We start from the raw sequence: 57,671 nt of genomic DNA on the forward strand, positions 1-57,671 counted from the left end.
CGATCATGCACGCCGAAGCCCACACGAGCGCTGCGCTCGTCGATCGGGCGGATACAGCGTCGACCCCGTTCGGCGCGACCCAGTTGAACGCGCTCCGTCGACGGCCGAAGCCGAGTCCGCGGCAGGCGGCGATCGGACGCGCCGTCGAAGTCGTGGAACAGCACACGAGCCTGCTCCTGGTCGCACCGAACGGGTTCGGCAAGACCTATGCCGCCGGCATCGTCGCAGACCGAATCCGGCGAACGGGACGAACCGTCCTCCGCATCGACGCGACCGACCCTGACGCGATCGAATCGCTCCTCGCCTGGCGGACGGCCCCGGCAGGGACAGCGTTCGTCGTCGACGACGGCGCTGCACTCGGCGCCGAGCACGTCCCCGCGATCGTGGAGATCTCTCGATCATCCACGTACACCGTGCTCGTCACCCTCGAACCGGCCAGGGCCGAACTCGAGCCGGAGACCGCACGACTCGATGCCGGCGCCACACGGCTCCTCACCGCCTGGCGGAACGGATCGCTCGCCCGCATCGACCTGCCCGGCCTCGACGACTCCGAAGCGATCGCCGTCACCGCCCTCGCAGCGGGCGACACGGTGCTCGACGACATGACGACGTCGACGATCGTACGGCTGAGCGCCGGTTCGCCCCGGCTCGTCCACGAGCTCACGAAGGACGCCCTCGAAACCGGCGGGTCGTTCTACGTGCCGCGCAGCATCCTGTCGCTCGGCGACTCGGCGATGTCCCCACGACTCCACGATCTGACGCTCCCCCTGCTCGACCGCATCGACGACGAGGGCCGCTACTCCCTCGTGATGCTCGCGAAGCTCGGACCCATCCCGTATGCGCGCGCGTCGCGGCTCATCGGTGAGGCGCCCCTGCACACCCTCCTGCTGCTCGGCCTCGCCCGGAACGACGGGACGGCGCTCGATCGCATCGTCGCGGACGAACTCCACGCGTGGTCGGCGCTGTCCGACTGGCGACGATCCTGGCGCTCACGGCAGATGGGCAACGTGCAACGAGCCCTCATCCGCGACCTCAACCGCGGCTTCCGACTCACGCCCAACGAGCACTTCATCGTCGGGCGGTTCTGGCTCGACGCGGGCGATGCGGACATCCTCGAAGCAGTCACCGCCGAGACCGCCGCGCACCTCTTCCGGACGGCGGCCCACGTCGCCAACGTCGCCGGGCTGCCGAGCGACGGGCACCTGCTGGCCAGCCGGTCGTTCGCGTTCCGCCCATCGTTGGCCGCAGCGCTCCAACAGTCGCGCGCGCTCGCCATGCTCGGCGATCTGGACGGTGCGATCGCCGCCGTCGATGTCCCGTTGAACGTGGAGGCGAGCGACGAGGATCGCAATGAGCTCCTCACCTGGAGCGGCTCGCTCACCAAGTGGGACGCCCGCGGCGCCATCGCGAGCGTCGGCCCGGCCGTCCGCCATGTCGAGGATCCGCAGCACGAACGGCTCCTCACCGAGCACGTCCGACTCGTCGACAGTTGGCGAGACGCCTCCCCGGACAAGGCCGAGGTGATGCAGACGCTCAACGAGCTCCTCGACGATCCGAAGGCGACGGCCTCGACCCGGCTCTACGCCGCCGCATCGCTGCTGTCGAAAGGCAATCCGCTCTGCAACATGACGGAGACGAAACGGGTGCTCGATCGCGGCTACGCGGTCTACCGCCAGCTGAGCTACCACGCGCTGCAACCGCTCTCCCACTCGACTCGCGACGCGAGCGCCATGTTCTTCCTCCTCGCGGGACTCGTCCGGATGGAGGCGGGGTTCCCGTGGGCGGAGCTCGACCACGACATCACGGTGTTCATCGAGCGGGCCGGCATGGCTCGAGGGCAGCTCGCAACCGTCGACCAGTGCGTCGTCGGCATCCTCCGCGGCACGATGGCGCTCATCGATCAGGACACGGAACGCGCCATCGCGGACCTCACCGTCGTCGAACGCCTCCTCGACAACACCCTGCCGCCGGAGGTGCACACGCACGTTTCGCTCTCGCTCGCGCTCGGGTACACGCGCGTCGGACAGGTGGACGAGGCCGCGCGTCGGCGACAGGCCGTCGACGGAACGATCGTCGAAGGATCCAGTTTCCTGCGCATGATCGCCTCGATCGTCGACTTCGCCGTCATCGCGAACACGGAGGGGCCCGCGGCGGCATCGCGTTTCATCAGCGGCATCGCGACGGATCCCGACGAGGCCCCGTCCGCACGGATCTACGCCGCCTACCTCAGTCGGCGGGTCGGCGGGGCCGCCGCTGAAGCAGCCTCGTGGATCCGCAACGTCCCTGCGACCGACCTCACGCCGCTCCCACGAGCATTGCGCACCTACCTGCAGGCCGAGGCTGCGCAGGATGCGACGATCGCCGAACACGCCGCCAGAACGCTCGAGACCATCGGTGCGCGGTTGCGTGCGGCGGAGGCGTACCGGCTCGCCGAACGACTACACCTGGCGGAGGGACGACCGAACCAGTCGCGACGGTGCGGCGAGCACGCGGAACGGGTCTTGGCGATCCGGGGAGTCGATGCGGGTGCGAGTCGCGATGCGGAGGGCGCCGCGGAGCGCGGACCAGGCTCTGACGCGGATCCGGAGGCGGATGGCCGAGCATCGGCCGGGCGCGCGTCGTCGGTCGAATCGGAAGCCGCCGACGCGAAGCCCGCGGCCGCTCAGGCCACCCCGACGACGGAGGTGCGGGAGGCCCGGTCCACCGCAGCCGCTCGGCCCTCGGAATCGGCGAGGATCACCCCGAGCCCGGACGGCGATGCCGAGATCGGTCCCGACCTGAGCGGTCTGACGCGCAGGGAGCTCGAGATCGCTCGGCTCGTCGCAGACGGTCTCAGCAACCAGGAGATCGCCAGCAAGCTGTTCCTCAGTGTCCGGACGGTCGAGTCCCATGTGCTGCAGGCGAGGGCGAAACTCGGTGCTGCGCGCCGTCGTGACCTCGGTCGCCTGGTCATGCCGCCTGCGCCACCCGGCCCCTGAGACCCCGGTCCCAGCGACCCCGGTCCCTGAGACCCCGGTCCCTGCGACCCCGGTCCCTGAGCCTGTCGAAGGGCAACTTCCAACGACCCCCGACCCCGACACTTCGACAAGCTCAGTGCGCGGTCACCGATGACCTGGCGCGCCGACGAGCGTCCACACCTTGCATGTGAAACTCCATACGATAGTCGAATGAAGGGTCAGTCCCCCAACCTCCCGCGGCGACTCCGCGAGCACCACTGGCTCGCCGATCCCCGGCAGCGTCGGATCACCGGCGCCATCGTCACGGTGTGCGCCCTCGTCGCCGTCTTCGGCGTCCGGCTCGTGGAGATCCAGGTGGTTCGCGCCGATGAGTACAACGCAGCGGCCGGCGAGCGGGTCGAGGTGCAGGGCTCCCGTGTGCCCGGTGCGCGTGGGAGCATCCTCGATCGTGATGGCGATGTGCTTGCAGCATCGGTCCCGCGCTTCGATCTGACGGTGTCGCCGAAGGACGCGAAACCGTTCGAACGGGAGGTCGACGGCACCACGATCCAGGTGAGCCGCGAGCAGGCCGCTGCTGAGATCGCGACGGTCACCGGCCAGACGGCGGAGGAGGTCGTTGCCGTCATCGCAGCCGCGCTCGAGACCGACGCGGAGTCCAATTGGGCGATGGTGCGGAAGGCGATGACCCGCGAGCAGTTCGAGCGGATCGATGCGATGGACATCCCCTGGACGTACTTCGAGGAGCGGCAGTCCCGCAGCTACCCACGCGGTTCCGTGGCCGGCAACCTCGTCGGGTTCGTGGGATCGGAGGGCGAAGCGCAGGCGGGCGTCGAACTCCAACACGACGCGTGCCTGACCGGTGAGGACGGGAGCACGAGCTACGTCAGGAGCCGCGACGGCGTCCCGCTCCCCGGCACCCGGCACGACACCGCGCCGCGAAACGGATCCGATGTCGTCCTCACGATCGACGCCGAGTTGCAGTGGCTCGCCCAGCAATCGCTCGCCCGTCGGGCTGTTGAGGTCGGCGCACGGTGGGGCATCGCGACGGTCATGGAAGTGGCGACGGGCAAGTTGCTGGCGGTCGCGGAGTATCCGAGCGCCGATCCGGGCGACATCTCGGCGAGCGCGCCGGAGGACCGTGGGTCGCGCGCCTTCTCGGCACCGTTCGAGCCGGGCTCCACGTACAAGACGCTCACGGCCGCCGCACTCATCGAGGAGGGCGCGGCGGGCCCAGGTTCGGAGATCCTCTCGCCGTACCGGTACATCGCCCCGAACGATGCGGACATCAACGACACCGATCTCCACGGCGATCTCCGCCTCACTCTCACCGGTGTGATGGTGCAGTCCTCCAACACCGGCATCTCGCAGCTCGGCGAGCGCCTCTCCCCGGAGACGCGCGCCGGCTACTTCACCAAGTTCGGGCAGGATCGCGCGACCGAGGTGGGGTTCCCCGGCGAATCGGGCGGAATCCTCGCCGACGTGGACGCGTGGGACAACCAGACGACGTACACGACGATGTTCGGGCAGGGGTTCTCAACGACGGCCATCCAGGGTGCGAGCCTGTACCAGGCGATCGCGAACAACGGCGTGCGGATGCCCGTGCGACTGGTGGAGGGATGTCGGGCGCCGGACGGCGGCATCGACTCACCCGAGCTCGCGCCTGGTGAACGGGTGCTCTCCGAGTCGGCCGCCCAGCAGGTCGGGCTCGTCCTCGAAGCGGTGGATCGGGAGAGCTGGGTGGCGGACCAGGTGGCGATCCCCGGCTACCGTGTCGCGATGAAGACGAGTACAGCCCAGCAGCCAGACGGTTCCGGCGGCTACAGCAAGAGCTACCTGGTGTCGATGGCGGGCTTCGCGCCGGTGGAGGCGCCGCGGTACGTGGTGACGGTGAACCTCGCGGATCCGGTCGACATGAACAACTCTGCTGCGGCCGCTCCCGTGTTTCGCGAGTTGATGTCGTACGCCCTGCGGACGGGTGAGGTGCTCCCGTCGACCACGGACGCCCCCGACCTCCCCCTCGACTACTGACGCGCCGCCCTGCCTCGGCCCCGGTCCCTGAGCCTGTCGAAGGGCACTCCTCCCGACCCCCACCCCCACACTTCGACAAGCTCAGTGACCGGACGGCGGCCCCGGCCCCTGAGCCTGTCGAAGGGCGCTCCTCCCGACCCCCACCCCCACACTTCGACAACCTCAGTGACCGGACACGGCCGCCCGGTCCCTGAGCCTGTCGAAGGGCACTCCACACTGCAGACGAACCGACAGCCCGCGATCAGTCCGCGGCGGGGCCCTTGAACCGCACCGCGACCACGAGCCCACCGGTCTCCGGCGCGTGCAACTCGAGCCGTGCGGCATGGGCCTCGACGATCCGCGCCACGAGCGCCAGCCCCAGCCCGCTGCCCTCTGCTCCCGCTCGGCCACCCGCGACGCGCCCCACGCCACGCACGAACGGCTCCGTCAGCGTCCCGAGCAGTTCGGACGGCACGACGGGGCCGGTGTTCACGACGACGAGCTCGACTGCACCGTCCTGCAGGGTCCGGACCCGAGCCTCGACGCGACCGCCCGCCCCTGTGTTGTGGCGGATCCCGTTGAGCACCAGGTTCGACACGAGCTGTCGCAGCAGCGCATCGTTCCCGTCGAGGTAGCTCTCGCCGAGCGACGTCCACACGGAGATCCCGCCCGTCTCGGCGACCGACCGGAGCCCTTCGACGACGTCGGAGACGAGCTCGTCGAGGTCGACGGGACCGCGAGTCAGGGCACGTCCTTCCTCGAGCGAGGCGAGGGCGAGCAGCGCCTCGACGATCTCGATGCCCCGACGGTTCGTCGCATCGAGCCGTTCGACCAGCCGGCGCACGTCGACACCGTCTGGGTTCGCGACCGCGACGTCGAGCATCATCCGTTCGATCGCATACGGCGTGCGCAGCTCGTGCGATGCGTTCGCCGCGAACCGCCGCTGCTCGTCGAACGAACGTTGCAGGCGGTCGAGCATGGAGTCGAACGTCTCGGCGAGTTGACGGAACTCGTCGTGGGGGCCGCGCAATTGCACCCGCTGGTCGAAGGCCCCCGTCGACACCCGTCGTGCCACGGCGTTGATCCGCTGCAGGGGCCGGAGCATCCGCCCGGCCAGGAACCATCCGCCCACGAGTCCGATGACGGCGAGGACGAGCCCCACCTGCCACAGCCTCGGCCACAGCGCGCGGAGCAGGTCGCTGCGGTTGGGCGCGTAGCCGGATTCTCCCGTGAGGTATTCGTCCGGCACGAATCGGATCAGGTAGAAGAGGAGCGCGAACAACGCGACGCCCGCCACGAGCAGGAATCCCGCGTAGCTGAGGGTCAGGCGAAACCGCGCGCTGGAGAGGAATCCGACCGAGTCCTCGGGAGGCGCATCGGCCGCCCGCAACGAATCACCCATCCTCACACCGTAGACGTCTCCACCTGTTGTGGACGTATGGCAGTGCCCGCTCCACCATCTGCTGTTCACAACTCAGGACGGCCCCGGCGTGTCGGACGCGCGTGGCGGCGTGTCGATGCCGACACGCCGGATCGCTCCTGAGTTGTGAACAGAGACGGGATGGGTGGGCGCGACGCTTCGACAGGCCCAGCGAGCGGACACCAGGAGCCCTGCGACCGGATCGGAGCAACCGGCCGCGGGACTCCGGTCCGGATCGGAGCGACCGGCCGCGGGACTCCGGTCCCTGAGCCTGTCGAAGGGCGGCTCGAGACACCAGCCCCCCGCCGCTCTCCACGAGCACGGCGACAGGTCAGTCGAGGTCGGGGGCAGGCGCGGCGTCGCGGTCGCGGTCCTCCAGACGACGCACACGACGATTCCCGATGATCGCAGCGATGCCGGCTCCCGCGAGGATCGCACCGGCCACGAGCACGGGGACGAATTCAACACCCGTGCTGCTCAACCCACCCGAACCGCCGGATCCGCCGGCCCCGACCGGAGGGGAGGTCGGCACACCTGGCCCGCCCGGGTCCTCAGGGATCACGACGTCGGTCCCGGAGACGGTCAGGACGAACACGAAGCGCACGGCATCGCGTTGCATCGCGTTCGTGGCGGTCGCATCGAGGCCCACGGCGATGTCGAGCCGCACCTCGCCCCGAGGCATCGCCGCCACCACCTCGACCGCGTCCTCGTCACGGAGCAGATCCGCGAGCCGGGCCGTCTTCACCGGGCCGCCGGGCGTCGACAGCGTGACGGAGAGTTCCTGCTCGAACGCGTTCGGCTCGCTCAGCGGCCGGGCCCGCACCACGAGCGAGCCGTTCACGCCCGCACCGTGCCGGATCAGGTAGGCGTCCGTCACCTGACTCCCGGGAACCACGCGCTGCCCGGAGAACAGCTGGCCGGTCGAGGCCGGAGTCGTTCCGTCGGCCATCGTCACGGTCCAGCTGCGATCGGGCGGCGCCGATGCGAGCGAAGGCGCGGATGCGGATGCCGCAGCGGCCGTCGCAACAGACGCAGACACAGGAGCAGGCACAGGCGCCGATGCCGCAGCAGCCGGCCCGCCCGAGAGCAGCACACACCCGAGCGCGACCGCCGCCCCGGCCCCGGGCATCCTCATCGACCGCAGCATCACTGCAGCACGATCTCGACGACGAGGTCCACGGGAGGCGCCGTCGTTCCCGTCCACATCACCACGACCCAGCTCATGGTGTTGCCGCTCGAGCTCGCGTACAGCGTGGTCGTCGCGGCGGTCGTCGCCGTCATGGTCGTGTTGAGCGGCACCGACCCGCACAGCAGGAGCCCGAGCACACCGCATTCGCCGTTGAGGTAGGCGCCGCCACCGCCCCAGTTGACGGTGGCGAGGGTCCGGGCCGGGTAGGTGACCGGAGCGGTCGTCGATCCTGCCCACGGATTCGCCGAGAACGCGGAGGAGAACGGGACCGCGGTCGTCGACACGACGCAGCTCGCCAGCAGGAGGCTCGTCGCCCACGTGCACTGCGGCGGATCAGCGGTTGGAGCGGCGTTCGTCCGGTTCCCTCCGACCATCCAGCTGTATCGACGCAGGTCACCGGTCGGAACGAGGAGCGGGGCGGTCGCATCGACGGACGCTGCGGTCGACAACGTCGCGAGCTGGGCTCCGAGGGAACCGGCCGTGTTCGGATTGAGGCGGGATGTCGGAGCGAGGACGGCATCGCTGCCCACGGACCAGGTGCGCGGCGGAATCGTGATGGCATTCGCCCATCCCATGACCTTGAGCGAATCGTTGACCATCGCAGCGGAGGTCGGGTCCTGGCAGCTCCAGACGCGAGCCGCCAGGTTCTTGTTGCCGCCGGCGGGGTTCCACACGGTCGTGTTGGCGACGGGGATGATCGCCATCCGGGTCGTGGGCGTCGCCGTGAGTGCGGGGACGTCGCTCAAGCGGATGTAGGCCGGGTTCGTCGCTGGGTCCGGCGAGATGCACCAGGCGCCGGTGCCTGCAGATCCAGCCGCCGCGGGAAGCGATGCCTGGAACTGGGCCGACGTCGATGCCGTGGGCATGAGGAGCAGCACGGACAGCATCGCGAGGGCGGCGACGAGGATCGAACCGCGGCCGGATCGGGCACGCGATCGTGGGCGGGCGGTCGCGGCGCTCACGACTGCGTCCTCGGGAGCTGGGTGAGGTTGACGGTCGGCGCGAAGTCGAACATCCCGGCCACGCTCGTCGTCGTGCTGCGATACTGGTACAGGGGCGAGAGACCGGTTGCGGCGAGCGCGAACGTCACGAGGACCGTCGCTGATTCACCGGGCAGGAGTGAGACACGGGCCGAGAGCGGCGGCGAACAGGCGATGCCGGCGGCCGTCACGCATCCGGTCGTCGTCGCCCCGAGGGCCGTGGCACCCTTCGTCACGGTCGAGGTGACGGAGAGGTACGGCAGAGCCGCCGCGTAGGCGACCGAGGACGTCACGGTGCTCGCGAACACGAGGGTGATCTCGGCGCGGAGCGATGACGGAGCGGTCGCCCCCGTCACGACGGACGTGTTCGTGACCGTGTAGGTGAACGTCTGTGCGGACTGGCCCGGGATCATCCCCTGCGAGCCAGTCCGCACAACGGTGTTCGTCGGCACCGACCCCGTCACCGGGTACCCGATCGTCGGCGCCGTCACCGTCCCCGTGATCCCACCCGACGTGATCACGGTGGCCTGTCCAAGTTGTGTGCCTCCCCATTTCGCCTGGGTGACCGCTCCCCCGAGCAGCAGCACCCCGGCGAGCGCGGCGGCCGCTGCCACCAGCAGTGGTCGTCTCATCGGAACCCCCGTTCCACCCGGCCCGCGGCACCGGTCGAGTCGTCGACCGGGCCACGGATCGTGCTGCACGTGTTGCGCGGCACCGTGAGGGGACCGCTTGAAACCGCCGTTACGGAGCCGCTGGCGTTTCCGGGATCTGTGTGAGGTTGTACTGGAGTTGGTAGTTCGTCGTGAGGGTCTTCGTCGTGTTGTCGACTGCGGTGCCCCACGGGAAGGTGACCGTGACGGTCACGGGGATCGTCGTGGTGCTGGCCGCCAGGGTGAGCGGGTTGCCTGGCGTGTAGGCGGTGCCGTTGACCGTCACCGCGGGCTGGAGCGCCGTGCTGAGTGCGTTGGCCGGCGGGGTCACGCGGGTGAGCGTGAACTGCGCCTTGTTGTTCTCACCCGTGATGGTGACGGGCACGTTGATGGTCTTCGACAGGACGTCACCTGGGACGATGAGCTGGTTCGTGTATGCGACACCCGCGGGCTCGGCGGTTCCCGCGGGCAGATCCGCCGCCTTCTGCTGCAGCGACCAACCGGTGCCGTCGGTGAACGTCCCGAACTTCAGATCGCCAGCCGCGATCGTGACCGCGTCGCCCGTCTTCGTGTCGTTCCAGTACGCGAGCGTGCCGGCGCCACCGAGCAGCAGAGCCGCCCCTGCCACGCCCGCGATTGCTGCTTTGGTGATCTTCTTCACGCTGTGTCCCCCGTTCAAGGTCCAATATCAGGCCTCACGGTACGTCCGATGCGTGGACTGCTCCACAGTAGAAACCACGGGGTTCCTCAGTAGTAACCACTGAATTCGGAGCCGCTTCCGAGTTTCCGTCGCGTCCCCGGTCACTGAGCAACCGGCCCGGTCACTGAGCAACCGGCCCCGGTCACTGAGCCTGTCGAAGTGCCCCACCACCCGAACTCTCCCCTTCGACAAGCTCTGGGACCGGATCGGCGACCGGCTCAGGGACCGGATCGGCGACTGGCTCTGGGACCTGCTCCTTCCGACGCCCGCGCCACGCGGACACGACGAGGAACGCCGCGTAACCGAGCAGCCCGACCCCGATCGCCTGGGCGAGCCAGTAGCGCTGGAATCCCGTGCCGATGGCGGTCGCGTAGCCGACGAGCGGCACCCCGAACCAGACGACGCCGCGCACTTGCTCCTCGCGGACCCCGCCTGCATCCTCGGTGCGGTTCGCATCGCCCTTCGTCCGGAGGAGCGTCCCTCCCTCGCCGACATCGATCGCGACCACCCGGTGCGTGACGACCTCCGGTTGCCCCGATTTCAGCTGGAAGGTGATGACATCGCCGACTCTGATCTGGTCGAACGGCTCCGGCCTCACGACGACGACGGCGCCGGGCGGGTAGGTGGGCGTCATCGAACCCGTCTCCACCGTGTACGGGGTCGAACCCGTCACGCGCGGCACGATGACGAGGAGCACGACGAGCCCGATCGTGACGATGGCAACGCCCCAGGCGATGACTGTGCCGAGCAGGCGGATCCATCGCGGCACGCGCTCTCCGGCACGAGGGCGCGCCGCGTGGCGTGCCGGGACGGCGTCGGCGACTGTCACGATCGTTCGGTCCGCCGTCGCGTCCGCGGCCGGCGGCCCGGAGACTCTCGTTTCGGCGGACATGGCCAGAGCCTAGCCGCGCCGCCGCGACAGCCGGCCGTCTCCGACTACTGGTTTTTCCGGCCGAGGGTGGAGACACTTCGACAGGCTCAGTGACCGGGTGGCGTCGGTCCCTGAGCACTTCGACAGGCTCAGCGACCGGGTGCGGTCAGGCCCGGTCCCTGAGCTTGTCGAAGGGGAGAGCTCGAGGAGCGGGCACTTCGACAGGCTCAGCGACCGGGTGCGGTCAGGCCCGGTCCCTGAGCTTGTCGAAGGGGAGAGCTCGAGGAGCGGGCACTTCGACAGGCTCAGCGACCGGGTACGGGTCAGCGACCGGGTGCGGGTCGGTGACCGGTCGTGGTCTGCATTCCTGGAGGGCTAAACGTTCTCGTTACACCGCACAGCGCAGACTCGTCTCCAAGCTCGCATTCGGCGGGCAGGAAGGACCGGACCGATGAGCATCCTCACCATCCGCCGTACCGGCAAGACCCCGACCGCCCCCGTGCGGAACCCGCGCGAGAAGCGCACCCCGAACCTCACCCACGCCGCGCTCGACGACCCCTACCTCGCGTTCGTCCGCTGGCGTGCGGCCGGTCGTCCCACGCCCGACCGCGCACCGCTCGCGGGCAAGGACGTCCGCGAAGGACATCCGCTGGGAACGTCAGGCATGTCCGCCGGCGAACCCCGCTAGCTCGAAACGGCTGCGACCGTCTGGCGCGCGATCTCGAGCTCCTCGTTGGTGGGCACCACGAGGATCGTGACCGCGGAGTCGTCCCGGGAGATCACCCGCACACCACGATCGTCGGCCTCATTGCGCTCGGGATCCAAACGGATGCCGAGCGCTTCGAGCCCCGACACCGCCCCGGCGCGCACAGCAGGCGCGTTCTCGCCGACACCCGCCGTGAACACGATCACATCGAGCCCGCCGAGGATCGCGAAGTACGCGCCCAGGTAGTGCCGCAACCGGTGCAGGTACACGTCGAGCGCGAGCTGCGCCGCATCGTCCCCCTGTTCCGAGGCGTCCCGCACGTCGCGCATGTCGCCACGGCCGGAGAGCCCGAGGAGTCCGCTCTGCCGGTTGAGGAGGGTGTCGAGATCGTCGAACCCGAGACCGGCTTTGCTATGCAGGTGGAAGAGGACCGCAGGATCGAGATCGCCCGAGCGCGTGCCCATCACGAGTCCTTCGAGTGGCGTCATGCCCATCGACGTGTCGACCGACTTCCCGCCGTCGATGGCGCACGCGGACGCGCCGTTGCCGAGGTGGAAGACGATCTGCTTGAGCTCGTCGAGCGGACGCTCGAGATATGCGGCGGCCGCCTCTGACACGAACTTGTGCGAGGTGCCGTGGAAGCCGTATCGGCGGACGCGATGCTTCTCCGCGAGCTCCGCATCGATCGCGTAGGTGTACGCGGCGGGCGGAAGCGTCTGGTGGAAGGCGGTGTCGAACACGGCCACGTGCGGCACGTCGGGGAACGCCTTCTGCGCCGCCTCGATGCCCTGCAGGTTGGCGGGGTTGTGGAGCGGAGCGAGCTCGGCGAGGTCCTCGATGTTGATCTTCACGAGATCCGTGATGATCGTCGGTTCGAAGAAGCGCTTGCCGCCGTGCACGACCCGGTGGCCGACCGCGATCGGCGGGTGCTCGGCGAGCGACGGACCGTGGTCCTCGAACGCCTGCAGCATGACCGCGAACCCCGAGGTGTGGTCGGCGATGTCCGCCTGGATGTCCCAGCGAACGTCCGGGCCGGGATTGCCCGCGCTCTCGTAGCGGTGCGTCGCGAAGGATCCGGCATCGCCGATCCGTTCGACGAGGCCGCTCGCGAGCGTCTCCTCCGACTCCACGTCGATGAGCTGGTACTTGAACGACGACGAACCGGAGTTCACCACGAGGACCGTCGACATGCGGCTATTCCTTCTCTTCGGCCGGGACGGCCTGTTCCTGGGCCTGGATGGCCGTGATCGCGACCGTGTTGACGATGTCCTGCACGAGTGCGCCGCGCGAGAGGTCGTTGATGGGCTTGTTGAGTCCCTGCAGCACGGGACCGATCGCCACCGCGCCCGCCGAGCGCTGCACTGCTTTATAGGTGTTGTTGCCCGTGTTGAGGTCGGGGAAGATGAACACCGTCGCGCGGCCGGCGACCTGCGACTCCGGCATCTTCGTCGCAGCCACTGCGGCATCGGCTGCCGCGTCGTACTGGATCGGGCCCTCGACGAGGAGGTCAGGTCGGCGCTCGCGCACCTGTTCCGTCGCGGATCGCACCTTCTCCACATCGGCTCCGGAACCGGACGTGCCGGTGGAGTAGGAGAGCATCGCGATGCGCGGGTCGATGCCGAACTGCACGGCCGTCTCCGCGGAGGAGATCGCGATGTCCGCGAGCTGCGCGTCGCTCGGATCCGGGTTCACGGCGCAGTCGCCGTAGACGAGGACGCGGTCGGCGAGCGCCATGAGGAACACGCTCGACACGACGGAGACGCCGGGCTTCGTCTTGATGATCTCGAACGACGGCCGGATCGTGTGCGCCGTCGTGTGCGCGGCCCCGGAGACCATGCCGTCGACGAGACCGAGGTGGACCATCATCGTGCCGAAGTAGGAGACGTCGGTGACGACGTCGGCGCCCATCTCGAGCGTCACTCCCTTGTGTGCGCGGAGCCGGGTGTACTCCTCGGCGAAGCGCTGGCGGAGGACCGCGTCGAACGGGCTGATGACCTTCGCCTTGCCGAGGTCGATGCCGAGCTCGATCGCGCGGGACCGCACCTCGATCTCCTCACCGAGGATCGTGAGATCGACGACGTCGCGGGCGAGCAGGGTTCCGGCGGCGCGGAGGATGCGATCGTCGTCGCCCTCGGGGAGGACGATGTGCTTGCGGTTCGACCTGGCGCGCTCCAGGAGGCCGTACTCGAACATGAGCGGGGTGACGACATCGGCGCGGGCCACGTCGAGCAGTTCGAGGAGGAGTTCTGAGTCGACGCTCTGCTCGAAGAGGGCGAGGGCCGTGTCGTATTTGCGCTGCGAGTCCGCGGCGAGGCGACCGCGCGTGTGCATCACGCGGACGGCCGTGTCGTAGGTGCCGAGTTCCGTGCTGACGATGGGGAGCGTCACACCGAGGCCGGAGACGAGCCGGACGACGGGCTCCGGCAGCTCGAAGCCGCCGTTCAGGACGACGCCGGCGATCGACGGGAAGGTGCCGGACGCGTTCGCCATGAGCGCCGCGAGGAGGACTTCGGAGCGGTCGGCGGGGATCACGAGGACGGCGCCCTCGGTGAGGCGCGGGAGCACGTTCACCATCGACATGCCTGCGACGACGACGCCGAGCGCCTCACGGCTGAGGAGCTCCTCGCTGCCCATGAGGAGCGTTCCGTCGACGGCTTCGAGGATGCTGCCCATCGTCGGCGCGATGAGGAAGGTGTCCTCGGGAACGGCCCACACGGGGATGTCGGTGCGGCGGACGCGCTCGTTGAGGTCCGCGGCGGCTGGATCGTTGGCATCAGGGCTGGGCGTCGGTGCATCGCTGCCGGGGACTGATGCGGGGGTGTCTGCTGCCGGAGCGTCTGCTGCCGCGGTCCCCGCGTTCCGCTCGTCGATCGCGTCCTGCACGTGTCGGCCGACGTTGCGGAGGCGACGGCGGACACGAGCGCGGACCCGCTGACGCAGGCTGCCGGCAGGTGCCGCCGGGAGCGCGTCCTCGATCGCTTCCTCGATCTCGTCGAGTCGTTCCGGATCTGCGCGGTTGGCGACGATAGCGAGGAGCTGCGCGTGCGCATCGCTCAACTCGATGAGGGCGAGTTCCGCGATGTGCCGCATGTCCTCGGGCGTTCGCGAGTCGGACTGGCCGAGCTGCTCGCCCGCACCCTGACCGGCGCGACCGCCGAGGACGAGGAGCACTGGTGCGCCGAGGTTCGTGGCGATGCGCGCGTTGTACCCGAGTTCCGTGGGGCTGCCGACGTCCGTGTAGTCGGAGCCGAGGATCACCACGGCGTCGCACTGCGCTTCGATGCGCTTGTAGCGCTCGACGATGCGGGACAACGCCGCTTCCGGGTCTGCGTGGACGTCGTCGTATCCGACGCCGATGCAGTCCTCGTAGCTGAGGTCGACGCCGTCATGCTCGAGGAGCATCTGCAGGACGTAATCGGGATCCGTGGTGGACCGGGCGATGGGGCGGAAGACGCCCACTCGTTCGATCTGGTGGCTCAGGGTGTCGAGGACCCCGAGCGCGATCGTCGACTTACCGGAGTGCCCCTCGGCGGAGATGATGTATATGCTTCGCGCCACCCTGCAAGCCTATGGCCGACAGGTGTGCGCTCGCTGGGCGTCGACGCCCCGATCCCCGATCTGCACATCTGCACAATTCCGGAAATCATGGGGCTCATGTGACCGAAACGACCGATATCGCCGGATTTCGTCACTCCTGTCACACCAATTCCGGAATTGTGCTCGAACGGAAGCGGGAGGAAGAGACGGGAGGGCGGGGCAGGGAACGAAAAGACTCCCCGCGCACCCGCCAGAGCCCGGTTACCCTTGCTACGTTTCCGTCCTGGGGGAGTTGGCCTGGATGGCGCCACGCGGGGAGCCGTTAACCAGTGTACCCGACCAGCCGGGCATGCGATGTGCATGCCCGCGACAGGATGTGCATCCGCGCAACACCTCCTGGACGGGGTTGCGCCCGGCGACCGCACGGGGTTTGACTGAACGTTCGGGAACATCCCGCAGACGAACGGACGAGGAGACGACATGTCGAGAGTGGTCATCGCAGGCGGACACGGAACGATCGCACAGCACCTCCAGCGGTTGCTGGTCGAAGCGGGACACGAAGCGGTCGGGATCATCCGCAACCCGGATCACGTCGCCGACCTCGTCGAGATCGGATCGAGTCCCGTCGTCCTCGACCTGGAGTCGATCAGCGCAGACCAGTTGGCGATCGAACTCCGCGGGGCCGACGCGGTGGTCTTCGCCGCCGGAGCCGGACCGAACAGCACGGCCGAGCGCAAGTTGACGGTCGACCGCGACGGAGCGATCCTGCTGGCCGATGCCGCGGAACTCGCGGGCGTCCCCCGGTACGTGCTCGTCTCGGCGATGAGCGCCGACGATTTCGACCCGGACTCCGACGACATCTTCCAGGTGTACCTGCGGGCGAAGGCGGAAGCCGATGCGAACGTGCGCGCACGAGGAATCGACTGGACGATCGTGCGCCCAGGCGGTCTGACGAACGACCCCGGGACGGGCCTCGTCGAAGCCGCGGAAACGCTCTCCCGTGGGTCGATCCCCCGCGAGGACGTCGCCGCCGTCCTGCTGTCCCTCATCGAGACGGGTGCGGCATCACAGACCCAGTTCTCCCTGATCGGCGGCACGACCCCCATCCCAGAGGCCCTCGCCGCCCTCTGACCCGCCAGCCCCGGCCCCGGCTCCGCCCCCGGCTCGCGAGGGGTCGCATATCGCTAGTAAGCTGGACGCCCGACTAGCCATCTGCGACCCCTCGCAGGCCGGGAGGACGGGCAAAGGGGCGACGGTTCGAACCAGACGGTTAGGATCGGAGCACGTGAACCCGATGCGATGATGCACACGGCGGACCCCTGAAGCGAGGTCGGACATGGACGAACGCTACGATCCCGCGTACCAACGCGGCTCGACGACCGAACCAGCCCAGCAACCGAAGACGCGCTCCGGAGGCCGAGCACGCGAGACAGCCGCTCACCCGCGCAAGCATCCCCTCCACGAGACCGAGCACTGGCAACCAGCAGGCGGTCGCTCCACCGCCCCGCACCTGGACACCGCCGATTCAGCGGGTCCGCACGCGTTGATCGGCTCAGCCGTCGGATCCGAAACCGATACGAACTCGGGCGCAGAGGGCATCGACGTCTTCCGCCCACTCGGCATCGTCGAGGACGACGTTCCCGCCGAGATTCCCCACGTGGCGCCGGCGTCCCGCCAGTCGTTCGCTGCACCGTCCAACGCGCTGAGACCGATCGGCCGAGGCGATGACGCCGCCTCGAGGGGCATGTTCGCGGGTGCGACGATCGGCCGTGACCCAGCATCCGGTCCCCGCGCGAGTGCGGGCGCAGGCATCGGCGCGCGCCCGCACGGCACGGGCTCCAACGGCACCAGCATCGGCTCCGGCTCCGGCAGCACGCGTCCCGGCACCGTCCATGCCTCCGATGCCGGCGACCTCGATGCGATCGGCGCCGACGATTTCGGCACAGCTCACCTCGACGACGACCAGACGGCCCGCACGCGCAACCCGTGGGAGGGGGCGCTCTGGGTGATCGGCATCGCGCTCGTGGTCTTCGGCGCCTTTGCCCTGTGGCAGTCAGTGCAACGCTCGATGTACGGATGGTCGGGCGAGACCGGCCCACCGGACGACTTCCTCACCAACCTGTATCTCGGGGAGCTCGCGCCTGGCGTCATCGCCATCGGCCTCGCCACGATCGTCGGCCTCCTCTTCCGACGCCTGTTCGCCCACGACCGCAGGAGCCGGCCATGACCGATCGCCTCACCGACCACGAACGTCTCTACAGCGTCCCAGGCACGAACGGCGTCCCGGATTCGAGCGCACCGGACACCAGCGCGGACACGAGCGACCTGGAGGCCGACGACCCGACTGGGCGCACGGGCCTCACTGCGGAGACCTTCCGTTCCATGGCGGAACGCGTCCTCGCGAACATCGAACAGGTCCTCGACGGCAAGCCGTACGCGGGCCGCATGGCGCTCATCGTGCTCCTGGCCGAAGGGCATCTCCTCATCGAGGACGTGCCTGGCGTCGGCAAGACGGTCCTCGCGAAGGCCCTCGCCGCATCGGTCAGCTGCACGGTCCGTCGCATCCAGTTCACACCGGACCTCCTCCCGTCCGATGTCACGGGCGTCTCGGTCTTCAACCAGGTGGACCGCGAATTCGAGTTCAAGCCGGGCGCCGTCTTCGCGAACATCGTGATCGCGGATGAGATCAACCGGTCCTCCCCCAAGACGCAGTCGGCGCTCCTGGAGTCGATGGAGGAACGGCAGGTCACAGTGGACGGCGAGACGCATCCGCTGCCCACCCCGTTCTCAGTCGTCGCCACCCAGAACCCGTTGGAGATGGAGGGGACGTACACGCTCCCCGAAGCGCAGCGCGACCGCTTCATGGCCCGCATCTCGATGGGGTACCCGGATGCGGCGTCGGAGGCGGCGATGCTGCGCCAGCGCGACACGGTGAACCCGCTCGAAACCATCACGGCCGTCGTCACCCGCACCGAGGTGGAGCAGCTCATCGACTGGGCTCGCGGTGTGTACGTGTCGCCGATCGTGGAGCAGTACTGCGTCTCGCTCGTCCAGGCGACGAGGCACCACCCGGAGCTGCGCCTCGGCGCGAGCCCGCGTGCGACCCTGCAGCTCGTGCGAGCCGCGAAGGTACTCGCCGCACTCGAAGGCCGCGAGTTCGTGCTGCCGGACGACGTCAGCCACCTCCTCGCCCCCGTCCTCACGCATCGGCTGATCCCCACACGTCGCGCCGTGAGCGCCCACGACCGTTCCGGCGCGCAAGCCGTGACCGACGTGCTCCACGACATCCTCGGCGCCACTCCCGTCCCGCACTCCGGCCGGACCGACTAGGTCGAACCATGACCGCCACGCAGCGCGCCGCCGACAGGTCGATGCGACGAGGCCCGCGATCCAGGGGACGACTGGGCCCGTTCACCCCTCGCGCCGTCGGTGTCATCGTGGCGGCGGTCGTCTGCGTGATCGCCGCACGTGAGCTGGGATCGCAGGAACTCCTCGCCTTCGCAGGACTGCTCGTCGCCCTCGTCGCGGCGAGTTTCGGCTCCGTCTATCTCGGCCACGGATCGCTGCGGGTCTCGCGGACGACGGAACCCGATGTCGTGAGCGTGGGCGAGCAGACGGAGATCCGCGTCGAGATCACCGAGACGAGCGCACTCCCCCACAGCCGCACGGAATGGAAGGACACGGTCCCGGCCGGGCTGCGGGGCGCCGCGAGCGGGATCCTGCCGGGCACGAGCGCATCGACGGGCCTCACCTCCCGCACGCGGGTCGCCGCGTACCGGGTCCTCGCAGTGCGCCGCGGCGAGCACGTCGTCGGTCCGCTCGCCCTCGCCGTCCGCGACCCGTTCGGCCTCGTCATCAGGCGCCGCAGCGTCGGCGAACGGCACACGGTGACCGTGCTCCCGGAAGTCTTCGAACTGCCGGAGATCCCCGCGCTCACGGCGAGCCGGGACGGGTCGACGAAACCGGCTCCGCTCCACGCGGGTGTCGGCGAGGACGACCTCATCGCCCGCCCGTACATCCCCGGCGACACCATCCGCCGTCTGCACTGGCGCGCGAGCGCCCACCGCGGCGAGCTGATGGTGCGCCAGGAGGAGCACCGCAACAACCCCGAAGCGACTCTCGTGATCGATACGACCGCGGCGCACTGGCGCTGGCCGGGCGACCGCGCGGACCTCCTCCCCTCCTTCGAGCGCGCCGTCTCGCTCACCGCGTCGGTCGCCGCGCACCTCGTCGACGCCGGCTACCGGATCGGCCTCCTCGGCGCCGGAAGCGACGAGCTGTCACGCGACATCGGCGGATCGGATGCGGACGACGGGATCGATGCGGCGATGCTCGACCTGGCCGTCCTCGAACCCTCCACCGAGGACAGCCGTTTCCTGGATCTGGCGCCCGCCATCGCGAGTCGGCGAGCGCAGCCGCTCGTCGTGGTGCTCGGCGACGTGGACGAGACCGATGCCTCCGACCTCGCCGCGCTCGCGAAGCTCTCTCCCCTGCCCATCGCACTGCTGCCGTCCGGTGCCGCGCATCGGTCGGTCGACATCCTCGAGCTCGCGGGCTGGCGATGCCACGTCGGCTCCCGGAACGACGATTTCGCGTCGCTCTGGCTGGGGACGGCCAGGCGCCCGGAGACGACGACGGGGCAGAACCGATGAGCGTGCAGGGGACGGACGTCCGAGGGCGAGCCGGGAGTGGCGACGGGGGTATCGGCGGCACTGGCGGCGGCAGCGTTGGTGGCGGACGTTCCGATGATGCGCGGCGGACGAACCGCGGGCAGCGCGCGGAAGGCGACGCACCGCGCTCACGGCGACACCCCCGCGACGACCGCAACACCGACGGCGACATCCGACTCGGCGTCGCCGCATTCGTCCTGCTCGCCGCGGGCGGCCTCGGCTTCGGTCGCGTGCTCGAACGGCTCGACTGGTGGTTCGTCGCACTCCTCGTGATGGGTCTCGTCATCACCGCCGCGATCCTCCTCCGCAGGACCCGCCTGCATCCCGTTCTCACCTGGATCGGCGTGGTCGCCGCCTGGCTCGTGACCGTCACGGTCATGTTCGCCTCGACGACGGCGCTGCTCGGGATCATCCCGACGCCCACGACGTTCATGACCTTCGCCGTCCTGCGCGACGCCGGATTCCAGGCGTTCCGCGACGGCGCCGCGCCCCTGGAGACCTCGACCGGGGTCATCTTCCTCATGGCGGCGGGCGGCGGTCTCGTGACGATCGTCGTCTCCGCGCTCGTGCTCGCCCTGCACCGGCCGGTGCTCGCGGGCATCGCGGTCGTCGCCGTCTACGCGGCCCCGTCGGTCGCCGTGCAGTTCGACATGAACGGATTCGTGTTCATCGCCGTCGCCGCCGCCTTCCTCTGGATGCTCCGCGAGGACGTCAAACGACGCGATCGCTTGGAGATGCCGGCCAACAGCAAACTGCCCGGAGGCGCCGGACCGACCGCCGTGGTGAGCATCATCGCGATCGTCGCCGCCCTCCTGACCCCCGCAGTCCTGCCCGGGCTCGCCGCGCGCGACACCGCTGCCGGCGCGCGCGGATCGGGCCCGTTCGTCGGGGGCATCAATCCGATGATCTCCCTCGGCCAGAGCCTCCGGCGCCCCCAGAACACGACCGCGCTCCAGTACACGACCACGGCGGGGAGCGCGCCGTACCTCAAGGTCACCGACCTGAACGAATTCAGCGGCGCCGTGTGGGGGCCGGACAACTCCGGGTACGCCGTCGGCAACAACGTCGCCGAATTCCCCGCGCCTCCCGGGCTCGGCGGTGACATCACGACCGACGAGTACACGACCAAGATCACGATCGACGCTCTCGCGAGCCCCTGGCTGCCCGTCCCGTACCCGACGAGATCCGTCACCGGCCTGCAGGGCGATTGGCGATGGGAGGGTGCCGGACTCACCGCGATGTCGCGCGACTCGTCGACCAATCAGCAGACGTACACGACGACGAGCCTCGACGTGCAACCGACCGCGCAGCAGATGCGCAGCGCTCCACCCGTCGCCGATGCGGCCGCGGCGGCGCCCTACCTGCAACTGCCCGAGAACCTGCCGCCCATCATCCTGCAGACCGCGCTCGACGTGACGGCGACGGCATCGACCGACTACGACCGCGCCATCGCCATGCAGCGCTACTTCCGCGGCAACTTCGAATACTCCGAGACGGCTCCGGTGGAAGAGGGCTTCGATGGGAGCGGGGCGGCGGTCATCGCGACGTTCCTCGAGAAGAAGACCGGCTACTGCGTCCACTTCTCCTCCGCGATGGCCGTGATGTCGAGGCTGCTGGGCATCCCGGCACGCATCGCCATCGGTTACCTGCCCGGCAACGCCGCAGCGGACAGCACGGCGACCGGCAAGCAGGCCGTGTACGTCGTGACGTCCAACCAGTTGCACGCGTGGCCGGAGCTGTACTTCGAGGGGATCGGCTGGGTGCCGTTCGAGCCGACCGCGAGCCGCGGGACGGCGACGGCGTTCGCCGACGCGAGCACCGCAGCACCCGGGAGCGTCGACCTCGGCGCCGGTGCGCGCCCGGCTCCGACCGCCGACCCGTCCGTCCCCGCCGACCGCGGCACGACCGGCACCACCCAGGCGGGAACCACGAGCGGCCTGTCCGCAGCTGTGCTGCCCGTCGGCATCGTGCTCGGCGCCCTGATCGTGCTGCTCGTCCCGTTCCTCGTCCGTCGGTTCGAGCGGGAGGTGCGGATCCGTCGTGGGCGTCGCGGTCGGGCTCCGGCCGGCGCCGCGTGGGCGGAGTTCCTGGACTCCGCCGTGGATCTCGGCTTCCCGGTGTCGACGACCGAGTCGCCGCGCGGGTTCGTCCGTCGGCTCGGATCGCAGTTCGAGGTTCGCGGTGAGGCCATCGATCGGCTCCTCGCCGCCGTTGAGGCCGAGAGCTATGCCGGCGGTGGGGCCGTGAGTTCTGGTGCGGGCTCGGGCGCTGACTCCGGCTCGGCTTCGGGCTCCGGTTCGGGCTCGGGCTCTGGTTCGGGCTCTGGCTCCGGCTCGGGTTCGGGCTCGGGTTCGGGCTCTGGCTCCGGCTCCGGCTCGGGCTCCGGCTCTGGCGTCATCGACGGTGTTGCTCAGGAGGAGCTCGAGGCGACCCTGCGCGCATCGATCGGTGTGCTGCGATCCAGCAGCACCGGCGTCGAACGCCTCCTCGCGACGTTCCTCCCCCGGTCGCTCGTCCTCCGTCCGCGTGACGAGCCCGTCCCCGGTGCTCCTGCCCCCTGATGACTGGCCCCTGGACGTTGCACAATTCAGGAACATCAGCACGATTCAGGATGATCCAGGCCGCCACGCCGCTCGATCGTCCTGAATTCTGCAAAACCTCCTGAATTGTGGAAGGAGAACGTGGCAGAAACGCGGGGGCGGAGCACGATGTCGGGGCAGGGTGGCACGAGCACGTCTCCAGAACCGGTAGTATGCTCTGAGGCCGTTCCACGGAACAGCCGGCCAGGAGAATTCGCCTAGTGGCCTATGGCGCACGCTTGGAAAGCGTGTTGGGTTAACGCCCTCGGGGGTTCGAATCCCCCATTCTCCGCCAACACAACGAAGCCCCGGACCACCACGGCCCGGGGCTTTCGTGTTCCAACCCCGTCACCGCACAGCACCCACAGACGGGGTCCGAATCCCGAGGCTGCCGCCGACACAACGAAGCCCCGGACCGCCACGGCCCGGGGCTTTCGTGTTCCAACCCCGTCACCGCACAGCACCCACAGACGGGGTCCGAATCCCGAGGCTGCCGCCGACGAACGCACGACGAAGCCCCGGACCACACAAGTCCGGGGCTTCGTTGTTGCAGCGAGCTCAGCTCACGTCAGCGCCACGTCAGCGCCTGACCTCGGCGTTGACGGGCCGCGGGATGAGGAACGACATCGCGAGCGCGACACCGATGATGACCGCTCCGGCCACGAGACCCGCGACATACCCGGCGGGTGATGCCGCATCGCCCGTCGTGAACGCATCCTTCGCCGCGTAGATGACCACGAAGCTGAGCCCCGCGCCGAGGTTGATGCCGCCCGTGTTGAGCCCGGGCAGCGACCCGGGGCTCTCCTTCGGTGACAGGACGACGCCGAGTCCGTTGAGCATGATGTTGCCGATGCCCGCATACGTGATGCCGACGGCGATCGACAGCAGCAACAGCACCAGGCGGATGTCGGTCTCGACGTTGAGGATGATGAGCCCGATCCCGACGACGGTTCCCGCGAGTCCGACGCGCAGCATCTGCAGGTAGCCGAACGTCGCCGCAAGTCGTCCGCTGATCGGCCCCATCAGAAGACCCGCGAGCGCGTACGGCATCAGGATCCACCACGACACCTCTTCAGCGCTCATCCCGAGCCCGACCGTCTGATCCTGGGCGAGGGCGGGGACGATGCCGTTCATCACGGCGAACACGCCGGTCAGAGTGAGGAGCGAGGTGGCGACGAGTGCCCACGTCGAGCGCTGTTTGAGTTGCTCGATCGCGACGAGCGGGGCAGCCACACGCGATTCGGTGCGCCAGAAACCCCAGAACGATGCGGCGCCCACGACGACGAGGACGATCACGAGCACCCAATCGGCGTCGGCTAGTCGACCCATCTCGTTGAGGGCGATGAGCAGGGCGCCCACCGACACGACGATGAGCGCGGTTCCCGCCCAATCCATCTTCGACGTCTGCGCGGCTTTCGATTCCGGAGCGAACACGAGCACGAGCACCGCTGCGATGCCGGCGACGACGGTCATCGTCCAGAAGATCGACTCGAATCCGTGGTTGGTCGCGAGGTACCCGCCTGCGAGGGCGTCGACACCCGCGATGCCGCCGTTGACAGCGGTGAGGACGCCGAGCAGCGTGCCGAACTTCCGCGGCTCCGTGACGACGGCGCGCAGCATGATGAGGCACAGCGGCACGACCGGGCCCGAAGCGCCCTGGATGATGCGGCCGATGAGCAGCATCGTCACGTTCGTCGCGAGAGCAGCGATGACGCAGCCGATCGCCATGAGGACGAGCATGCCGATGAGGACACGGCGACGGCCGATGAGGTCGCCGAGGCGCGGCAGGAAGAGGGTGAAGAGCGCGGCGGCGGTGAAGAACGCGGTCTGCGTCATCGCGATCTGCGAGCTCGTCGCGTCCAGTGCATGTTCAAGGGTGACGAGCGCGGGGCTCAGCATGCTTGCGTTCAGCTGGAAGGCGACACACGCGGACAGCAGTGCGGCCATGAGCGCGCCGACGCGGACCGCCGTGCGCGGAGGGGTGACGACGTCCGTCATGAACGGGCTCCCGTCGCTGCTACGCGCTGGGGTGAACGCGAGTCGGATTGGGGCATTGCTGTCTCCACTTCATCGTGACATGGGTCGGGTCCTCAGGACGCCGACCGGTGCCGTTCGGGGCGAGACGACCGTCGGGGGTCGAGCGTTGAAAACACGCTCGTTCGGGCCATTCTGCGTAAACGATTACCCACACCGTATCCTAGAGATCGCCGATGTGGCAATCAACGGGGACGGAGGCGCGGAGTGGCACGAGAGATCGTCCGTCTACAGGACGTCGCCGATGCAGCAGGCGTCTCCATCGCCACCGCCTCGCGCGCACTGACCGGCAAGAACCGTGTCTCGAAGGGCACGATCGCGCATGTCAAGCGCACTGCGGAGCGAATGGGCTACCAGGTCAACACGATCGGCCGCGCGCTCCGCGAGGGCACTGCCCGATCCGTCGGGCTCGTCGTGCCCGTCATCGGCAACCCCTTCTTCGGGCAGCTCGTGCAGTCCATCGAGGACGAACTGCAGAATCACGACCTCGAGCTCATCATCGCGGACTCGCACGGGCTCGTGGAACGGGAGTCCCGGCGGTTGCAGCTGCTCGTCGGCCGTCGCGTCGAGGGGCTGATCGTGGTCCCGTCCGATGCGGAGCACTCGGCCCAGGCGCTCGAGGATGCGTCGGCGACGACCCCGCTCGTTCAGCTCGACCGCCGCGTCGAGGGCATCAAGACCGACTTCATCGGCGTCGACAACGAACTCGCGATGGACCTCATCATCGACCACCTCGTCGAGCAGGGCGTCCGATCGGTCGCGCTCGTCGCCTCCGATGCGACCACCTCCGCAGGGCGGGAACGCCGGAGCGCCTTCGAGCGGGCGACGGCCCGGCGGGGCCTCGCGACGCAGGAGCACATCCTGGACGAGTTCACGCTCGAGTTCGGCAAGCAGGCGGCGCAGGTGCTCCTCGACAGGCCAGCGCTCCCCGACGCCGTCGTGGCAGGCGACGACCTCATCGCGATCGGCCTCGTGACCGCACTCAAACGGGCCGGCGTGATCGTGCCGCGCGACATCCTCGTGACCGGATTCGACGGGACGATGCTGTCGGAGATCGCGGATCCGCCGCTCACGACCGTGGTGCAGCCGTTCGCGGAACTCGCCCGCGAGGCGACGCGCGCGCTCGTCCGCCGATCGAGCGAACGCGACGCACCGACGATCTACAGCCGCATCGCTCCGGAACTGATCGTCCGGCAGTCCACGCAGCGCTGACCCCTCCTCAGCTCGCGCGGTGTCACAGATGGCTAGTCCGACCCCCGTGCACGAGCCATCTGCGACGCCTCGCGAGCCGGGAAGAAGGGGTCGTCAGGGGCGGGCGGCTACTTGAGCGTGGCGATCGCGGACTCGACGAGCGACCAGAACCTGGCCACGTCGAGCTGCAGCGCGACGTCGGCGTTGGGCTCGCGCTTGAGCATGTCGTGGAGGTCGACCGACGTCGCGCCGGACGTGTGCTCGCCCTTCGTCTCCACGTCGATGCGGGTGCGCTGCGTCGTCGCGACCGCGCGATCGATCGCCATCGCCACCGCCACCGGATCGTGGAGCGGGCCTTCCGGCATCCCCTCGACGGCGTCGTAGGACGCACAGAAGAACCGCAGCAGGTCAACGCCGAACGCACCCGTCTCGTTGCCGATCGCACCGATCCGCTCGATGACGTCGGTGGTGATGAGCGCCTGGTGGGTGATATTGAGGCCCACCATGGTGAACGGGATGCCGGAGCGCACGACGATGTCCGCCGCTTCCGGATCCGCCCACGCGTTGAACTCCGGGTAGGCACCGACGTTGCCGCGGCCCGTCGAGCCGCCCATCCAGATGATCTCCTTGATCGACGACCGCAGCTCGGGGTGGGCTGCGAGGAACATGGCGATGTTGGTGAGCGGGCCGGTCGGGATGAGGGTGACGGGTACGTCGGATGCGCGGAGCACGTCGGCGATGAGTTCGACGGCGGTGCGCGGGTCGACGGGCACGGTCGGCTCCGGGAGGACCGGGCCGCCGAGCGCGTTCTCGCCGTGGATCCAGGCGCCGGGGACCAGTTCGCGTTCGAGCGGTTTCGCTGCGCCGGCCGAGATCGGGACGCCTTCGATGCCGGCGACCGTGCAGGCGATGCGAGCGTTCATGGTCGTGTGCTCGAGATAGCCGTTGCCGCTGACCGTGGTGATCGCCTTGAGGTCGAGGTCGGGGTTTCCGGCGGCGAGCCAGATGGCGAACACGTCGTCGTGGCCGGGGTCGCAGTCGAGGATCACTGGGGTGGGCATGGGACACTCCTTCGTCTCAGGGCCCGGAGACGGGCTCCTTTGCGTAAACGATTGCATTAACTCCGCCCGCCGTCAAAACGCGTCCGCCCATCGTCGTCGAGTACTGCCGAGGTGAGGCTTCCGGTTGGTCCGGGCGCCCAAAAACTACCGGAAGCCTCACCTCGGCGGAATCACGGGGAGGGGCGAGGCAGACAGACAGACGGGGCAGGCAGGGGTCAGGCCGGGGTCGCGGGAGTCGCGTCGTCGTAGATCTGCACGAGACTCTGCAGGAAGCCCTCGACGACCGCGAGTTTGGCATCACCCATCGACGCGATGAGCTCCTCGACCCCCTCGATGAGCGGGGCCACCCGCCCGTGCGCCTCCTCTGCGGACTCCTCGGACGCGGTGACGACGAGCTTCCGCCCATCGGACGGATGCCGCTCACGCCGGATGTGCCCCGCGGACTCCAGTCGATTGAGGACGAGGGTCATCGCCGCGGTCGAGATCTCGAGGCGATGCGCGAGCTCGGTCGGGGTAGAGGGCCCGGAGGACAGGAGGTGATCCATGGCATCCAGTCCGGCGGCATCCACGTCGAGCTGCTGAGCGACGGCACGCTCGAACCGCTGCTGCCTGATCGTGAGCTGCTGGAGCCTCGCCCGAATGTCGCCCTCCTCGACGGGCCGACCGTCGCGGCGAGCGGCCGCACGATCGTCACGACTCACACGATCGTCACGACTCACACGATCGTCGCGACTCGCACGACCGTCACCATCCTCGTGTTCATGTCGAACCGCGCGCGCGGACCGGCCGACGCCATCGCTCGCACGCTCATTGCGATCGTCGGTCGGGTTGACAGGCATGTCCCCCATGGTAATACTCGAACTTGCTAATCTCATTGATAATCAACACTCACGATTACCGATGCGAGGCGTCGCCGAGGTCACACACGATCCGAAGCGAGCACCCATCTCCCCACGACCCCAGACGGAGCCCCATGACCACTCGCCGCGTCCTCATCTCCGGAGCCAGCATCGCCGGTCCCGCTCTCGCGTTCTGGCTGCATCGCGCGGGTATCGAGACCACGATCGTCGAGCGCGCACCTGAACTGCGCCGAGGTGGACAGAACGTCGACGTGCGCGGTGCCGGCCGAGAGGTCGCGCGGCGGATGGGGATCGAGGACGAGGTCAGAGCCGCGACGACAGGCGAAGCCGGCGTGCGGTTCGTCGACGCCCGCGACCGGGTGAAAGCCGCCTTCCCGGCCGGCACCTCCGACACGGCCGGTCCCACGGCGGAGGTCGAGATCCTCCGCGGCGACCTCGCCGGCATCATCGTCGAGGCCACGAAGGGCTCGACCGACTACGTGTTCGGCGACCGCATCACCGCCCTCCGGGAGACCCCGGCGAACGACCAGGGCGGTGGCTCCGTCACCGCGAGCTTCGACCACGGCGAAGACCGCACCGCCGATGTCGTCGTCGCGGCCGACGGCATCGGATCATCCACCCGTCGACTCGTCTTCGGCGGCGAACCCCGCATCCGCCAGCTCGGCATGTACACGGCGTACTTGACGATCCCGCGCGCCGAGACGGACAGCGCATGGGCCAGGTGGCACAACGCGACAGGCGGCCGGACGATGACGCTCCGCCCGGACAACGTGGGAACGACGCGCGCGACGTTCTCGTTCCTGTCCGAACCGCAGGGGTACGAGCGCCTCGACCCGGAGGCGCAGAAGGACGTCCTCCGCCGCAAGTTCGCCGATGTCGGTTGGGAGGCGCCGCGGATCCTGGCCGCGCTCGACGGTGAGACCGACATGTACTTCGAAGCGATCGGGCAGGTGCACGCGCCGCGGTGGACGCACGGCCGCGTCGCGCTGCTCGGCGATGCCGGCTACTGCGCATCGCCCATCAGCGGGATGGGGACGAGCCTCGCCCTCGTCGGCGCGTACGTGCTCGCGGGCGAGCTGGCGACCCATGCCGATCATCGCGATGCCTTCGCCGCCTACGAGCGCGTGATGCGGCCGTACGTCGAGAAGGCGCAGCAGCTGCCGCCGGGTGCCCCGCGACTCGCGAACCCGAAGTCGCGTGCGGGGATCGCACTCTTCAATGCCGCGTTGGCAGTCGCGGCGAATCCGGTCGTGTCGCGCATCGGTGGTCGTTTCTTCTCGCCGCCCGCCGATGAGGTGTCACTGCCGGACTACCCGGCGTTCGCGGCGCGCGCCTGAGGTTCGGTGCGTCTCGGCCGCGCGGGCGAGTTCCCCGTGTCCCGCTCCCCGCACGCCCGAGGCCCCCTGCGCCGAGGTGAGGCTTCCGGTTGTCCCGGGAGCCCGTGAGCAACCGGAAGCCTCACCTCGGCAGTTCCTACGCAGCGGCGGGCTCATGGGACAGAGTCGTTGGACGGCGTGAGCGCGGGTCCGAGCCGCGGTCGCGCCCCGGATACGACCCGGGCCGGCGGCGCAGCACCGCGTACGCGCGAGCGCATCGCGCTGACCCCACCCCGAGGTACGGCGAAACGGACAGACTTCACTCGGTTTCGGACATCCGTTTTCCGATGAACCGCGGAAAACCGCCAATGTGGGTCACTCGACCCACTTGTCCCCCACAAGGCGGGTTGTGTGGGACCGGGCCCCAGGCCACGATGGTCTCTGGGGAAGGCGGGGACCATGGTTGAGCGAGACGATTCACACGTCGTCGTCCGACCCCATTCGAAGACGTTCCGGAGCGCTGTCGTCAGCACGATCGTGCTCGTGGTACCCGTCTGGGCCGTCTCGTTCTGGCTCACCGGACCAGACTTCAGCGACGCGAAGATCTGGGTCGTGGTCGTCGGCTGCATCGGCCTCGCCGTGCTCGCCTGCATGGGCGTCCTGGCCGCACGCCGCAAGATCGTCGCCGGGAACGACGGGTTCACCGAACGTCGGTTCTTCGGACCGACGACCGTGATCCGCCGCCAGGACATCGGCCGCACGATCCTCTTCGAGTTGAGCGATCCCGGATCCTCGACGACCACCGCACAGCTGTTCGTATGCGATGCCAACGACCGCCCGCTCCTGCGGATGCGCAGCGATCTGTGGAGCCGCGACAGTATCGATGCGCTCGTCGCCGCCTACGACGGACCCATCGAACGGCCCAAACGTTCACTCACGATGACCGAGCTGCGCACGGAGCACCCCGGACTGCTCAACTGGGCCGAACGACGACTGCCGTTCACACGCCCCGAGATCCTCTGAGGCGACCCGCTCCAGTCGCCCGGGTCATCCAACCGGAACCGCCTAGAGTTCCTTCGCGTACCAGACCGGACCGTCGGGATCGCCGACGCGCGTGAAGCCCGTCCGCTCGTAGAAACGGTGCGCTCCCGTGTTCCGACGGTCGACGCCCAGGTGCACGCCGCGGACGCCGCGCTCGCGCAGCTCCTCGGTGAACCGTTCGATGAGCTGGCGGCCGAGCCCCTGTCCCTGCGTCACGGGCAGGAGGTCGATGTGCAGGTGCGCCGGGTACCGTTCGACGATGTCGGCTGGGGCGGATTCGAAGTCGGCTGCGGACGCGATGATGGACGCCTCCCGCTCGGAGACGGGTGGAGCGGAATCACCGTCGGCAGCAGGACCGGCATCGGCAGCTCCCGCTGCAGCGGACGCCGCATACTTGTCGGCCACGGTCGGCCACCACTCGGTACGGAACCACTCGGTGTAGGCCGCGCTATCTGCGGTACCCAGCACGTAGCCGATCGCGCCGTCTCCGTCGTCGACGAGGAGGACGAGGTCGGGATCGTGCACGAGATACGGGCCCGCGTAGATGTCCGGCAACAGGTCGTCATTGCGGAACAGGCCCGTCGCATCGGTACCGGAATCGCCCGTCTCCACACAGATGCGGTACACGTCGTCATGGTCTGTGGGGCGATACGCGCGGATCTCGGTCACTCCGCAAGCCTAGCCCCGCGGGTACGCTGGCCGAATGAGGTGGGCGCCGGGGAACATGCAGGAGTCGGTCGACCGATGGGGCCTCGTCCCGGACGGCGAACGGTTCTCCACCCGATCGAGCGAGCTGCTGCCCGTCCTCCACGACGGCCGGCCGGCGATGCTGAAGGTCGCCTTCGTCGAGGAGGAGGCGCTCGGCGGGTTCGTCTTGGCCGCGTGGGACGGCCATGGAGCGGCGCAGGTCTTCGAGGCCGACGAGCACGCCGTCGTCGTCGAGCGTGCCGTGAGCGGTCGCGACCTCGCAGCGTTGACCGCTGACGGACGGGACCTCGATGCCGTCGGCATCCTCTGCGACACCCTCGCGACCCTGCACGCAGGGTCCGCCGCGGCGCTCCGACGGTTGGACGAGCGCGTGGGCGGCGGGACAGGATCCGGCCACCACGTGAGCAGCGCGGCGCGGCCCGAGGAACCGACGGAACGGACGCTGCCCGCCCAACCGGTGCCACTGCGCACCTGGTTCCGCGACCTGGCGACACGAGCTGCGGCGCACCCCGACGATGACGGCGGGTTCTGGACGCGTGCCTGGGAGGCAGCCGACCGACGACTGTCCGCCACCTCGCACGAGGACATCGTGCTTCTCCACGGCGATCTACACCATAAGAACGTCCTCGAATTCGCGGCAGGCGATTGGCGTGCGATCGACCCGAAAGCGATCATCGGCCATCGCGCCTTCGATTACACGAACATCTTCTGCAACCCTGATGCGGCGACTGCGGCCGACCCCGAACTGTTCCTCGACCGCGTCGCGCTCGTGAGCGCACGCGCGCGAATCGACCGCGGCGAACTCCTCGAGTGGATCATCGCATGGAGCGGCCTGTCCGCGGCCTGGCACGTCACTGACGGACGAGCGGACCGCGCCGCGGAGATCATCGGCGGCGGGTCGCTCGCCGAGCTGGCGCTCGCGCGGGTGCGGAGGTAGGGCGCGTTTACTGACGTCTTCTCGTGCTGTACTACTTTTCCGCTGCGCGTTTACTGACGTCTTCTCGTGCTGTACTTCTTTCCCGCTGCGCGTTTACTTACGTCTTCTCGTGCTGTTCTTTTTTCCCGCTGCGCGTTTACTTACGTCTTCTCGTGCTGTTCTTTTTTCCCGCTGCGCGGCTCACTTACGTCTTCTCGTGCCGAAGATGCCCTCAACAACACCCGTCAGGATCGACTGCGTCGCCTTCGAGTTGAAGATCTCCTCGAGCGGACTCTTCGGCTGCTTCGCGGACGTGCGACGGGTCGTGCCCGCGGTCTTCCGCAGGAGCCTCTCGTACTCGGCATCGGCCTTCTTCTGCGCGGCCGCCTGCTGCTTGTCGGCCGCGGCCTGCTGCTTCGCGAGCTCCGCGGCGATCTTCTGCCGCTCGGCCTCGGCCTCAGCGACCGCCGTCGCCTGATTCGCGGCTTCGAGCTTGGCGGTGAGGATCTCCCTCGCGGATTCGCGATCAATCGGCGTCCCGTACTTCGCGAGGAGCGGCGATGACGCGACCGCGGCATCGATCGCGGCATCCGGCGACGGCGACATCAGCCCCTGCGGCGCCCGCAGACGCGTCCAGGCGACCGGCGACGGCGCACCCTTCTCGTTCATGACCGTCACGACCGCTTCACCGGTGCCGAGCGACTGCAGGACCTCACCGAGGTCGTAGCCGGACTTCGGATACGTGGAGACGGTTGCCTTGAGCGCCTTGGCATCGTCCGGGGTGAACGCGCGGAGGGCGTGCTGGACGCGCGAACCGAGCTGCGCGAGCACTTCGCTCGGCACATCCTTCGGCGTCTGCGTGACGAAGAAGATGCCGACGCCCTTCGATCGGATGAGCCGCACGGTCTGGGTGATCTGCGCGAGGAAGTCCTTCGACGCGTCCTTGAACAGCAGATGCGCCTCGTCGAAGAAGAAGACGAGCTTCGGCTTGTCGAGGTCGCCGACCTCGGGAAGCGTGTTGAAGAGGTCCGCGAGGAGCCACATCAGGAACGTCGAGTACAGCGCGGGCTTGTCCTGAACTCCGGGCACTTCGAGGAGGCTCACGATGCCGCGGCCCGATGGGTCCAGGCGGATGAACTCGGCCGTGTCGATCTCCGGTTCGCCGAAGAACACGTCGGCTCCTTGATCGGCGAAGGTGATGAGCTCCCGCAGGATCACGCCGACGGTCGCACTCGACAGTCCGCCGAGATCCTTGAGCTCCGCCTTACCCTCGTCGCTCGCGAGGAACGTGAGGACGGCGCGGAGGTCGCTCAGGTCGAGGAGCGGAAGTGCGGCCTTGTCGGCGTAGTGGAAGACGAGGCCGAGGCTCGACTCCTGCGTGTCGTTCAGGCCGAGGACCTTGCTCAGCAGGATCGGTCCGAAACCGGCGATCGTCGCGCGGATCGGCACACCCTTCCCGAGGCCGCCGAGCGCGAAGTACTCCGTCGGAGTCGCTGCTGGCGTCCAGTCCTGGCCGATCGCCTTCGTGCGCTCGAGGAGCTTCTCGTTGCCCTCACCGGGCGTGGCGATGCCGGAGAGGTCGCCCTTGATGTCCGCCGCGAACACAGGCACACCGTTCGCCGACAACTGCTCCACGAGCCCCTGCAGCGTGCGGGTCTTGCCCGTGCCGGTCGCGCCGGCGACGAGGCCGTGGCGGTTCATCATGCCGAGCGGGATGCGGATCTGCACGCCCGGCAGCGGGTCCGTGTTCATGAGGGCGCCCATCTCGAGCGCTGGGCCCTTCACGACGTAGCCGTCCCGGATCTTGAGGACGTCGTCGAGGCCGAGCGGTCCCGCGCCGATCGTGGCGGCGGTGAGCGTCTCGTCCGTGGCGGGCGCGGCGGCTGCTTGGGTGCCCGCAGTGTCTGGGCCTGCTGGGGTGTCGGCGGTTGGGGCCGTACCCGAGTCGGGAGCTCCGGTTGGCGCAGCGGCAGGCGCTGAGACCGTGGGTTCGCTCGCCGTGACAGCGGGGGTCTCGGTCTGGACCGCGGCCGGTTCAGCGGCACCAGTCGAAGCCTCGGGACCGGCAGCATCGTCTGCGGGTGCTGCGGGCATCGACTCATCGCTCGCTCCGGCATCGGCACCGCTCACATCGGCACCGCTCACATCGGCACCGGCACTCGACGAATCTGCCGTTCCGGCGCTTGCGACGGCGGCCGCGGCCTTCACCCTCGCTGCGGCGAGCGCCGCCTGCGCCTCAGCTGCTTCGAGCTCGGCCTGTGCGTGCGCGGCGGCGGCCTGCAGTGCCGCGATGTCGGGAGTCTCCGGTGGCGTCATGCCCAGAGCCTACCCGCCCCTCCCCCGGCTCGCGAGGGGTCGCAAAGTGCGGGTCGGATGCCGGCGGTACCCGCACTTTGCGACCCCTCGGCAGAGGCGAGTTGGGGATGGGGCGCGGGCTAGCGGGTGCGCTCGTCGAGGTGCCACGGCTGGTCGTATCCGCCCTCGGCCGCGGAAGCCGCCATGAGCGTGAGGAACGGGACGGCGTCGAACGCCTCCGCACCGAGCACGCCACGACCGGACCACTGACCGGTCGACAGGAGCTCCAACGCGATGACCGGGTTCAACGCCGTCTGCCACACGACGCACTGCGCCTCGTACTCGCGCATCGTCCACTCGTTGTCGCTCACGTGGTAGAGGTACACCTCGCGCGGTTCGCCGTCGCGACCCTTGCCGGTGACCCACACCCCGGCGCACGTCTTGCCGGTCATGCGCGGACCGATCGAGGCGGGATCCGGGAGCGATGCCGCCACCACATCCCGCGGCGCGACCTCCACCGGACCGTTCGCCGAACGCACCCGGACGGGCGACGTCGAGTCGAGCCCCAACTGGTGCAGGGTGCGGAGGATGCCGATGAACTCCTCCCCCAGCCCGTACTTGAACGTCACGCGTTTCGCGTCGATCCAGCGCGGCATCAACAGCACTTCCTCGTGCTCGACGTTGACGCACTCGACGTCGCCGATGCCCTCCGGGAACGTGAACACCTCCGGCTCGCTGAACGGCGGGGTCGTGAACCAGCCGGTGTCCTCCTCCCAGACGACGGGCGGGTTCAGGCACTCTTCGATCGTCGTCCAGATGCTGAACGACGGCGCGAAGATCTCATTGCCCTCGTCATCGCGCACCACGAGGTTCGCTCCGTCGCGCACCCCGAGCTCGTCGATCTCCGAGAAGAGGTGGTCGGCGGCGTACCGGGCGAAGACGTCGGACATGCCGGGCTCCACACCCATGCCGACGAGCGCGAGCCGCCCGGCCGCCTCCCAATCGCCCGCCTGCGCGAATTGGTCGTCGCCGAGCTTCACCCCCGTCTGCGCGTGCGGATCGGTGGGATGCGGCTCCGACAGGCTCATCGCCATGTCGAGGTAGTCGGCCCCTGCGGCGAGCGCGCCCGCGAAGACGGTCGGCACGAACTTCGGCTCGACCGCGTTCATCACGTGCGTCACCTCGTGCTCGCGGGCGAGGGCACTGACGCTGTCGGGATCCGATGCGTCGACCTGCGCTGCGACGAACCGAGCGGCGACATCGGCACCGTGCTTGCCCGCGATCCAGGCGATCGTGCGCTCCGCCCGCGACCGGTCGTAGTCGCTCACGACGATGCGTTCGTAGAAGGTGCGGCGGGCGGCGATCTTGGCGATGGCGTCTCCGACGCCCCCGGCGCCGACGAGGAGGATTCTCATGGCGTCACGCTACCGCTGCGGTCCCGGCCGCGCCAGGATTCCGACGAACTGTCCCGCGGCGTCCATCGCCCCAGGAAGACCCCGCCCCTCCCCCGGTGTGTCCCGGCGTGCGCGCGTGTTCACAACTCAGGACGGGTGCGGCGTGTCGTACGCGGCGCGCCGATGAGGCAGCGCGACACGCCGCCACGCTCCTGAGTTGTGAACACACCACGCAGGAGTCGGGAGGGGCCGGGCGGCCGGCCACAGCTCAGGAAGCGACCGCAGCGGGCCTGGGCCTTCGAGGTCGCGGCTCCCTCGAGAGGCGCAACAGCAACGGCGCGGCGAGGATGAGTGCGATGCCGATGCCGAGCAGCAGGCCGCCGATCGTGTCGCTCAGCCAGTGCGCGCCGAGGTAGGTGCGCGACAGCATCATGAGCAGCGTGTACGCGAGGCCGGCGGCCCACACCCAGATGCGCGGGAAGATGATGCCGAGCGCCACCGCCATCGTCGCCGCGTTCGCGCTGTGCCCGGAGGGGAACGAGCCGAAATCGGCGTTGACCAGGATGTCCTCCGGCCGCGATCGACCCACGATGTTCTTCAGCAATTGGACGACGCCGGCACTCGCCGCAGAGGCGAGGGCGAAGTACAGCGCTGCCCACGGCCTTCGGAGGATCAGGAGCAGCGCGATGAACGCCAGCGGGACCACGAAGATCGCGATGATGCCGCCGCCCAGCACGTTCATGAAGAACGCGGCCTGTTCGAGCACGGGCCCACGGGCCTCGAGCATCTCCGACATCCACTCCTCGTCGAAGCCGAACGGCGAGTTCGGTCCGCGCATGTAGATGAGGAGTCCGAGGAGGAGGACGAGGACGACCGCCGTCAGTCCGCTGTAGAGCGGCCACCGGCGCGAGATGCGTGAGGCGACGACCGGGTCAGGATGGACCTCGTCACCGGCCCCCGCCGCCCTCGGTTCGAGCGGCTGGCCTTCGTTCGATTCGGTCCCCGTCATCTGCCCATCATGCCGTGTTCACCCTGAAGACACCCCGGGTGGCGCGGCCGATGGTCATCGGATATGCGCGGCGCGCCGCTCCGCCGGGCCGGGCCCCGCAACCGATCCGCACGGCACCCGTTCGATAATGGGGTGTGCCCCTCGCAGACGACTCCCGATGCCCGTGCCTCAGCGGGGAGACCTACGGCGCCTGCTGCGGGCGATTCCACCGGGGCGATGCGGTCGCGCCGACCGCGGAACGGCTCATGCGTTCGCGCTACTCGGCCTTCGCGGTGGGCGACGCGGACTATTTGCTGGCCTCGTGGCATCGGTCGACCCGCCCGCGGACCATGGATCTCGACCCGTCGATCCGCTGGTTCCGTCTGGACATCCTGTCGACGTCGCGCGGCGGCATGCTCGACACGGAGGGCGTCGTGGAGTTCGAGGCGAGGTATCGCGATGCCGACGGCGCCGGCGCCCAGCATGAAACGAGTCGTTTCGTGAAGGAGCACGGCGCCTGGTTCTACGTCGACGCGCTGTAAAGGCGGACGCCACTCCGTTCGGTGCGCAGTCGTGGTGGGTCGTCGTCACCGACACCCGCCACAACTGCGCACCGAATCACACGCGAGCAGCCGAGCAGGAAGGTTACCCCGCGAGCGCGGGCACCCGCTTCGGCTGCACGATGAACCACAGCGCGCAGACCGACACGAGCGCGGTCGCCGCCATCACGGAACCCATCGGGATGGCCGTGCCGATGCCGAGCACACCGACGATCGGCGAGATGATTCCCGCGAGCCCGAAGTTGAGCGCACCGAGGAGCGACGCAGCCGTACCGGCCTCATGCCCGTGGTTGACGAGCGCGAGCACCTGTACCGCCGGGAAGCCGAACCCGGCAGCCATGATGAAGAAGAACAGCGGCACGAGGACGCCCATCAGCCCAACGTCCGCCATGGTCAGCACCACGATCGTGAGCGCCGCGACGAGCTGAACGAGGGTGGTGACCGCGAGGATCCACTGCGGGCCGTACCAACGCATGAGCCGCGACGACACCTGCACACCGATCACGATGCCGATCGAGTTGACGGCGAACAGCAGGCCGTACTCCTGCGCATCGAAGTTGTACACCTCTTGGAAGAGGAACGACGAGGACGAGAGGTACGCGAAGAGGCCGGAGAAGCTCATCCCGCCGATGATGGCGACGCCGACGAAGACACGGTCGCTGAACACCGATCGATAGCGGTCGCGCGCCGTGCTGTGGCCGGCGTCCTGACGACGCGCCGGCGGCAGCGTCTCGACGATCCAGAGCGACACCGCGACGACGACGAAGAGGCCGTAGATCGCGAGGAAGACGAACAGTCCGCGCCAGTCGATGAACTGCAGCAGCTGCGAGCCGATGACGGGAGCGAGGATCGGCGCGAGGCCGTTGACGAGCGCGAGACGCGAGAGCATCCGGACGAGCGGCTTCCCGCCGAACAGGTCGCGGACCATCGCCATCGCAACGACACCACCGGCGGCGGCACCGGCGCCCTGGAGGACGCGGAAGACGGCGAGCCAGGCGATGTCCGGAGCGAACGCGGCACCGACGGACGCGGCGATGTGCACACTCGTCGCGAGGATGAGCGGCAGGCGGCGACCGACCTTGTCGCTCCACGGCCCCATGAACAACTGGCCGACCGCGAACCCGATGGTCGTGCCGGTGAGGGTCAGCTGGATGAGGCTCGCCGGCACGTCGAGCTCCTGTTGGAGGACGGGGAATGCCGGGAGGTAGAGATCGATCGTGAACGGCCCGAGCGCGGTGAGCGCCCCGAGCACGAGGATGTAGACGAGTCTCTGGCGGCCGGAGAGCGAGTCTCCGGGGTGGACGACGGTGATGCCGGCGGTGGTCAAGTGTTCTGTTCCTAGCGAGCGAGGGTGATCGATGGTCGCCGCTGGGGCGCATCGAACACCGCTGGCCTGTTGCGCCGTGGAGTCCGATCGAGCCGTGCGTCGTCGCGGCCCCGGCGGATGTCGTCCGTCGCCGTGCCGGTCAGATCGTCACTCTGACTCGAATCGATTCGATGCGGACAACCAACCGTATCAGCCCGTCGCCGGTCTGCAACCGTTTTGCCACCCATCGTCAGGTCCCTCTTCCCAGCCGCCGAGGGGTCGCAAAGTGCGGGTGCTGCCCGCTTGCACCCGCACGTTGTGACCCCTCGCGAGCTCGGAGCAGGTGGGACGGTTAGAAGCCCTGGGCGAGACGGTAGTAGGCGTTGTTCCAGCGCAACTCGCGCTGGAAGGCTGGGAGCGTCGTCGACTCGTCGATGACCACGAGCTCGATGCCGGCGATCTCCGCGAAGTCGGCGAACACCTCGATCCCCACCGCCGTCGACATGACCGTGTGATGCGCGGCGCCCGCCGTGAGCCACGCGGCTGCGGACGTCGCGAAGTCCGGCTGCGGGCGCCAGACGGCGCGCCCGACGGGCAGCTTCGGGAGGGCTTCGAGCGGCTCGACGACGTCCACGACGTTCGCGACGATGCGGAAGCGGTCGCGCATGTCGCTCATCGCGACGACGACGGCCGGACCGGGATCGGCCGTGAAGACGAGCCGGACCGGGTCCTCCCTGCCGCCGATGCCGAGCGGATGCACCTCGAGCGTCGGACGAGCGGCCGTGAGGGATGGGGAGACCTCGAGCATGTGGGCGCCGAGGATGAGCTCGTTGCCGGGCTCCAAGTGGTAGGTGTAGTCCTCCATGAGCGACGCGCCACCAGGCAGGCCGGCGCCCATGACCGATGCGGCGCGCACGAGGATCGCCGTCTTCCAGTCGCCCTCCGCACCGAAACCGTAGCCATCCGCCATGAGTCGTTGCACGGCGAGGCCCGGGAGTTGTCGGAGCGCCCCGAGATCCTCGAAACTCGTGGTGAAGGCTCCGAAACCGCCCTGCTCCAGGAACGAGCGCAGGCCGAGTTCGATTCCGGCGCCGTTCCGCAACGAGTCGTGCCGATCAGCTCCCGACCGCAGTTCCGGAGCGACGTCGTACAGCGCCTCGTACTCGGCGACGAGCGCATCGATCGCCGTCTCGTCGACGGCGGCGACGGCATCGGCCAGCTCGTTCACCCCCCAGGTGTTGACCTGCACGCCGAAGCGCAGCTCCGCCTCCGTCTTGTCGCCTTCCGTGACGGCGACGAAACGCATGTTGTCGCCGAAGCGGGCGAGTTGCAACTCGTGGGTCGCCGCCCATCCGGCCGCCGCCCGCTGCCAGGTGCCGACCGCTCGCTGCACCCGCGCGTCGGACACGTGCCCGACGACGGTCTTCCGGGAGATGCCGAGCCGCGTCTGGATGTACCCGAACTCGCGGTCACCGTGAGCTGCCTGGTTGAGGTTCATGAAGTCGAAGTCGATCTCGCTCCACGGCAGATCGACGTTCGCCTGCGTGTGCAGGTGGAGGAGCGGTTTGCGCAGCGCGTCGAGACCCGCGATCCACATCTTGGCCGGAGAGAAGGTGTGCATCCAGACGACGAGACCGACGACCCGGTCATCCGCGTTGGCGTCGAGGGCTGCGCGACGGATCGCTTCCGGCTCGGTGAGGACGGGCTTCCACACGATGCGGACCGGCACGTCGGGAGCGCCGTCCAGCTCGGCGGCGATCTGCTGCGACTGCTCCGCCACCTGCCGCAGCGTCTCCTCGCCGTAGAGGGTCTGACTGCCGGTGAGGAACCAGACCTCGTAGCCGTCGAGCGTCGTGGTGGGTTTCGTCATCTGCTTCTGCTTTCGGGCGGGAGTGGTTCGGAGAGGGGCGCGGCGGATGCAGGCGGTACTGCGTGCGGAGTCTGACCGTAGACATGCTGGTAGCGGTCGAAGAGCGCGTCGATGGCCTCGGCAGGCAGAGGGGTCGGCTCACCGAGCTGGCGGGAGATGTGCACGGTGCGCGCGACGTCCTCGACCATGACGGCGGCCTTCACGGCGTCGCGCGCGTCCGTGCCGATCGTGAACGGTCCGTGGTTCCGCATGAGTACCGCTCGCGACCGATGTCCGGTGAGCGTCTCGACGATGCCGCGCCCGATCGACTCGTCGCCGATGATCGCGAACGGGCCGACGGGGATCTCGCCGCCGAACTCGTCGGCGGCTGCCGTGATAACGCAGGGGATCGGTTCTCCGCGGGCCGCCCACGCCACGGCGTAGGTCGAGTGCGTGTGGACGACGCCTCCCACTTCCGGCATATGCCGATAGACGTATGCATGTGCCGCGGTGTCGCTCGACGGCGATCGGTCGGCCCCCGGGGTGCCGTCGATGACGTTCCCGTCGAGGCCGCAGACGATCATGTTCTCCGGCGCCAAGTCGTCGTAGCTGACACCAGACGGCTTGATGACGAAGAGGTCCGCCCCCGGCACACGACCCGACACGTTCCCGCCCGTCCACTGGACGAGCCCATAGCGTGTGAGCTCACCGTGGAGTCGGGCGACATCGGCCCGGACCCTGGCGATCGCGACCTCGACCTCCGCGGCGAAGGTGCTCATGCGCCTGCCTCTCGTCGGAGCTGCTTGAGCCGGTGCATCACGCCGCGACCGCCGCGACCGAAGGTGTCGTGCAGGATCGTGTACTCGCGGTACAGCAGGTCGTACGCGTCGGATGCGAGCGCGTCCGGGACGTAGACGGCGCGATGGACGGAGCCCATCGCATCGCCCGCCGTCGGCACGTCCGGATACGCACCTGCCGCCACCGCTGCGTGGATCGCCGACCCGAGGGCCGGCCCCTGAGCGCTCCCGATGATCGAGATGGGCATCCGCAGCACGTCCGCATAGACCTGCATGAGGAACGGGTTCCGCTGCAGACCGCCCGCGACGATGAACTCGGTGACCGGGACGCCCGACGCCGCGAAGGTCTCGACGATCGTACGTGTCCCGAAGGCGGTCGCCTCGAACAGCGCCCGGTAGACCTCTTCCGTTCGGGTCGTGAGCGTGAGGCCGAGGACGAGCCCTGTGAGTTCATGGTCGACGAGTACGGAGCGGTTGCCGGAGTGCCAGTCGAGGGCGAGGAGGCCGTGAGCGCCGACGGGTTGGTCGGCGATGAGAGACGTGAGGTACTCGTGGATCCCGATGCCGAGCCGCGCGGCCTCGTCCGTGTACCGCGCGGGCACCTGGTTCTCGACGTACCAGGCGAAGATGTCGCCGACCCCGGACTGGCCGGCCTCGTACCCGTACAGGCCGTCGATGATGCCGCCGTCCACGACACCGCACATCCCGGGCACCTCCGCGAGCACGTCGCCGTTCATGACGTGGCACGTCGAAGTGCCCATGATCGCGACCATCTGGCCGGGGTGCACGGCCTGGGCGGCGGGTGCGGCGACGTGCGCATCGACGTTGCCCACTGCGACGGCGATGCCCTCCGGCAGTCCCGTCCACGCCGCGGCGCGCGCGCTCAAAGCGCCGGCAGCAGCACCGAGTCGGCCGATCTCGTGCGCCACCTTGCCATCCGCGAAGTCGGCGAAGTCCGGGTTGAGCGAGCCGAGGAAGGACCGGCTCGGATACGCGCCGTCCTGGTACACGCCCTTGTACCCGGCCGAGCAGGCGTTCCGCACGTAACGGTCGGTGAGCTGCCAGACGATCCAGTCCGCCGCTTCCACCCAGTGGTCCATCCGCTCGTAGAGCTCCGGGTCCTCCTCGAGGAGTTGCAGGCCCTTCGCGAACTCCCACTCGCTCGAGATGAGCCCGCCGTACCGAGGCAGCCACGACTCCGCCCGTTCGGCGGCGAGGGCGTTGATGCGATCGGCCTGTCTCTGCGCGGCGTGGTGCTTCCAGAGCTTCACGTAGGCGTGGGGCCGATCCGCGTACGCCGGGATCTCGTTCAGCGGTGTGCCGTCCGCGAGCACGGGGATCATCGTGCACGCCGTGAAATCGGTGCCGATGCCGATGACCGCGGTCGGGTCGATCCCCGCGGCACGGACCGCGGCCGGGACCGCAGTACGGAGCACCTCGACGTAATCGGCCGGGACCTGCAGTGCCCAGTCCGGGGGCAGCTTCGCGTCGGCGCCTGCACCGGGAACGGTGAGCGCGGTGTCCATGACTCCGTGTGCGTAGTCGTGGACCGCCGAGCCGAGTTCTGCGCCGTCCGAGACCCGGACGACGAGCGCACGGCCGGAGAGCGTGCCGAAGTCGACGCCGATCACGTATCGGTCGGTGACCGCGGGCGCGACTGAGCCAGCGATGGGTTCGGAGTGGTCGGTCACGGGTGCTGCTCCTCGGGAGGTCTGCTGGGAACGAGTGGTCTGGCGGCTGGGCGCGGGCGGGTCCGGCGATCCGGCGCGGACAGGCGCGGGAGGCGGGTGCCCCTCACGCGCACCCGCCCATCGCCCGGACGATGTCGCCGGGGGTGGGACGTGCATCGGGAGCCGTCGGCTGGTCGTGCGTGGTCCCGACGACTCGACCTGCTCTGACGGCGAGGACGCGGTCGCTGCACGCCGCGAGCACCGCTGGATCGGCGCTCGCCACGACGACGGCCTGGCCGCCGGCCGCGAGTGAGGCGATGGCGTCGAGCCTCGCCGCGCGCTCCGCCTCACCGATGTCGCCGGCGACGCCCGCACCGGTTGCGAGGCCGCCGCCGAGCGGCTCCCCCAGGACCACGACCCGCATCGGGCCGTCGAGCATCGACCGGAGCGTGTCCGTGAACTGCGCGGCCGACGGGCCCTGATGCGCACCGGGGATGACGGACACGAGTCCGGTCGGCACGGTCGTCGCGGGGTAGGCGCGATGCCGATCGGCAACGCCCATCGCGATCATCCTGATGAGCGATTCCGAGGACACGCTCGACGGGACGCCGCCGATGAAGGACAGGTCGAAGCGGATGGGGTGCTCCGTCGTGAAGACGAGACCGGCGGCGCGTGCGCGATCCATGGTGGAGACATCGACCGGATCCCCGTCGATGAGCACGGTCCCGGTGACCGCCGAACCGTACGAGGCACCGAAGAAGCTGGTCGCGGCCTCCATCGCTCCGCCGTCGAGCGGGCCGAAGAGACCGAGCACTTCGCCGGGTGCACAGTCGAAGGAGAGGCCGTCGACGACCGTGAGGGATTCATCGGCCGGGTGGTGCACCCGCCAGCCGCGGACGGAGAAGACGGACGATGCGATGCCACGAGCAACCGATGACGTCGTGGCTCCAGCACCCCACGCGTCGGGCCGAGCAGTCCGGGCGAGCTGATCGGCCCGCGCGGCCAGTCGTTCGAGCACGGCTGCTTCGGCAGACGCCTCATTCGCGTCGAGATCGCGTCCATCACCGACATCGCGGAGGTCGATCTCGGGCCCGTCTGCGCCGAGTACGGTCGCCCGGTCCGCATACGCCGCGAGTCCGGTCACCGTTCCCGTGGCGACGACGATCGCGGGCCCCGAGCGGGCGACGGCGACGAGGGCACTGTGCCAACGGCGCGATTCCGCATCGCTCAACGCGAGCCCGACATCGTCCACGAGGACCACGGTCGGCGATCCCAGCACAGCCCGGGCGAGCTCGACGAGCCGTCGTCCGAGGCGGTCCAAGGCCGTGGCGGGCGCGGCGGCGTCGAGCTCCAACCCGACGAGGTCGAGGGCTGAGCGCACCCGGACGGCGTCGGGCACGCGCGACTCGACGCCACGGCCGCTTCGCAGCAGACCGCCGAACATCTGCAACAGCGACCGTGCCGGCCGCTCCACCCCGAGCAGCACGTTTTCCCCGACCGACTGGTACGGACTGATGCCGGACCCGCTCGAGACGAAGCCGATGCCTGCCACCTTCGCGGCGGACCGCGACCCCGGACGATGCACGGTCGCCCCCAGCAGCACGCTCCCCCCGACCAGCTTCGCACCAGCCCCGGCGCCGGCGACCGAGCCGGCGAGCGCACCGACGAACGCGGACGCATCGACCCCACCGACGAGCGCTCGCACCTCTCCCGCGGCGACGCGGAAGCCGGCCACGGACGCGACGCATCGTCGTGCGAGGTACACGTCGACCGCCTCGATCGTGAGCGCCGGTGCTCGTTCGTCCGTCATGTTGTGGCTGCCCATCGGGTTCGGGGTCGGGAGATCAGCGTTCAGCGGCTCAGAGGGCACAGGCGAAGGTTCGCGAACCGAGCCCACGGCCCGGCCGTCAGCGTCCGCCGCTCCGGCGCTTGTTGTACACGTCGAACGCGACGGCGAGGAGGAGCACGAGCCCCTTCACGGCCTGCTGCCATTCGATGCCGAGGCCAATGATCGACATGCCGTTGTTGAGGACGCCGATGATGAGACCACCGATGATCGCACCGCCGATCGTGCCGACGCCGCCCTGAACCGCCGCACCGCCGATGAACGCGGCGGAAATCGCTTCAAGTTCGAACCCGTCACCCGCCTTCGGGCCTGCGAGGTTCAGTCGTGCGGTGAAGATCAGACCGGCGAGCGCCGCGAGGAATCCCATGTTGACGAAGAGGAGGAAGTCGACCCGGCGCGTCTTGATGCCGGACAGTTCTGCCGCATGGCGGTTGCCGCCGATCGCGTAGATGTGACGGCCGAAGACCGAACGGTTCATCACGATGCCGTAGACGAGCACGAGGACGGCGAGCACGATGAGAGTCACCGGGATGCCCTTGTACGCGGCGAGCGCGTAGACGAAGAAGCCGATGGCGGCGACGATGAGGACGAGCTTCGCGACGAACCAGGCGAACGGTTCCACTTCCTGCCCGTACTTCTGGCGGCCGACGCGCATCCGCACCTGTTGGACCACGAGCGCCACGACCGCGAGGGCACCGACGCCGAGCGTGAGCGGATCGATCGGGAAGTCGCCGAACACGCCGCCGAGGAATCCGTTGCCGAGCGCACGGTACTCACCGGGGAAGGAACCGATGTTCGCGTTGCCGAGGACCACGAGCGCGAGGCCGCGGAAGATGAGCATGCCGGCGAGCGTCACGATGAACGCCGGAATGCCGACGTACGCGATCCAGAATCCCTGCCACACGCCGACGAGCGCGCCGATCGCGAGCGACAGCACGATCGCCAACCACCACGGGAACTGCAGTTGCACCGCGAAGACGCCCGACACCGCGCCGACGAACGCCGCCACGGAACCGACCGAGAGATCGATGTGCCCCGCGATGATCACCATCACCATACCGATCGCGAGGACGAGGATGTACCCGTTCTGCACGATCAGGTTCGAGATGTTCTGCGGGCGCAGGAGGATGCCGTCGGTGATGATCGCGAAGAACACGACCACGAGGATGAGGGCGATGAAGATGCCGTTCTTCCCGAGGTCGCTCAGCATGTGCGTGAGGCGGCTCGTGAACCGATTCTGCACGGGGTTGATGAGGCTGCCGGCGGCGGCGGACTCGGTCGGTTTCGTGTCCAGGTCTGACATGTCGTGGGTTCCTTGTCGATCCGTTGGCGACCGCGCTAGCGCGGCTTCTCCATGGTCATGAGCGTGAGCAGGGCCTCAGGGTGAGCCTCCGCGATGGGCAGTTCGCCCGTGATACGACCCTCGCTGAGCGCGTAGATGCGGTCGCAGATCCCGATGAGCTCCGGCAGTTCCGAGGAGATGACGATGACGCCCTTCCCCTCCGCCGCCAGTCGATTGATGATCGTGTAGATCTCGTACTTCGCGCCGACGTCGATGCCGCGGGTCGGTTCGTCGAGGATCAGGACGTCCGGATCCGAGTAGATCCACTTGGACAGGACGACCTTCTGCTGGTTGCCGCCCGAGAGCTTGCCGGTCTTCACGAGCACGTTCGGTGCCTTGATGTTCATGCTCTTCCGGTAGCCCTCGGCGACGCGGTACTCCTCGTTGTCGTTGACGAGGCCCGCCGTCTCGAGTTTCGTGAGCGACGCCATCGAGATGTTCCGCTTGATGTCCTCGATGAGGTTGAGGCCGTAGTACTTGCGGTCCTCGGTCGCGTAGGCGAGGCCGTTCGCAATCGCCTCGGAGACGGAACGCGTCTTGATCTCGACTCCGCGCTTGAACACCCGACCGCTGATCCGGCTCCCGTAGGACTGGCCGAAGAGGCTCATCGCGAACTCGGTCCGACCGGCGCCCATGAGGCCCGCGATGCCGACGATCTCGCCGGCCTTCACGTTGAGGTTGACGGCGTCCACCATGACCCGCGATGGGTCCTGGGGGTGATGCGCCGTCCAGTCCTCGACTCGCAGGATCTCCTCACCGATGTTCGGTGTATGGTCTGGGTATCGGTGCTCGAGGTCCCGCCCCACCATGTCCTTGATGATGCGTTCCTCGGTCACGTCGGTCTTCACGATCGTCTCGATCGTTTTGCCGTCGCGGATGACCGTGACCGTGTCCGCGACCTTCTTGATCTCGTTGAGCTTGTGGCTGATGATGATCGATGTGATGCCCTGCTCCTTGAGGTGCAGCATCAGGTCGAGCAGGTGATCGGAGTCCTCGTCGTTGAGCGCGGCCGTCGGCTCGTCGAGGATGAGGAGCTTCACCCGCTTCGACAGGGCCTTCGCGATCTCGACGAGCTGCTGCTTGCCGACGCCCAGTTCGAGGATCTTCGTCGTCGGGTTCTCCCGCAGGCCGACCCGCGCGAGGAGCGCCGCGGCCTCACGATTCGTGCGGTTCCAGTCGATGAGCCCGAGTCCGTTCTTCAGCTCGTTGCCGAGGAAGATGTTCTCCGCGATCGAGAGGTACGGGCTGAGCGCGAGCTCCTGGTGGATGATCACGATGCCCTTGGCCTCGGAATCGCGGATGTCCTTGAACTGGACGATCTCGTCCTCGAAGACGATGTCGCCGTCGTAGCTCCCGTGCGGGTACACGCCGCTCAACACCTTCATGAGCGTCGACTTGCCGGCGCCGTTCTCCCCGCAGATCGCGTGGATCGTGCCGCGCCTGACGTCGAGCGTGACGCTCGACAGCGCTTTGACCCCGGGGAAGGTCTTCGTGATGTCGCGCATGGCCAGAATGTTGGTCGTTTCCCCTGACACCGTGGTCTCCTTCGACGTGATGGTGGCCCTTCGACAGGCTCAGGGACCGACGATCCGGTCCCTGAGCCAATCGGAGGGGTGTTCCGAACGGTGCTACTTCGCCTTGACCTCGTCAGCGGTCCAGTAGCCGGAGTCCACGAGGACCTCCTGGATGTTGTCCTTCACCACGATCTGCGATTCGAGCAGGTAGGACGGGACGACCTTCTTGCCGTTGTCGTAGTCCTTCGTGTTGTTGACCTCCGGCTTGTCGCCACCGAGGACCGCCATCGCCATCTTCACCGCTTCTGCGGCGAGCTTGCGCGTGTCCTTGAAGATGGTCGCGTACTGCTCACCCGAGTTGATCGCCTTGACCGAGTCGAGCTCCGCGTCCTGGCCCGAGATGATCGGCCAGGCGTCGCCGACCTTGTATCCCGCATCCGTGAGTGCCGAGATGATGCCGCGCGAGATGCCGTCGTACGGCGACAGGACGCCGTTGACCTTGGATCCGTCCGAGTACGTCGACGTGAGGATGTTCTCCATGCGCTTCTGCGCGGTCTCACCGTCCCAGCGGAGTGTCGCCGCCTGCTGGAAGTCGGTCTGACCGCTCTTCACCACGAGGGTGCCCTTGTCGATGAACGGCTTGAGCGTGTCCTGCGCGCCGTCCCAGAAGAACGTGGCGTTGTTGTCGTCCGGCGAGCCGGCGAACATCTCGACGTTGAACGGACCGGCGGGCGCGCCATCGGTCGGCGTTCCGTCGAGTCCGACGAGGCCGAGGCCGTTGAGGAGCGAATTGGCCTGCTGCACGCCGACCTTGTAGTTGTCGAAGGACGCGTAGTAGTCGACGTTCTCGGTGTCGCGGATGAGACGGTCGTAGGCGATGACGGGGATGTCCTGGTCGGCCGCCTCCTGCAGCACGCTCGTGAGCGTGGTGCCGTCGATCGAAGCGATGATGAGCACGGACGCGCCCTTGGTGATCATGTTCTCGAGCTGCGAGACCTGCGTCGGGATGTCGTCCTCCGCGTACTGCAGGTCGACCTTGAAGCCCTCCTTCTCGAGCTGTTCCTTGACGGCCTTGCCGTCTTGGATCCAGCGCTCGGAGCTCTTGGTGGGCATCGCCACTCCGACGAGCTTGCCGTCGCCGGAACCGGAGCCGCTGCCGCCGGCCGAGTCGCCGCTCGAACAGGCCGCGAGCGACACCATCATCGCGCCGGCCGCCAGTGTGGCGAGAACCATCCTCTTCTTCACTGTGTTTCCTTCCCTCAGGGGTCGCATGGACATCGTTGTCGTGTGCAGGATCCGACGGCCCCTCCGCGTCCATGACGGCGGGGCATTCGCCGGCCCGGTTCAGATCCGGGCGGCGGGTGTGCGGAGAGCGGCGGGGACGGGAGGTCCCGGCCGGAAGTCGTGAACGGTGTGGAGGTGGCGATGCCGAACGGTCGCGGGGCCGGAGACCCTGGTTCCCGCTCGGGTGCGCATCGCTGATTCCACAGGTGACTTCCTCGTCGCTCTCAATGTGACCGTTCACATTGTGTGTCACACCATAGCCCCTGGGCCGACCCTCCTGTCAACCCCGAATCCCGATTCCGCCCCTCTCCAGCCCCATTTCATCTGCCGAGGGGCCGCAAAGTGCGGGTGTCAGGTGCGCGACACCCGCACATTGGGACCCCTCGGCAGGTGGGACGGGGCGGGACGGGCGGGAGGAGCTAGAACTGCTCGTCGATGGCGCGGACGACGTCCCACGCGCCGTCCTCCGTGTTCGACAGGACCACGACATCGATGTCATCCGCCGCGTAATGACGCACGAACGCGCTCACGCCGGCGTTGATACCGTCCTTGTACATCGAACGGATCTCGCCGTCCTCCTCGAAGTCGAACTCGAAGCCGAAACCGTACATCGAGTCCTCGTCGTACTCGACCTGCGGCGAGACGAACTCCTCCGTGAGCTCCTGAGTGAGGAGCTTCGCGCCACGAGCCGCTCGCAGGAACGTGACGAGATCGGCGGCGGTCGCATGCGCTCCGGCATCGGGCGATCCGATGGGCGGGAAGCTGAAGATGTTCGACTGCCAGCGGCCGGTCTCCTCGTCCGCATCGCCACCCTCAGCGACGTCCGGAGCGTCATCGCGACGGTCGAAGAACGCTGAATCCGTCATACCGGCGACCTGGAACACCTGCCGCTGGACGAGCTCCCGGTACGAGACGCCCGTCGCGCCCTCGAGCGCGAGGCCCAGGAGCACGTAGCCGCAGTTGTTGTACCGGCACTCGACGCCGGGAGCGGCGAGCGGCGGCTTGTTCGCGAACTGCGGCAGGAAGTCGGCCGTCTCGATGACGCTGTACGTGGGGCGCTCGCGCCACAACTCGTCGTACGATTCGCCGGCCTCCTCGTCCGCGTCATCAGCGATGCCGGAGGTATGCGTGAGCAGGTGGATGAGCTTCACATCGGGGCTGATCGTCGTGTCGTCAAGGTCCACGTACTCGTGGATCGACTCCTCGAGGTCGAGGGTTCCCGCATCGACCTGCTGGAGCAGCGCGGCCGCCGTGAAGAGCTTGGTGACGCCGCCCGTGTCGAAGCGCGTGGCAAGCGTGTTCGGCACGTTCCAGCGGCGCGATGCGAGGCCGGTCGCGGAGGAGAACAGCGTTTCGTCGCCCTGTTGCACGAGCACCACTCCGGAGAAGGCTGATTCGTCGATGAGGCGGGTGATCGCTGCAGTGTCCATGGTCTCAACGCTACTCGTCCGGCGACCTCCGCGGGCACGCCGATCGGCTTCCGGAGCGGTCGACGGAGGATGCGTCGACGCGGGGACGCACGCCGTTCGCCGACACGGGTCCGGCCGCTCAGAACGAGGGCGGCGCCGTCGACTTCCGCACGATGAGCTCAGGGGCGATCCGCCCGCTCCAGCCGACGGCATCGTTCTCGAGTTGCCCGATGAGCCGCGCGACGCACTGACGACCCAGTTCCGCGAAGTCCTGCCGCACGGTCGTGAGCGGCGGCCAGAAGTGCGCGGCCTCCGGGATGTCGTCGAAGCCGATGATCGACACGTCGCGCGGTACGTCGTACCCGGCCTCCCGGATCGCGTGGATGAGGCCAAGCGCCATCTGGTCGTTCGAGGAGAAGATCGCCGTGAAGTCGCGGATGCTGATGAGCTCGCGGCCTGCCCGGTACCCGAAGTCCGCGGACCAGTCGCCGAGGATCGGCGCGGTCGTCGGTACGTCCTGATCGCCCATCTCGGCGAGGAATCCGCGCATGCGCGACTCCGCCTCGATCCAGTCCTGCGGCCCGGCGAGGTGATAGATGTGGCGATGGCCCAGCTCGATGAGATGCCGTGTCGCGAGTCGCGCACCGAGCGTCTGGTCGACGCCGATCGCGTTCTCGTCGTCCTCGCTCGCCTGCACGGTGACGAAGGGGACGCGGACGTCGAGTCGTTGGATCGCGCCGAACACGCGCACCTGCGGGGCGATGATGACGAGCGCGTCGACCCCGCGGGCCAGCAGGTGGTCGAGCGCGGCGAGGATCGAGGCGTCGTCCGTGTCGGCCAGGTTGACGGTGCTGACCATGTAGCCGGACTCGCTGCACGCGTTCTCGATCGCCTGGATCGTGCTCGCGGGCCCGTATTGGGAACGCTGCGATGCGAGGACGCCGATCGTGCGCGACCGGCTCGTGACCAGTGCCCGCGCTGCACGGTTCGGCCGGTAGTTGAGCTGGTCCATGACCGCCTGCACACGCGTCTTGGTGGCCTCGCGTACCGCGGCGGGGTCGTTGAGCACGCGGGAGACCGTCTGGTGAGACACGCCGGCGAGGCGTGCGACATCGCGGATGTTGGGAGCGCGATCCCGCGCAGCTTCATCGTTCACTGGGAACCTCAGAACTCGATGTGCACGGTCACATCCGCGCTGGGTCCATTATGCCTGCGCGAATCCCCGAATGTGACACGTCACATCACGGGACTGCCGTCGATTTCAGACCCGCCGAACCCGACATCTCCCTCCACAAGCGAAGCCCACTCCGCCAAAAACCATAAAAACATCCAACATTTAGCTTGCTTTGCACCTCAGTGTGGAGTTTGAATACTCCCGGCGAATTACCGTTCGTCAGCAAAGGAGAGAACAATGCAGTTCACAAAATCACTTGCGGCATTCACCCTTTCTGCGGCACTACTCGGCGCGGGGGCCGCCGCCGCGAACGCAGCTACCGAGTATCCAGAAGGCGGAACGTTCGACTACGGAACGGACTCACCGACACGCGGCACCTGGTCGGACTATCACCACCCGAGTCGTGCGCATCACACCAGAGCTGGAAACGCCAGTTACTTCCAGAATAGCGGCGTGGCCAGTCCAGGACGCTGGGCCCAGGCTCAGGTGGGGACGACTCTCTGGGGCAACTACGCACTGTACAACTTCGACTGATCCCAGTTGCCCTCGTCTCCCCCAGGGAGGCGAGGGCAACCCTGTTCTGCGGAAAGGGCATACATGCATTTCCTCCTTCGAGCGACTATGGCTATCTCGATCTCACTGACCATGGCTGGGTGCTTTCTGGCGTACCAGGGCATCGACGAAGTGACCTTCAACGGCGCATCCACAGCTGTGGTCGTTCAGGCCATCCCACAGGAGGCGACCCGGGCTGCCACCATCGACGCCATCTCTCGCGCCGCGCAGGAGGCGGACGTCTCGATCGTGAAAGTCACGGCAGATCCAGACGACATCGATCACTCACGCATCATCTCCACTTTCGCCCGCGCCAAACCAGACTTCGCTCCCTTCAGCACCCAACTGCACACGGTGATCAAGCCGATCGCAGAGAGCGCCACCATGGATCTCCGCGGTATCTATCTCATCGATGGCTCAGACGCCCAAGGGAGGGACATAGCTGCGTCGCTGACGAGTGCAGGCTATTCTGCCCAGTCGGAGTCGCGCAGCCCGCAGTCATTCGTTATTGGAAAGTTGTCCCAGAACCCAGCCCTCATGACCATCGGGGTAGCAGGCTTACTCGCGCTCATCCTCGCCCTCGTTTCCGCTTCCAGTCAGGCCCAGAAACGATTGGCGGTGAAAGCTGTACACGGGTTCAGCGAAAACGTCGCCATATTAGGAGAGACAGCGTCGGTGGCGCGCGAGTTTTGTCTCTGGGTCGGTGCGCTTGGGGTCCTCGGAACGGTCGCTCTCTTGTTCGTGAACAGTTGGAATCAGTTCGCGGGCTTCGTAGCGTTCACGCTGCCTGCGGTCGCCGTGCTCTTCTTGCTCACCATCGGGGCTGCAGCGATCTCGCTGTACCTACTGCCTGCCGCAAAGCTCCCTGAACTCCTCAAGGGCAAACGTCCCGTCCTGTATCTCGCTCTCGCCGCTGCTCTCGTTCAGTGCGTCACCACGATCAGCCTGCTCTCCGCTTTCACAAGCGCAAGCGCACAAACACAGATCGCTGCGAAGGCGTCAGCCGAAATCGATCAGTGGCGAGCCTCCACCGATCTCCTGACGCTCCGTTTCTCGCCGAACGTCACCGAACGTTCCTACCAGGCACTGCAGTCCACGTTTCTGGACCTCATCCGCCGATTGGAGCCGACGGGCGGAATCGTTCTGTCCGCCCATCCGTCCGCCATTCGCAACAGCGACTACGGGGCAGATGGCAACAGCATCATCGTCAACAACGAATTCGTTCGTCGGCAGTCGATACTCGATTCGGACGGCCGACCGGTTGAACCTGTTCAGGAGTCGCCGGGGCATCTGACGCTCCTGATACCGGAACACCTCGGCACACGCACCGATGAGATCACCGAGACGTATCGAGCAGAAGCTGGGTTCCAGGCCGAACTCGACGGGCGATCGCCTCCGGCGGTCGACATCGAAGTCATTCTGTTGCGAAGCGGGCAATCAATCTTCAACTTCAGCCAGGACCTCACTCTGCCAGCCCAGCTGGATCCCGTGATCGCTGTGATTCCAGCAGCATCCGGCATACTCTCGCGTGATTTCTATCTCGCGAAGGCAACCTCCGGCGGCGTTCTCGTCAGTGATACATCCGATGCGATGAATCTCCTCCAGAACGAGGGCATCCTCGACTCGCTAGCCTCGATCGACAGTGCGGCCGACTTCGCACTGGATGCGCTCCAGAGTTTGCAGTCCCAGCTGCGGGGGTTGCGCCTCTCTATCGCGTTCACGGCGCTCGTGCTCCTGTTGTCGACAACTGTGCTGGTCGCCGCATACTGCCAAGGACACAAGCAGGCCATCTTCTCCCGGTTCAGCAACGGATGGCCATTCCTCAGCACCCACCGCTGGTTCATCGTCAGCACCACGGCAGGCACCTCTGTTGTGCTCCTCACCAGCCTCGCTTTCGCGCGAACGACCGGCGGGCTCATGTGGGCAACCGTAATTCTCTGCTGCGAAACCATCCTCGTGCTCTCGCTCCTACGCTTCGCTGAGCGACGTCTGCACGGTGACATGATCAAACGCTACTGATGAGGAAGTCAGAATGACCACGACGAAACCGAACTGCTCCGCAATGGACTCCGGCGGGGGCACCCCAGTGATCGCCGCTAACGCCATCGGAAAAACCGTTGATGGTCGGACCATATGGCGCGGTCTCGATTTCGTGCTCGACCGGCCCGGCATGGTTGCACTCACCGGGCCGAGCGGTTCAGGAAAGACGACGCTGCTCAACTGCATCGGCATGCTGGACAGCGTCACCGAGGGCAGTCTGACGCTCGACGACAGGACCATCACGAAGGCATCAGATGCCGCCAGGCGACGCCATTATCGCCGTCGTATTGGGTTCCTGTTTCAGAATTACGGCCTCGTCGAGACGTGGACGGCGAACCAGAATGTGGCCGTGGCCGCCCGCTTCACCGGGCTCGGACGGGAGCGCTCCAACGTCGCCCGTGATGCTGCACTCGCGGTGGTTGGTCTCGAAGGCAGAGGCAAGGCGAAGATCCACGCAATGAGTGGCGGTGAGCAGCAGCGAGTCGCCCTGGCCCGCCTCGTCGTCAAGCGACCCGGCCTCATTCTCGCCGACGAACCGACCAGCGCGCTCGACGACCAGAATGCTGGCATGGTTCTCGATCTGCTCAGACGATTTGCCGACGAAGGTGCGCTCGTTGTGATCGCGACGCACCATGATCGGGTCATCGACCGGTGCGATTCGTTCCTCGCGCTGGAAACGCCCCGACGCGCGTGAAGCACGCCGGGGCGTTGAGCTGGGTGGGGACAGCAGGTCGGGCTCAGCAGGCCCGGGCCAAGCGGGTCTGGCCCCGGGGTCGGTCTCAGTGGGGCGGAGACGCCGCCTGCCGACGCGCGAGCGAGGCACCGGCCGAACGCAGGTGGGTGAGCGGATCGGCCATCGCACCCGCCACCGATCCCGCGAGCTCGGTGAGCGATTCCGCCGCGACGAACATCGGCTCGGTCTCGGCCTGGATGGCGCCGGCGACGAGCATCGTCCGTCCCGCGCCGAGCCCGGCGACGTGCGCCGCGACCTTGCCGTTCGCCGTCTGCGAGTCGTAGCGGCCCTCGCCCGTGATGACGACGTCGGCGTCCGCGATCGCCTCCGGCAGGCCGATCGCGTCGGCGACGCCCGTTGCACCGGACGCGACGGTCGCGCCCCAGAGGAGGAGGCCGTAGCCCGTGCCACCCGCCGCACCCGCGCCTGGGGCGGACGGGGCGGTCGTCGCGGACGGGTCGGACGGGTCGTTCGTCGCGCCGGCCGCGGCCGTGAAGGATGCGAGGTTCGCCTCGAGCTGCTCGACGTCCTCCGCCGAAGCGCCCTTCTGCGGGCCGAAGACCGCAGCGGCGCCGGTCGCGCCGAGGAGCGGGTTGGTGACATCGCTCAGGATGATCGCGCCGTCCGCGGGCAATGCGCGGAGCCCGGAGCGGTCGATGCTGCGCACCCGCCCGAGCTCCCGGTTGCCGGTCCCGACCTCCACACCGTCAGCATCGAGCAGCTTCGCGCCGAGCGCCTGCAGCATGCCGGCCCCGGCATCGGTCGACGCGCTGCCGCCGATCGCGAGGAGGAGCCGCGTCGCCCCCGCGTCGAGTGCCGCGGCGATCGCCTGGCCGAACCCCACCGTGTGCGCATCGAACGGCTGCAGGGGATCGAGCAGATTGATGCCGCTCGTCTCCGCGAGCTCGACGACCGCCGTGCCGTCGGGCAGGAGCAGCCACGACGCATCGACGGGCTCGCCGACAGGTCCCGTGACGGCCACGGTGTGCCGGACCGATGCGGGGACCGCAACCGCGAACGCATCGACCGTGCCCTCGCCGCCGTCCGCCATCGGCAGGATCCGGATGGCGTCCTCCGGATGCACGGACGACCAGCCTGCGGCGATCGCCTCGGCGACCTCGGCCGCCGTGGCGGTGCCCTTGAACGAATCTGGCGCAACGATGATGGTGCGAGCGGTCATGCTCTCAGCATTCCATATCGGACACCTGCCCGACATCGCGTACTCCCCGCGTGCACGACATCGGCCGCCCACCACCCGTGCCCGTTCACAACTCAGGAGAGGCCCGGTGTGTCGCGCCCCAGATGCGGCGTGTCGCGGGTGACACGCCGCATCGCTCCTGAGTTGTGAACACCCCGAAGCAGGAGGGAGGGTATGGCGACGACGCGACGAAGGGGTGCGTCAGTCCTCGTCGGTGCCGGGCTGGAACCACGGCGTGTACGCAGCGACCTTCGTGCGGTGCCCGGCGTCCGCGACCATGCGCTTGACCGTCTCGCGGACGTTGACCGTGCCCACGCCGATGACGAGCACGTCGTCGAACGGCAGCGAGTCGAGCACGAGGACCTCGGCGGCGAGGAGCGCGGTCGTGTCGTCGTCGGACACGAGGCGCTGGATCATCCGCTCGGCGCTCTCCTGATTGGACGCGACGCGCGTGAGGGCACCCGCAGCATCGCCGTCGGTCACGACGACGCCCGTGACGCCGAAGGTCGAGTCGTTCTGCGCGGATGCCGTCGCGGCCTGCACGGTGGTGACGAGGACGACGTAGTCGTTGACGGCCGAATCGGTCGCCTCGGCGGACAGGCGCTCGTCGAACTCCTTGGACCGGACGCGCTCCCAGAGGCTCGCGTCTGGCGAGAGGAAGAACGGGACGAAGTGGGACACCGTCGTGTCGGGGACGCCTGCGACCTCGGTCGTGCGGCGGCGCTCGCGCTGTGCGTCGGAGGAGATGTCCACGGCGGGCTCGTCCGTCCACGCATCGCTGCGATCGGCGAACACACGACCGGATTCGAGGATGCCCACGAGGTTGCGGATGTGGGTCACGTGGTAGAGGCGCTGCTTGCCGACGTCGACGCGCGGCAGCTTCGTGGCGACGGGCGCGCGCACGGCGGGAGGCGTCTGGGCCTTCGGCTCACGGAGCGAGGTCGTGCCCATGAGCGAGCTGCGGGGCGCACGACGCGTGGTCGTGGTGACGGGGGCGGGAGTAGAGATGGCGGGGCTCGTCTTGGGGAAGCAGCTCGCGCAGAGCTTGCCCTCGAAACCGTGGATGCATTCGTCGCTCAAGGCAGACCTTTCGGGGTGCAAGGCTCGCCCATTCGCCGGGGGAAACGAATGTGGGAGGGATGGTGACGAGCCGGTCTTCCAAGCGTACGCGTCTCGGAGGGCTCGGGTGTCACGTTCTCGGTCGTCGGGACGGGCGAGTGATGCGATGTGCACGCTCACGGCGTCGCGAGAGCCGCCACCTCCCGACATCGGAAACGTTGCCTGAGCCTCCACATCCCGAGCCCGAGGCGCTGCGACTGCGCCGTTCCCGGCATCCGATCACACCCGGGACGACGGAGACTCCGCGACCGTTCGCACGACGGGTTCCGGTCGCACCGTGACCCTTCGAGCGACGATGACCGCCGCGATGCCGGCGATCGCCGCGACCGCGAAGCATCCCGCGAACGGCAGCCCTCCCCCGATCCCGAGCGGATCCGGCGCCGTGTCGAGCGCCGCGAACACGACGCCCGTGGCTGCGAGCGCGAGCGCCCCGCCGACGGCGTCGCCGATCGACATCGCGGACGAGTTGAAGCCCTGCGTGTCCGGTTCCGAGTAGGCGAGCGTCATGACGCTCATCCGCGGGAACATGAGGCCCATGCCGCCGCCGCTGACGACCCAGCCGATCATGAGGACCGCGGGCGGCAGGTCTGCGAGCGCCGCGGTGAACGAGGTGATGACCGCCACGAGGACGAGGATCGTTCCGATCTGCAGCGCCGTCGCGTTCGTGAGCCGGTCGCCGAGGCGTCCCTGCAGCCACGAGCCGATCGCCCACGCGACCGCGCCGCCCGTGAGCGCGAGGCCCGCGAACGCCGGGGTGAGACCGTGCTCGCGCGTCAGCAGGTACGGCAGATACACCTCTGTTCCGAAGAAGGCGGCCGATGCGAGGCCGCGGGCGAGGACGACGGTCGGCAGCCCGCGGCGGGCGCGGAACGTGCCGACGGGCAGCAGTGGCCGGACCGTGACGAGCGCGACGACACCGCCGATGATCGGCAGGATCCAGAACGCGGGACCCTCGAGATCCGCCGCCACGTTGATCACGAGCACGCCCACGGCGACCGCGACCGCCCACACGAGGCGCGACAGCTCCCACGGCGGCCGCACGGCATCGGGATCCTGCGACCCCCAGAGCAGCCGGAGGGCCGGGAACACCATGACGGTCGCGATCGCGACGAGGCCGACGACGCCGAGGAACACCCAGTGCCAGCTGAACACCTGCGCCACGACGCCCGCGACGAACGGGCCGATGAGCGACGGCACGACCCACGCGG

The 57,671-nt window shown here is 68.4% G+C and carries 44 protein-coding genes, 1 tRNA gene and 1 other RNA gene (1 of these 46 only partly in view); 17 read left to right on the forward strand and 29 right to left on the reverse strand.

The annotated features are described in order from the left end of the window. Nucleotides 1-5: 5 nt before the first annotated feature. Nucleotides 6-2,978, forward strand: coding sequence for a helix-turn-helix transcriptional regulator (locus tag ACQ3HB_RS10050; RefSeq protein ID WP_430920030.1), 2,973 nt, complete (start codon nt 6-8; stop codon nt 2,976-2,978). Nucleotides 2,979-3,167: 189 nt separating this feature from the next. Further along, nucleotides 3,168-4,985, forward strand: a complete 1,818-nt coding sequence (locus ACQ3HB_RS10055; protein WP_430919910.1) for a peptidoglycan D,D-transpeptidase FtsI family protein — start codon at nt 3,168-3,170, stop codon at nt 4,983-4,985. Nucleotides 4,986-5,226: 241 nt separating this feature from the next. On the opposite strand, the gene ACQ3HB_RS10060 is transcribed toward ACQ3HB_RS10055, so the two are convergent. The 6 genes from ACQ3HB_RS10060 to ACQ3HB_RS10085 all read right to left on the reverse strand — a co-directional run bounded on the left by ACQ3HB_RS10060 (nt 5,227) and on the right by ACQ3HB_RS10085 (nt 10,795). Beyond that, nucleotides 5,227-6,366: a sensor histidine kinase gene (locus tag ACQ3HB_RS10060; protein ID WP_430919911.1), complete on the reverse strand. Its 1,140-nt coding sequence runs from the start codon at nt 6,364-6,366 to the stop codon at nt 5,227-5,229. 349 nt (nt 6,367-6,715) lie between these two features. Next, complete coding sequence (locus tag ACQ3HB_RS10065; RefSeq protein ID WP_430919912.1) at nt 6,716-7,423, reverse strand: hypothetical protein; 708 nt, start codon at nt 7,421-7,423, stop codon at nt 6,716-6,718. 107 nt (nt 7,424-7,530) lie between these two features. After that, nucleotides 7,531-8,535 (reverse strand): hypothetical protein, encoded by a 1,005-nt coding sequence (locus ACQ3HB_RS10070; RefSeq protein ID WP_430919913.1) that lies wholly within the window; start codon nt 8,533-8,535, stop codon nt 7,531-7,533. After that, nucleotides 8,532-9,185 (reverse strand): hypothetical protein, encoded by a 654-nt coding sequence (locus ACQ3HB_RS10075; protein ID WP_430919914.1) that lies wholly within the window; start codon nt 9,183-9,185, stop codon nt 8,532-8,534. Before ACQ3HB_RS10075 ends, ACQ3HB_RS10070 begins: the two co-directional genes overlap by 4 nt. Nucleotides 9,186-9,294: 109 nt before the next feature. After that, nucleotides 9,295-9,864 (reverse strand): alternate-type signal peptide domain-containing protein, encoded by a 570-nt coding sequence (locus ACQ3HB_RS10080; RefSeq protein ID WP_430919915.1) that lies wholly within the window; start codon nt 9,862-9,864, stop codon nt 9,295-9,297. A 181-nt stretch (nt 9,865-10,045) separates the two neighbouring features. Further along, complete coding sequence (locus tag ACQ3HB_RS10085; RefSeq protein WP_430919916.1) at nt 10,046-10,795, reverse strand: signal peptidase I; 750 nt, start codon at nt 10,793-10,795, stop codon at nt 10,046-10,048. Between the two features lie 430 nt (nt 10,796-11,225). Here ACQ3HB_RS10085 and ACQ3HB_RS10090 point away from each other — a divergent pair, with 430 nt between their 5' ends. Beyond that, nucleotides 11,226-11,462, forward strand: coding sequence for a hypothetical protein (locus ACQ3HB_RS10090; protein ID WP_430919917.1), 237 nt, complete (start codon nt 11,226-11,228; stop codon nt 11,460-11,462). On the opposite strand, the gene ACQ3HB_RS10095 is transcribed toward ACQ3HB_RS10090, so the two are convergent. From ACQ3HB_RS10095 to ffs, 3 genes are all read right to left on the reverse strand, one after another. Next, nucleotides 11,459-12,670: an acetate/propionate family kinase gene (locus ACQ3HB_RS10095; RefSeq protein ID WP_430919918.1), complete on the reverse strand. Its 1,212-nt coding sequence runs from the start codon at nt 12,668-12,670 to the stop codon at nt 11,459-11,461. The two genes, ACQ3HB_RS10090 and ACQ3HB_RS10095, sit on opposite strands and share 4 nt — an antisense overlap. Before the next feature lie 4 nt (nt 12,671-12,674). Next, nucleotides 12,675-15,038, reverse strand: coding sequence for a phosphate acetyltransferase (pta, locus tag ACQ3HB_RS10100; RefSeq protein ID WP_430919919.1), 2,364 nt, complete (start codon nt 15,036-15,038; stop codon nt 12,675-12,677). A gap of 206 nt (nt 15,039-15,244) precedes the next feature. Beyond that, nucleotides 15,245-15,341, reverse strand: an RNA gene (ffs, locus tag ACQ3HB_RS10105) — signal recognition particle sRNA small type. A gap of 156 nt (nt 15,342-15,497) precedes the next feature. On the opposite strand from ffs, the gene ACQ3HB_RS10110 reads away from it, so the two are divergent. From ACQ3HB_RS10110 to ACQ3HB_RS10135, 6 genes are all read left to right on the forward strand, one after another. Beyond that, nucleotides 15,498-16,148, forward strand: a complete 651-nt coding sequence (locus tag ACQ3HB_RS10110) for an SDR family oxidoreductase (RefSeq protein WP_430919920.1) — start codon at nt 15,498-15,500, stop codon at nt 16,146-16,148. Nucleotides 16,149-16,353: 205 nt separating this feature from the next. Beyond that, on the forward strand, nt 16,354-17,244 hold the full coding sequence (locus ACQ3HB_RS10115) for a hypothetical protein (RefSeq protein ID WP_430919921.1): 891 nt from the start codon (nt 16,354-16,356) through the stop codon (nt 17,242-17,244). Between the two features lie 155 nt (nt 17,245-17,399). Next, the gene (locus ACQ3HB_RS10120; protein ID WP_430920031.1) at nt 17,400-18,347 is read left to right on the forward strand and encodes an AAA family ATPase; all 948 of its coding nucleotides are present in this window, start codon (nt 17,400-17,402) and stop codon (nt 18,345-18,347) included. A gap of 8 nt (nt 18,348-18,355) precedes the next feature. Next, the gene (locus ACQ3HB_RS10125) at nt 18,356-19,669 is read left to right on the forward strand and encodes a DUF58 domain-containing protein (protein WP_430919922.1); all 1,314 of its coding nucleotides are present in this window, start codon (nt 18,356-18,358) and stop codon (nt 19,667-19,669) included. Then, nucleotides 19,666-22,248, forward strand: a complete 2,583-nt coding sequence (locus ACQ3HB_RS10130) for a transglutaminase TgpA family protein (RefSeq protein ID WP_430919923.1) — start codon at nt 19,666-19,668, stop codon at nt 22,246-22,248. Before ACQ3HB_RS10125 ends, ACQ3HB_RS10130 begins: the two co-directional genes overlap by 4 nt. Nucleotides 22,249-22,473: 225 nt before the next feature. After that, a tRNA-Ser gene (locus ACQ3HB_RS10135) sits at nt 22,474-22,561 on the forward strand. A gap of 284 nt (nt 22,562-22,845) precedes the next feature. Here the strand turns inward: ACQ3HB_RS10135 and uriT are convergent. Then, a complete protein-coding gene (uriT, locus tag ACQ3HB_RS10140) occupies nt 22,846-24,264 on the reverse strand; it encodes a uridine transporter UriT (protein WP_430919924.1) in 1,419 nt (472 codons plus the stop codon). Between the two features lie 243 nt (nt 24,265-24,507). Between uriT and ACQ3HB_RS10145 the strand changes: the two genes are divergently transcribed. After that, nucleotides 24,508-25,512: a LacI family DNA-binding transcriptional regulator gene (locus ACQ3HB_RS10145; RefSeq protein ID WP_430919925.1), complete on the forward strand. Its 1,005-nt coding sequence runs from the start codon at nt 24,508-24,510 to the stop codon at nt 25,510-25,512. Nucleotides 25,513-25,619: 107 nt separating this feature from the next. Here ACQ3HB_RS10145 and ACQ3HB_RS10150 read toward each other — a convergent pair whose 3' ends face one another. Together ACQ3HB_RS10150 and ACQ3HB_RS10155 are read right to left on the reverse strand one after the other, a co-directional pair. Then, the gene (locus ACQ3HB_RS10150) at nt 25,620-26,552 is read right to left on the reverse strand and encodes a nucleoside hydrolase (protein ID WP_430919926.1); all 933 of its coding nucleotides are present in this window, start codon (nt 26,550-26,552) and stop codon (nt 25,620-25,622) included. 215 nt (nt 26,553-26,767) lie between these two features. Continuing rightward, a complete protein-coding gene (locus ACQ3HB_RS10155; RefSeq protein WP_430919927.1) occupies nt 26,768-27,391 on the reverse strand; it encodes a MarR family winged helix-turn-helix transcriptional regulator in 624 nt (207 codons plus the stop codon). Between the two features lie 134 nt (nt 27,392-27,525). On the opposite strand from ACQ3HB_RS10155, the gene ACQ3HB_RS10160 reads away from it, so the two are divergent. Then, on the forward strand, nt 27,526-28,749 hold the full coding sequence (locus tag ACQ3HB_RS10160; RefSeq protein ID WP_430919928.1) for an FAD-dependent monooxygenase: 1,224 nt from the start codon (nt 27,526-27,528) through the stop codon (nt 28,747-28,749). Nucleotides 28,750-29,187: 438 nt separating this feature from the next. After that, nucleotides 29,188-29,751, forward strand: coding sequence for a hypothetical protein (locus ACQ3HB_RS10165; protein ID WP_430919929.1), 564 nt, complete (start codon nt 29,188-29,190; stop codon nt 29,749-29,751). Between the two features lie 42 nt (nt 29,752-29,793). Here the strand turns inward: ACQ3HB_RS10165 and ACQ3HB_RS10170 are convergent, their stop codons facing one another. Beyond that, complete coding sequence (locus ACQ3HB_RS10170; protein ID WP_430919930.1) at nt 29,794-30,438, reverse strand: GNAT family N-acetyltransferase; 645 nt, start codon at nt 30,436-30,438, stop codon at nt 29,794-29,796. Nucleotides 30,439-30,472: 34 nt separating this feature from the next. Here ACQ3HB_RS10170 and ACQ3HB_RS10175 point away from each other — a divergent pair, with 34 nt between their 5' ends. Next, entirely contained in the window at nt 30,473-31,414 is a 942-nt protein-coding gene (locus ACQ3HB_RS10175; protein ID WP_430919931.1) for an aminoglycoside phosphotransferase family protein, read from the forward strand. Nucleotides 31,415-31,594: 180 nt separating this feature from the next. Here the strand turns inward: ACQ3HB_RS10175 and ACQ3HB_RS10180 are convergent, their stop codons facing one another. The 3 genes from ACQ3HB_RS10180 to ACQ3HB_RS10190 all read right to left on the reverse strand — a co-directional run bounded on the left by ACQ3HB_RS10180 (nt 31,595) and on the right by ACQ3HB_RS10190 (nt 36,091). Next, nucleotides 31,595-33,487 (reverse strand): helicase HerA-like domain-containing protein, encoded by a 1,893-nt coding sequence (locus ACQ3HB_RS10180; RefSeq protein ID WP_430920032.1) that lies wholly within the window; start codon nt 33,485-33,487, stop codon nt 31,595-31,597. Nucleotides 33,488-33,828: 341 nt separating this feature from the next. Further along, nucleotides 33,829-35,103, reverse strand: coding sequence for a saccharopine dehydrogenase family protein (locus ACQ3HB_RS10185; protein ID WP_430919933.1), 1,275 nt, complete (start codon nt 35,101-35,103; stop codon nt 33,829-33,831). A 247-nt stretch (nt 35,104-35,350) separates the two neighbouring features. Further along, a complete protein-coding gene (locus ACQ3HB_RS10190) occupies nt 35,351-36,091 on the reverse strand; it encodes a phosphatase PAP2 family protein (RefSeq protein WP_430919934.1) in 741 nt (246 codons plus the stop codon). Nucleotides 36,092-36,225: 134 nt separating this feature from the next. Between ACQ3HB_RS10190 and ACQ3HB_RS10195 the strand changes: the two genes are divergently transcribed. Next, nucleotides 36,226-36,612: a YchJ family protein gene (locus ACQ3HB_RS10195; RefSeq protein ID WP_430919935.1), complete on the forward strand. Its 387-nt coding sequence runs from the start codon at nt 36,226-36,228 to the stop codon at nt 36,610-36,612. 103 nt (nt 36,613-36,715) lie between these two features. On the opposite strand, the gene ACQ3HB_RS10200 is transcribed toward ACQ3HB_RS10195, so the two are convergent. The 10 genes from ACQ3HB_RS10200 to ACQ3HB_RS10245 all read right to left on the reverse strand — a co-directional run bounded on the left by ACQ3HB_RS10200 (nt 36,716) and on the right by ACQ3HB_RS10245 (nt 50,803). Beyond that, nucleotides 36,716-37,957 (reverse strand): multidrug effflux MFS transporter, encoded by a 1,242-nt coding sequence (locus ACQ3HB_RS10200; protein ID WP_430919936.1) that lies wholly within the window; start codon nt 37,955-37,957, stop codon nt 36,716-36,718. A 331-nt stretch (nt 37,958-38,288) separates the two neighbouring features. Further along, the gene (gene araA, locus ACQ3HB_RS10205; protein ID WP_430919937.1) at nt 38,289-39,806 is read right to left on the reverse strand and encodes an L-arabinose isomerase; all 1,518 of its coding nucleotides are present in this window, start codon (nt 39,804-39,806) and stop codon (nt 38,289-38,291) included. Beyond that, nucleotides 39,803-40,564 (reverse strand): L-ribulose-5-phosphate 4-epimerase, encoded by a 762-nt coding sequence (locus tag ACQ3HB_RS10210; RefSeq protein ID WP_430919938.1) that lies wholly within the window; start codon nt 40,562-40,564, stop codon nt 39,803-39,805. The genes araA and ACQ3HB_RS10210 overlap by 4 nt, the downstream gene beginning before the upstream one ends. Further along, nucleotides 40,561-42,273: a ribulokinase gene (araB, locus tag ACQ3HB_RS10215; protein ID WP_430919939.1), complete on the reverse strand. Its 1,713-nt coding sequence runs from the start codon at nt 42,271-42,273 to the stop codon at nt 40,561-40,563. Before araB ends, ACQ3HB_RS10210 begins: the two co-directional genes overlap by 4 nt. 103 nt (nt 42,274-42,376) lie before the next feature. Next, complete coding sequence (locus tag ACQ3HB_RS10220) at nt 42,377-44,062, reverse strand: hypothetical protein (protein WP_430919941.1); 1,686 nt, start codon at nt 44,060-44,062, stop codon at nt 42,377-42,379. Nucleotides 44,063-44,159: 97 nt separating this feature from the next. Further along, nucleotides 44,160-45,308 carry a multiple monosaccharide ABC transporter permease gene (mmsB, locus tag ACQ3HB_RS10225; protein WP_430920033.1) on the reverse strand — a complete coding sequence of 383 codons (1,149 nt, stop codon included), beginning with the start codon at nt 45,306-45,308 and terminating at the stop codon, nt 44,160-44,162. Nucleotides 45,309-45,436: 128 nt separating this feature from the next. Further along, a complete protein-coding gene (gene mmsA / locus ACQ3HB_RS10230; RefSeq protein WP_430920034.1) occupies nt 45,437-46,945 on the reverse strand; it encodes a multiple monosaccharide ABC transporter ATP-binding protein in 1,509 nt (502 codons plus the stop codon). Between the two features lie 123 nt (nt 46,946-47,068). Continuing rightward, nucleotides 47,069-48,187, reverse strand: coding sequence for a multiple monosaccharide ABC transporter substrate-binding protein (gene chvE / locus ACQ3HB_RS10235; RefSeq protein ID WP_430919942.1), 1,119 nt, complete (start codon nt 48,185-48,187; stop codon nt 47,069-47,071). A gap of 470 nt (nt 48,188-48,657) precedes the next feature. After that, nucleotides 48,658-49,668: a serine hydrolase domain-containing protein gene (locus tag ACQ3HB_RS10240; protein ID WP_430919943.1), complete on the reverse strand. Its 1,011-nt coding sequence runs from the start codon at nt 49,666-49,668 to the stop codon at nt 48,658-48,660. Nucleotides 49,669-49,786: 118 nt separating this feature from the next. Next, nucleotides 49,787-50,803, reverse strand: coding sequence for a LacI family DNA-binding transcriptional regulator (locus ACQ3HB_RS10245; RefSeq protein WP_430919944.1), 1,017 nt, complete (start codon nt 50,801-50,803; stop codon nt 49,787-49,789). Between the two features lie 255 nt (nt 50,804-51,058). On the opposite strand from ACQ3HB_RS10245, the gene ACQ3HB_RS10250 reads away from it, so the two are divergent. The 3 genes from ACQ3HB_RS10250 to ACQ3HB_RS10260 all read left to right on the forward strand — a co-directional run bounded on the left by ACQ3HB_RS10250 (nt 51,059) and on the right by ACQ3HB_RS10260 (nt 54,107). After that, nucleotides 51,059-51,355 (forward strand): lactococcin 972 family bacteriocin, encoded by a 297-nt coding sequence (locus ACQ3HB_RS10250; protein WP_430919945.1) that lies wholly within the window; start codon nt 51,059-51,061, stop codon nt 51,353-51,355. Nucleotides 51,356-51,442: 87 nt separating this feature from the next. Further along, the gene (locus ACQ3HB_RS10255; protein ID WP_430919946.1) at nt 51,443-53,392 is read left to right on the forward strand and encodes a hypothetical protein; all 1,950 of its coding nucleotides are present in this window, start codon (nt 51,443-51,445) and stop codon (nt 53,390-53,392) included. A 13-nt stretch (nt 53,393-53,405) separates the two neighbouring features. Next, a complete protein-coding gene (locus ACQ3HB_RS10260) occupies nt 53,406-54,107 on the forward strand; it encodes an ABC transporter ATP-binding protein (RefSeq protein ID WP_430919947.1) in 702 nt (233 codons plus the stop codon). An 85-nt stretch (nt 54,108-54,192) separates the two neighbouring features. Here ACQ3HB_RS10260 and ACQ3HB_RS10265 read toward each other — a convergent pair whose 3' ends face one another. From ACQ3HB_RS10265 to ACQ3HB_RS10275, 3 genes are all read right to left on the reverse strand, one after another. After that, on the reverse strand, nt 54,193-55,326 hold the full coding sequence (locus ACQ3HB_RS10265) for a glycerate kinase (RefSeq protein ID WP_430919948.1): 1,134 nt from the start codon (nt 55,324-55,326) through the stop codon (nt 54,193-54,195). Nucleotides 55,327-55,545: 219 nt separating this feature from the next. Further along, nucleotides 55,546-56,424 (reverse strand): DarT ssDNA thymidine ADP-ribosyltransferase family protein, encoded by an 879-nt coding sequence (locus ACQ3HB_RS10270; protein ID WP_430919949.1) that lies wholly within the window; start codon nt 56,422-56,424, stop codon nt 55,546-55,548. A 258-nt stretch (nt 56,425-56,682) separates the two neighbouring features. Beyond that, nucleotides 56,683-57,671, reverse strand: the 3' portion of a protein-coding gene (locus ACQ3HB_RS10275; RefSeq protein WP_430919950.1) for an MFS transporter. 610 nt of this gene lie beyond the right edge of the window; only the last 989 of its 1,599 coding nucleotides appear in the window; the start codon falls outside the window, past its right edge — the gene reads right to left on this strand; it ends in the stop codon at nt 56,683-56,685.

It is taken from the genome of Plantibacter lichenum (assembly GCF_050587525.1).
In the GTDB taxonomy this organism is placed as follows: domain Bacteria; phylum Actinomycetota; class Actinomycetes; order Actinomycetales; family Microbacteriaceae; genus Plantibacter.

Excerpts from the sequence above, each read along its gene's own strand:
- ACQ3HB_RS10050 (WP_430920030.1), top strand. The coding sequence starts at position 6 with ATGCACGCCGAAGCCCACACGAGCGCTGCGCTCGTCGATCGGGCGGAT.
- ACQ3HB_RS10055 (WP_430919910.1), top strand. The coding sequence starts at position 3,168 with ATGAAGGGTCAGTCCCCCAACCTCCCGCGGCGACTCCGCGAGCACCAC.
- ACQ3HB_RS10060 (WP_430919911.1), bottom strand. The coding sequence starts at position 6,366 with ATGGGTGATTCGTTGCGGGCGGCCGATGCGCCTCCCGAGGACTCGGTC.
- ACQ3HB_RS10075 (WP_430919914.1), bottom strand. The coding sequence starts at position 9,185 with ATGAGACGACCACTGCTGGTGGCAGCGGCCGCCGCGCTCGCCGGGGTG.
- ACQ3HB_RS10085 (WP_430919916.1), bottom strand. The coding sequence starts at position 10,795 with ATGTCCGCCGAAACGAGAGTCTCCGGGCCGCCGGCCGCGGACGCGACG.
- ACQ3HB_RS10090 (WP_430919917.1), top strand. The coding sequence starts at position 11,226 with ATGAGCATCCTCACCATCCGCCGTACCGGCAAGACCCCGACCGCCCCC.
- ACQ3HB_RS10095 (WP_430919918.1), bottom strand. The coding sequence starts at position 12,670 with ATGTCGACGGTCCTCGTGGTGAACTCCGGTTCGTCGTCGTTCAAGTAC.
- ACQ3HB_RS10110 (WP_430919920.1), top strand. The coding sequence starts at position 15,498 with ATGTCGAGAGTGGTCATCGCAGGCGGACACGGAACGATCGCACAGCAC.
- ACQ3HB_RS10115 (WP_430919921.1), top strand. The coding sequence starts at position 16,354 with ATGGACGAACGCTACGATCCCGCGTACCAACGCGGCTCGACGACCGAA.
- ACQ3HB_RS10120 (WP_430920031.1), top strand. The coding sequence starts at position 17,400 with ATGGCGGAACGCGTCCTCGCGAACATCGAACAGGTCCTCGACGGCAAG.
- ACQ3HB_RS10125 (WP_430919922.1), top strand. The coding sequence starts at position 18,356 with ATGACCGCCACGCAGCGCGCCGCCGACAGGTCGATGCGACGAGGCCCG.
- ACQ3HB_RS10130 (WP_430919923.1), top strand. The coding sequence starts at position 19,666 with ATGAGCGTGCAGGGGACGGACGTCCGAGGGCGAGCCGGGAGTGGCGAC.
- uriT (WP_430919924.1), bottom strand. The coding sequence starts at position 24,264 with ATGACGGACGTCGTCACCCCTCCGCGCACGGCGGTCCGCGTCGGCGCG.
- ACQ3HB_RS10150 (WP_430919926.1), bottom strand. The coding sequence starts at position 26,552 with ATGCCCACCCCAGTGATCCTCGACTGCGACCCCGGCCACGACGACGTG.
- ACQ3HB_RS10155 (WP_430919927.1), bottom strand. The coding sequence starts at position 27,391 with ATGCCTGTCAACCCGACCGACGATCGCAATGAGCGTGCGAGCGATGGC.
- ACQ3HB_RS10160 (WP_430919928.1), top strand. The coding sequence starts at position 27,526 with ATGACCACTCGCCGCGTCCTCATCTCCGGAGCCAGCATCGCCGGTCCC.
- ACQ3HB_RS10165 (WP_430919929.1), top strand. The coding sequence starts at position 29,188 with ATGGTTGAGCGAGACGATTCACACGTCGTCGTCCGACCCCATTCGAAG.
- ACQ3HB_RS10175 (WP_430919931.1), top strand. The coding sequence starts at position 30,473 with ATGAGGTGGGCGCCGGGGAACATGCAGGAGTCGGTCGACCGATGGGGC.
- ACQ3HB_RS10180 (WP_430920032.1), bottom strand. The coding sequence starts at position 33,487 with ATGCCCGCAGCACCCGCAGACGATGCTGCCGGTCCCGAGGCTTCGACT.
- ACQ3HB_RS10185 (WP_430919933.1), bottom strand. The coding sequence starts at position 35,103 with ATGAGAATCCTCCTCGTCGGCGCCGGGGGCGTCGGAGACGCCATCGCC.
- ACQ3HB_RS10190 (WP_430919934.1), bottom strand. The coding sequence starts at position 36,091 with ATGACGGGGACCGAATCGAACGAAGGCCAGCCGCTCGAACCGAGGGCG.
- araA (WP_430919937.1), bottom strand. The coding sequence starts at position 39,806 with ATGACGAAACCCACCACGACGCTCGACGGCTACGAGGTCTGGTTCCTC.
- ACQ3HB_RS10210 (WP_430919938.1), bottom strand. The coding sequence starts at position 40,564 with ATGAGCACCTTCGCCGCGGAGGTCGAGGTCGCGATCGCCAGGGTCCGG.
- ACQ3HB_RS10220 (WP_430919941.1), bottom strand. The coding sequence starts at position 44,062 with ATGACGGACGAACGAGCACCGGCGCTCACGATCGAGGCGGTCGACGTG.
- mmsB (WP_430920033.1), bottom strand. The coding sequence starts at position 45,308 with ATGCTGAGCGACCTCGGGAAGAACGGCATCTTCATCGCCCTCATCCTC.
- mmsA (WP_430920034.1), bottom strand. The coding sequence starts at position 46,945 with ATGCGCGACATCACGAAGACCTTCCCCGGGGTCAAAGCGCTGTCGAGC.
- chvE (WP_430919942.1), bottom strand. The coding sequence starts at position 48,187 with ATGGTTCTCGCCACACTGGCGGCCGGCGCGATGATGGTGTCGCTCGCG.
- ACQ3HB_RS10240 (WP_430919943.1), bottom strand. The coding sequence starts at position 49,668 with ATGGACACTGCAGCGATCACCCGCCTCATCGACGAATCAGCCTTCTCC.
- ACQ3HB_RS10250 (WP_430919945.1), top strand. The coding sequence starts at position 51,059 with ATGCAGTTCACAAAATCACTTGCGGCATTCACCCTTTCTGCGGCACTA.
- ACQ3HB_RS10255 (WP_430919946.1), top strand. The coding sequence starts at position 51,443 with ATGGCTATCTCGATCTCACTGACCATGGCTGGGTGCTTTCTGGCGTAC.
- ACQ3HB_RS10260 (WP_430919947.1), top strand. The coding sequence starts at position 53,406 with ATGACCACGACGAAACCGAACTGCTCCGCAATGGACTCCGGCGGGGGC.
- ACQ3HB_RS10265 (WP_430919948.1), bottom strand. The coding sequence starts at position 55,326 with ATGACCGCTCGCACCATCATCGTTGCGCCAGATTCGTTCAAGGGCACC.